Source organism: Pseudomonas sp. FEN (assembly GCF_904067045.1).
Taxonomy (GTDB): domain Bacteria; phylum Pseudomonadota; class Gammaproteobacteria; order Pseudomonadales; family Pseudomonadaceae; genus Aquipseudomonas.
Genome location: NZ_CAJFDC010000024.1, coordinates 1 through 56410, shown reverse-complemented (window position 1 = coordinate 56410; position 56410 = coordinate 1). Strand labels below are relative to the sequence as shown.

The 56410-nt window shown below is 58.3% G+C and carries 55 protein-coding genes and 2 pseudogenes; 26 read left to right on the top strand and 31 right to left on the bottom strand.

Going from position 1 to position 56410, the window contains the following annotated elements; all coding sequences use genetic code 11:
• Positions 1-44: 44 nt before the first annotated feature.
• Together PFEN_RS20795 and PFEN_RS20790 are read right to left on the bottom strand one after the other, a co-directional pair.
• Positions 45-236, bottom strand: a complete 192-nt coding sequence (locus PFEN_RS20795) for an antitoxin (RefSeq protein ID WP_191488594.1) — start codon at positions 234-236, stop codon at positions 45-47.
• A gap of 80 nt (positions 237-316) precedes the next feature.
• A complete protein-coding gene (locus PFEN_RS20790; protein WP_191488593.1) occupies positions 317-877 on the bottom strand; it encodes a nitroreductase family protein in 561 nt (186 codons plus the stop codon).
• A gap of 120 nt (positions 878-997) precedes the next feature.
• Between PFEN_RS20790 and PFEN_RS20785 the strand changes: the two genes are divergently transcribed.
• Positions 998-2452 (top strand): TrkH family potassium uptake protein, encoded by a 1455-nt coding sequence (locus tag PFEN_RS20785; protein ID WP_191488592.1) that lies wholly within the window; start codon positions 998-1000, stop codon positions 2450-2452.
• Here the strand turns inward: PFEN_RS20785 and PFEN_RS20780 are convergent.
• Entirely contained in the window at positions 2409-3470 is a 1062-nt protein-coding gene (locus PFEN_RS20780; protein WP_191488591.1) for an AraC family transcriptional regulator, read from the bottom strand. The genes PFEN_RS20785 and PFEN_RS20780 overlap by 44 nt on opposite strands.
• Before the next feature lie 159 nt (positions 3471-3629).
• Here PFEN_RS20780 and PFEN_RS20775 point away from each other — a divergent pair, with 159 nt between their 5' ends.
• On the top strand, positions 3630-3941 hold the full coding sequence (locus PFEN_RS20775) for a DUF962 domain-containing protein (RefSeq protein ID WP_191488590.1): 312 nt from the start codon (positions 3630-3632) through the stop codon (positions 3939-3941).
• Between the two features lie 216 nt (positions 3942-4157).
• On the opposite strand, the gene PFEN_RS20770 is transcribed toward PFEN_RS20775, so the two are convergent.
• Positions 4158-4979: a UDP-2,3-diacylglucosamine diphosphatase gene (locus PFEN_RS20770; protein WP_191488589.1), complete on the bottom strand. Its 822-nt coding sequence runs from the start codon at positions 4977-4979 to the stop codon at positions 4158-4160.
• A 233-nt stretch (positions 4980-5212) separates the two neighbouring features.
• On the opposite strand from PFEN_RS20770, the gene PFEN_RS20760 reads away from it, so the two are divergent.
• Positions 5213-6106, top strand: coding sequence for a DMT family transporter (locus PFEN_RS20760; protein ID WP_191488588.1), 894 nt, complete (start codon positions 5213-5215; stop codon positions 6104-6106).
• 152 nt (positions 6107-6258) lie between these two features.
• Entirely contained in the window at positions 6259-6552 is a 294-nt protein-coding gene (locus tag PFEN_RS20755; RefSeq protein WP_191488587.1) for a hypothetical protein, read from the top strand.
• Between the two features lie 8 nt (positions 6553-6560).
• Here PFEN_RS20755 and PFEN_RS20750 read toward each other — a convergent pair whose 3' ends face one another.
• A complete protein-coding gene (locus tag PFEN_RS20750) occupies positions 6561-6848 on the bottom strand; it encodes a SelT/SelW/SelH family protein (RefSeq protein ID WP_191488586.1) in 288 nt (95 codons plus the stop codon).
• A 71-nt stretch (positions 6849-6919) separates the two neighbouring features.
• Between PFEN_RS20750 and PFEN_RS20745 the strand changes: the two genes are divergently transcribed.
• Positions 6920-9109 carry a patatin-like phospholipase family protein gene (locus tag PFEN_RS20745; protein WP_191488722.1) on the top strand — a complete coding sequence of 730 codons (2190 nt, stop codon included), beginning with the start codon at positions 6920-6922 and terminating at the stop codon, positions 9107-9109.
• 41 nt (positions 9110-9150) lie between these two features.
• On the opposite strand, the gene PFEN_RS20740 is transcribed toward PFEN_RS20745, so the two are convergent.
• The 3 genes from PFEN_RS20740 to recQ all read right to left on the bottom strand — a co-directional run bounded on the left by PFEN_RS20740 (position 9151) and on the right by recQ (position 14251).
• Positions 9151-11361 (bottom strand): FimV/HubP family polar landmark protein, encoded by a 2211-nt coding sequence (locus PFEN_RS20740; RefSeq protein ID WP_191488585.1) that lies wholly within the window; start codon positions 11359-11361, stop codon positions 9151-9153.
• Positions 11362-11550: 189 nt separating this feature from the next.
• On the bottom strand, positions 11551-11985 hold the full coding sequence (locus PFEN_RS20735) for a MarR family transcriptional regulator (RefSeq protein WP_191488584.1): 435 nt from the start codon (positions 11983-11985) through the stop codon (positions 11551-11553).
• Between the two features lie 136 nt (positions 11986-12121).
• On the bottom strand, positions 12122-14251 hold the full coding sequence (gene recQ, locus PFEN_RS20730) for a DNA helicase RecQ (RefSeq protein ID WP_191488583.1): 2130 nt from the start codon (positions 14249-14251) through the stop codon (positions 12122-12124).
• Positions 14252-14504: 253 nt separating this feature from the next.
• On the opposite strand from recQ, the gene PFEN_RS20725 reads away from it, so the two are divergent.
• Positions 14505-15092: a YecA family protein gene (locus PFEN_RS20725; protein ID WP_191488582.1), complete on the top strand. Its 588-nt coding sequence runs from the start codon at positions 14505-14507 to the stop codon at positions 15090-15092.
• Between the two features lie 144 nt (positions 15093-15236).
• On the opposite strand, the gene PFEN_RS20720 is transcribed toward PFEN_RS20725, so the two are convergent.
• Together PFEN_RS20720 and PFEN_RS20715 are read right to left on the bottom strand one after the other, a co-directional pair.
• Positions 15237-15851: a tRNA-uridine aminocarboxypropyltransferase gene (locus PFEN_RS20720; RefSeq protein WP_191488581.1), complete on the bottom strand. Its 615-nt coding sequence runs from the start codon at positions 15849-15851 to the stop codon at positions 15237-15239.
• Between the two features lie 14 nt (positions 15852-15865).
• Positions 15866-16759 (bottom strand): LysR family transcriptional regulator, encoded by an 894-nt coding sequence (locus PFEN_RS20715; RefSeq protein ID WP_191488580.1) that lies wholly within the window; start codon positions 16757-16759, stop codon positions 15866-15868.
• 314 nt (positions 16760-17073) lie between these two features.
• Between PFEN_RS20715 and speB the strand changes: the two genes are divergently transcribed.
• The 4 genes from speB (at position 17074) to PFEN_RS20695 (ending at position 20541) form a co-directional block, all read left to right on the top strand.
• Positions 17074-18024 (top strand): agmatinase, encoded by a 951-nt coding sequence (gene speB, locus PFEN_RS20710; RefSeq protein ID WP_191488579.1) that lies wholly within the window; start codon positions 17074-17076, stop codon positions 18022-18024.
• 9 nt (positions 18025-18033) lie between these two features.
• The gene (locus PFEN_RS20705) at positions 18034-18444 is read left to right on the top strand and encodes a nuclear transport factor 2 family protein (protein WP_191488578.1); all 411 of its coding nucleotides are present in this window, start codon (positions 18034-18036) and stop codon (positions 18442-18444) included.
• A gap of 52 nt (positions 18445-18496) precedes the next feature.
• Positions 18497-20005: a purine-cytosine permease family protein gene (locus PFEN_RS20700; RefSeq protein WP_224771036.1), complete on the top strand. Its 1509-nt coding sequence runs from the start codon at positions 18497-18499 to the stop codon at positions 20003-20005.
• A 284-nt stretch (positions 20006-20289) separates the two neighbouring features.
• The gene (locus tag PFEN_RS20695; RefSeq protein ID WP_191488576.1) at positions 20290-20541 is read left to right on the top strand and encodes an acyl carrier protein; all 252 of its coding nucleotides are present in this window, start codon (positions 20290-20292) and stop codon (positions 20539-20541) included.
• Positions 20542-20687: 146 nt separating this feature from the next.
• On the opposite strand, the gene PFEN_RS31220 is transcribed toward PFEN_RS20695, so the two are convergent.
• Entirely contained in the window at positions 20688-20813 is a 126-nt protein-coding gene (locus tag PFEN_RS31220) for a PA1414 family protein (RefSeq protein ID WP_017903325.1), read from the bottom strand.
• 126 nt (positions 20814-20939) lie between these two features.
• Positions 20940-21842: a putrescine utilization regulator PtrR gene (gene ptrR, locus PFEN_RS20690; protein ID WP_191488575.1), complete on the bottom strand. Its 903-nt coding sequence runs from the start codon at positions 21840-21842 to the stop codon at positions 20940-20942.
• Between the two features lie 103 nt (positions 21843-21945).
• On the opposite strand from ptrR, the gene PFEN_RS20685 reads away from it, so the two are divergent.
• Positions 21946-23112: a YbfB/YjiJ family MFS transporter gene (locus PFEN_RS20685; RefSeq protein ID WP_191488574.1), complete on the top strand. Its 1167-nt coding sequence runs from the start codon at positions 21946-21948 to the stop codon at positions 23110-23112.
• A 60-nt stretch (positions 23113-23172) separates the two neighbouring features.
• Here PFEN_RS20685 and PFEN_RS20680 read toward each other — a convergent pair whose 3' ends face one another.
• A complete protein-coding gene (locus tag PFEN_RS20680) occupies positions 23173-24009 on the bottom strand; it encodes a S1 RNA-binding domain-containing protein (protein ID WP_191488573.1) in 837 nt (278 codons plus the stop codon).
• A 348-nt stretch (positions 24010-24357) separates the two neighbouring features.
• On the opposite strand from PFEN_RS20680, the gene PFEN_RS20675 reads away from it, so the two are divergent.
• Together PFEN_RS20675 and PFEN_RS20670 are read left to right on the top strand one after the other, a co-directional pair.
• On the top strand, positions 24358-24546 hold the full coding sequence (locus tag PFEN_RS20675) for a hypothetical protein (protein WP_176987101.1): 189 nt from the start codon (positions 24358-24360) through the stop codon (positions 24544-24546).
• A 218-nt stretch (positions 24547-24764) separates the two neighbouring features.
• Positions 24765-25634: a DUF6279 family lipoprotein gene (locus PFEN_RS20670; protein WP_191488572.1), complete on the top strand. Its 870-nt coding sequence runs from the start codon at positions 24765-24767 to the stop codon at positions 25632-25634.
• A 107-nt stretch (positions 25635-25741) separates the two neighbouring features.
• Here PFEN_RS20670 and PFEN_RS20665 read toward each other — a convergent pair whose 3' ends face one another.
• The 4 genes from PFEN_RS20665 to PFEN_RS20650 all read right to left on the bottom strand — a co-directional run bounded on the left by PFEN_RS20665 (position 25742) and on the right by PFEN_RS20650 (position 31165).
• Positions 25742-27094, bottom strand: a complete 1353-nt coding sequence (locus PFEN_RS20665; protein ID WP_191488571.1) for a hypothetical protein — start codon at positions 27092-27094, stop codon at positions 25742-25744.
• Complete coding sequence (locus tag PFEN_RS20660) at positions 27094-28341, bottom strand: DUF6384 family protein (RefSeq protein WP_191488570.1); 1248 nt, start codon at positions 28339-28341, stop codon at positions 27094-27096. Before PFEN_RS20660 ends, PFEN_RS20665 begins: the two co-directional genes overlap by 1 nt.
• A gap of 1 nt (position 28342) precedes the next feature.
• Positions 28343-29470, bottom strand: coding sequence for a merozoite surface protein 3b (locus PFEN_RS20655; protein ID WP_191488569.1), 1128 nt, complete (start codon positions 29468-29470; stop codon positions 28343-28345).
• Between the two features lie 348 nt (positions 29471-29818).
• Positions 29819-31165 carry a DEAD/DEAH box helicase gene (locus PFEN_RS20650; RefSeq protein WP_191488568.1) on the bottom strand — a complete coding sequence of 449 codons (1347 nt, stop codon included), beginning with the start codon at positions 31163-31165 and terminating at the stop codon, positions 29819-29821.
• A gap of 193 nt (positions 31166-31358) precedes the next feature.
• Between PFEN_RS20650 and PFEN_RS20645 the strand changes: the two are divergent.
• The 5 genes and pseudogenes from PFEN_RS20645 to PFEN_RS20625 all read left to right on the top strand — a co-directional run.
• Positions 31359-32060, top strand: a pseudogene (locus tag PFEN_RS20645) (mechanosensitive ion channel domain-containing protein); the annotation flags it as partial.
• Between the two features lie 87 nt (positions 32061-32147).
• On the top strand, positions 32148-33596 hold the full coding sequence (locus PFEN_RS20640; RefSeq protein ID WP_224771031.1) for a tyrosine-type recombinase/integrase: 1449 nt from the start codon (positions 32148-32150) through the stop codon (positions 33594-33596).
• Entirely contained in the window at positions 33553-35451 is a 1899-nt protein-coding gene (locus PFEN_RS20635; protein ID WP_191488567.1) for a hypothetical protein, read from the top strand. Before PFEN_RS20640 ends, PFEN_RS20635 begins: the two co-directional genes overlap by 44 nt.
• 202 nt (positions 35452-35653) lie before the next feature.
• A complete protein-coding gene (locus tag PFEN_RS20630; RefSeq protein WP_191488566.1) occupies positions 35654-37615 on the top strand; it encodes an integrase in 1962 nt (653 codons plus the stop codon).
• Positions 37616-37665: 50 nt separating this feature from the next.
• Positions 37666-38100, top strand: coding sequence for a hypothetical protein (locus PFEN_RS20625; RefSeq protein WP_191488565.1), 435 nt, complete (start codon positions 37666-37668; stop codon positions 38098-38100).
• 434 nt (positions 38101-38534) lie between these two features.
• Here PFEN_RS20625 and PFEN_RS20620 read toward each other — a convergent pair whose 3' ends face one another.
• The gene (locus PFEN_RS20620; RefSeq protein WP_224771030.1) at positions 38535-39428 is read right to left on the bottom strand and encodes an ImmA/IrrE family metallo-endopeptidase; all 894 of its coding nucleotides are present in this window, start codon (positions 39426-39428) and stop codon (positions 38535-38537) included.
• Positions 39425-39748 (bottom strand): helix-turn-helix domain-containing protein, encoded by a 324-nt coding sequence (locus PFEN_RS20615; protein WP_191488564.1) that lies wholly within the window; start codon positions 39746-39748, stop codon positions 39425-39427. Before PFEN_RS20615 ends, PFEN_RS20620 begins: the two co-directional genes overlap by 4 nt.
• Positions 39749-39940: 192 nt before the next feature.
• Between PFEN_RS20615 and PFEN_RS20610 the strand changes: the two genes are divergently transcribed.
• The 4 genes from PFEN_RS20610 to PFEN_RS20595 all read left to right on the top strand — a co-directional run bounded on the left by PFEN_RS20610 (position 39941) and on the right by PFEN_RS20595 (position 43150).
• The gene (locus PFEN_RS20610; protein WP_191488563.1) at positions 39941-40906 is read left to right on the top strand and encodes a CBASS oligonucleotide cyclase; all 966 of its coding nucleotides are present in this window, start codon (positions 39941-39943) and stop codon (positions 40904-40906) included.
• A 9-nt stretch (positions 40907-40915) separates the two neighbouring features.
• Positions 40916-41431, top strand: coding sequence for a hypothetical protein (locus PFEN_RS20605; protein ID WP_191488562.1), 516 nt, complete (start codon positions 40916-40918; stop codon positions 41429-41431).
• Positions 41431-42144 (top strand): AAA family ATPase, encoded by a 714-nt coding sequence (locus tag PFEN_RS20600; RefSeq protein ID WP_224771029.1) that lies wholly within the window; start codon positions 41431-41433, stop codon positions 42142-42144. Before PFEN_RS20605 ends, PFEN_RS20600 begins: the two co-directional genes overlap by 1 nt.
• A 265-nt stretch (positions 42145-42409) precedes the next feature.
• On the top strand, positions 42410-43150 hold the full coding sequence (locus PFEN_RS20595) for a DUF6602 domain-containing protein (RefSeq protein ID WP_191488561.1): 741 nt from the start codon (positions 42410-42412) through the stop codon (positions 43148-43150).
• 286 nt (positions 43151-43436) lie between these two features.
• Here the strand turns inward: PFEN_RS20595 and PFEN_RS20590 are convergent, their stop codons facing one another.
• Complete coding sequence (locus tag PFEN_RS20590; protein WP_191488560.1) at positions 43437-43877, bottom strand: hypothetical protein; 441 nt, start codon at positions 43875-43877, stop codon at positions 43437-43439.
• The gene (locus PFEN_RS20585) at positions 43874-45058 is read right to left on the bottom strand and encodes a hypothetical protein (RefSeq protein ID WP_191488559.1); all 1185 of its coding nucleotides are present in this window, start codon (positions 45056-45058) and stop codon (positions 43874-43876) included. Before PFEN_RS20585 ends, PFEN_RS20590 begins: the two co-directional genes overlap by 4 nt.
• Positions 45059-45450: 392 nt before the next feature.
• On the opposite strand from PFEN_RS20585, the gene PFEN_RS20580 reads away from it, so the two are divergent.
• Entirely contained in the window at positions 45451-45876 is a 426-nt protein-coding gene (locus PFEN_RS20580; RefSeq protein WP_191488558.1) for a glucosaminidase domain-containing protein, read from the top strand.
• A complete protein-coding gene (locus PFEN_RS20575; protein WP_191488557.1) occupies positions 45864-46322 on the top strand; it encodes a hypothetical protein in 459 nt (152 codons plus the stop codon). The genes PFEN_RS20580 and PFEN_RS20575 overlap by 13 nt, the downstream gene beginning before the upstream one ends.
• Before the next feature lie 744 nt (positions 46323-47066).
• Here the strand turns inward: PFEN_RS20575 and PFEN_RS20570 are convergent.
• From PFEN_RS20570 to arsN2, 10 genes and pseudogenes are all read right to left on the bottom strand, one after another.
• Positions 47067-47519 carry a hypothetical protein gene (locus tag PFEN_RS20570; protein ID WP_191488556.1) on the bottom strand — a complete coding sequence of 151 codons (453 nt, stop codon included), beginning with the start codon at positions 47517-47519 and terminating at the stop codon, positions 47067-47069.
• A 100-nt stretch (positions 47520-47619) separates the two neighbouring features.
• A complete protein-coding gene (gene arsJ / locus PFEN_RS20565) occupies positions 47620-48840 on the bottom strand; it encodes an organoarsenical effux MFS transporter ArsJ (protein ID WP_191488555.1) in 1221 nt (406 codons plus the stop codon).
• 9 nt (positions 48841-48849) lie between these two features.
• Complete coding sequence (locus tag PFEN_RS20560; protein WP_191488554.1) at positions 48850-49854, bottom strand: ArsJ-associated glyceraldehyde-3-phosphate dehydrogenase; 1005 nt, start codon at positions 49852-49854, stop codon at positions 48850-48852.
• A 23-nt stretch (positions 49855-49877) separates the two neighbouring features.
• Positions 49878-50390 carry a cyclin-dependent kinase inhibitor 3 family protein gene (locus PFEN_RS20555; RefSeq protein WP_191488553.1) on the bottom strand — a complete coding sequence of 171 codons (513 nt, stop codon included), beginning with the start codon at positions 50388-50390 and terminating at the stop codon, positions 49878-49880.
• Positions 50391-50402: 12 nt separating this feature from the next.
• On the bottom strand, positions 50403-51119 hold the full coding sequence (gene arsH / locus PFEN_RS20550; protein ID WP_177145335.1) for an arsenical resistance protein ArsH: 717 nt from the start codon (positions 51117-51119) through the stop codon (positions 50403-50405).
• On the bottom strand, positions 51109-52185 hold the full coding sequence (arsB, locus tag PFEN_RS20545) for an ACR3 family arsenite efflux transporter (RefSeq protein ID WP_191488552.1): 1077 nt from the start codon (positions 52183-52185) through the stop codon (positions 51109-51111). The genes arsH and arsB overlap by 11 nt, the downstream gene beginning before the upstream one ends.
• 16 nt (positions 52186-52201) lie before the next feature.
• Positions 52202-52672: an arsenate reductase ArsC gene (locus PFEN_RS20540; RefSeq protein ID WP_191488551.1), complete on the bottom strand. Its 471-nt coding sequence runs from the start codon at positions 52670-52672 to the stop codon at positions 52202-52204.
• Positions 52673-52711: 39 nt separating this feature from the next.
• A complete protein-coding gene (locus PFEN_RS20535) occupies positions 52712-53068 on the bottom strand; it encodes a metalloregulator ArsR/SmtB family transcription factor (protein WP_177145333.1) in 357 nt (118 codons plus the stop codon).
• Positions 53065-53489: pseudogene (locus PFEN_RS20530) on the bottom strand (arsenate reductase ArsC). The gene PFEN_RS20535 and the pseudogene PFEN_RS20530 overlap by 4 nt, the downstream one beginning before the upstream one ends.
• Before the next feature lie 345 nt (positions 53490-53834).
• A complete protein-coding gene (gene arsN2, locus PFEN_RS20525; RefSeq protein WP_224771028.1) occupies positions 53835-54278 on the bottom strand; it encodes an arsenic resistance N-acetyltransferase ArsN2 in 444 nt (147 codons plus the stop codon).
• A 24-nt stretch (positions 54279-54302) separates the two neighbouring features.
• On the opposite strand from arsN2, the gene PFEN_RS20520 reads away from it, so the two are divergent.
• Together PFEN_RS20520 and PFEN_RS20515 are read left to right on the top strand one after the other, a co-directional pair.
• Complete coding sequence (locus tag PFEN_RS20520; RefSeq protein ID WP_191488550.1) at positions 54303-54863, top strand: arsinothricin resistance N-acetyltransferase ArsN1 family B; 561 nt, start codon at positions 54303-54305, stop codon at positions 54861-54863.
• Positions 54864-55397: 534 nt separating this feature from the next.
• The coding region (locus tag PFEN_RS20515) for a hypothetical protein (RefSeq protein WP_191488549.1) at positions 55398-56410 on the top strand (1013 nt) is incomplete at its 3' end.

Below are 56410 nucleotides of genomic sequence, written 5' to 3'. Positions count from 1 at the left end.
ACTATCTCGATGAAATCTGTTCGGCCCGAGCTTCGGGTCGCCACTCAAGCCGCATCGCTCCGATTACGCTTCGAAGCGATCAAGGCACGCATTTCGGCCATCACTTCATCATGTGGGACGTTGGGGCGAGAGTCATCCAGGGAAGCCTGGACCTTGGCACGAAACCAACGGTCATAGCTGGCTGCCTGCTCTTCAGTCTCGAACTCCGACACCATGGGGGATAGTTGGGCGCTCATAAATGGCCTCCGGTGTAGATGCAAACCAGTTTACGCCCTATGAACACCCGCTGTATCAGCCTGAAGCATCAGAAAACATTTCACGCCGACCAGGCGCTGACGAACTCCGTCAGATCGACCTTCGGTGGCTGGCGCAGTTCGTTCTGCGGCGTGCCCAGGTACAGGAAGGCGATCACCTCCTCGCCTTCGCCCAGCCCCAGGCCCTTGGCCACATGAGGCGAATAGGACAGTTCGCCGGTGCGCCACACCGCGCCGATGCCCTGGGCATGGGCCGCCAGCAGGATAGCGTGCGCCGCGCAACCGGCCGCCAGCAACTGCTCGGACTTCGGCACCTTGAAGTGCTCCTGCACACGAGCCACCACCACAATCACCAAGGGCGCGCGCAAAGGCATCGCGTGTGCCTTGTCGAGGGCCGCCTGGGTCACCTCGCCGCCTTGCAGGCGCATCGCTTCGGCCAACAGACTGCCCAACTGCTCACGGGCCGCGCCTTCCACGGTGAGGAAACGCCAAGGCCGCAATTGCCCGTGATCCGGTGCGCGCAGGGCGGCGGCGAACAGGATGTCGCGCTGGGCCTGGGTCGGTGCGGGATCGAGCAGGCGTGGCGCGGAAACACGGTTGAGCAAATTGTCGAGGGCCTCCATCGGCCACCTCCTCTGAAAAATGATCGGGCTATTCTAGCCAGATCCCAGGCAGCCGTGCTGGTTTACATGACCGGGGTCGCGGGTAAAATGGCGCCCTGCCCTTTTCCCCGAGCTTATTTCATGGCGCTGCCGACCCTGCGCATCATCGGTTTCATCATCGGCATCTTCCTGATTACCCTCGCCGTCAGCATGGCCATCCCCATGCTGGTCCTGGTGATCTTCGAACGCAGCGGCGACCTGCCGCCTTTTCTCTGGGCCAGCACCATCACCTTTCTCGCCGGCCTGGCGCTGCTCATCCCCGGTCGCCCGGAACAGGTGCATCTGCGCCCCCGGGATATGTACCTGCTGACTGTATCCAGCTGGGTGGTGGTGTGCATTTTCGCCGCGCTGCCGTTTTTACTGACCCTGCGCACCAGCTACACCGACGCTTTTTTTGAAAGCATGTCGGGGATCACCGCCACCGGCTCGACCGTGCTCAGCGGCCTGGACAGCATGTCCCCGGGCATTCTGATGTGGCGCTCGCTGCTGCACTGGCTAGGCGGGATCGGCTTTATCGGCATGGCGGTGGCGATCCTGCCACTGCTGCGCATCGGTGGCATGCGCCTGTTCCAGACCGAATCCTCGGACCGATCGCAGAAGGTCATGCCGCGCTCGCACATGGTGGCGCGCCTGATTGTCACGGCCTACGTCGGCATTACGATCCTCGGCAGCCTGGCGTTCTGGTGGGCCGGCATGAGCCTGTTCGATGCGCTCAACCACGCCATGTCGGCGATTTCCACTGGCGGGTTCTCCACCTCGGACCAGTCCCTGGCCAAATGGAGCCAACCGGCGGTGCATTGGGTGGCGGTGGTGGTGATGATTCTCGGCAGCCTGCCGTTCACCCTGTACGTGGCGACCCTGCGCGGCCAGCGCAAGGCCCTGATCAAGGACCAGCAGGTGCAGGGTTTGCTCGGCTTGCTGCTGGTGACCTGGCTGGTGCTCGGCACCTGGTACTGGTGGACCACGGACCTGCACTGGCTCGACGCCCTCCGCCACGTGGCCCTGAACGTAACGTCGGTGGTCACCACCACCGGCTTCGCCCTGGGCGACTACAGCCTTTGGGGCAACTTCTCGCTGATGCTGTTTTTCTACCTGGGCTTCATCGGCGGCTGCTCGGGTTCGACGGCCGGTGGGATCAAGGTGTTTCGTTTCCAGGTGGCCTATATCCTGCTCAAGGCCAACCTCAACCAACTGATCCACCCGCGGGCGGTGATCAAGCAGAAATACAACGGTCACCGTCTCGATGAAGAGATCGTGCGCTCGATCCTGACCTTCTCGTTCTTCTTCGCGATCACCATTTGCGCCATTGCCCTGGCCCTGTCGCTGCTGGGCCTGGACTGGATGACCGCCCTCACCGGCGCCGCCAGTACCGTCTCCGGGGTCGGGCCGGGGCTGGGCGAAGTGATCGGCCCCTCGGGTAACTTCGCCAGCCTGCCGGACGCCGCCAAATGGATTCTCTCCCTGGGCATGCTCCTCGGCCGACTGGAAATCATCACAGTGTTCGTTCTGTGTATTCCCGCATTCTGGCGTCATTGATCGAGGCCACCGTCCCCAACAGCCGTGCCCGGTACTCGCCGGGGGTGGCTTCGAACCAGCGGCGGAAGGCGCGGAAAAAGTTGCTCGGGTCGGCGAACCCCAGCAGGTAGGCGATTTCCAGCAAGGTCATGCGCGGCTGCGCCAGATACTGTTCGGCCAGCTCGCGGCGGGTATCGTCGAGCAGCGCCTGGAAACTGGTGCCCTCTTCCTGCAAGCGCCGCTGCAGGGTGCGCTGGGACAGGTGCAAGGTCTGCGCGACCATTTCCCGCTTGGGCTCGCCCTGGGGCAGCAGGCGGCACAACACCTGGCGTGCTTTGTGGGTCACCCGACTTTCGGAAAAGCGGGCCAGGTATTCGCCAGCAAAACGGTCGTGAAGCAAGGCCATGGCTTCATTGGCGGTCGGCAAGGGAGCTTCCATGTCGGCCTGCTCGAAGATCAGCGCATCGTAGGGAGCGTTGAACACCAGCGGCGCATGGAACACCTCCTTGTAAGGGCCGATATCCTCCGGCTCCACGCCCTGGACCAGCACCTTGCGCGGCTGCAAGGTGCGCCCGCTCAACCAGCCGCACAACGCCAGGGCACAGGCCAGGGAAGCCTCGGCGCTCTGACGGGTGGGCGGCAGATGGTCGCCGTGCACCGTCAGGATCAGGGCGTAACCTTCGGGCAAGAGGCGAAAACTCAGGTCGGCGCTTTCGGCGATGATCCGTTGGTAACGCACCAGGCGCCTGAAGCCCTCGGCCAGGGTCTGGCTGGACATCAGCGCATAGCCGGCGACATGAAAGGACGCCGGGCGCACCACCCGCCCCATGTTCAAGCCGATTGCCGGGTTGCCGGACAGCTCCACCGCACGCTGCCACAGGCGTGTTATCGAATCCTGGGGAAAGCGCGCGTCGGGATCGTCAAGCGCCGCGTAATCGAGCCCCAGCTGCCGGAACAGAACACGGCAGTCCAGACCATCCATCTCCAGCGCCTTGACAATCCCCATCGCCCAACTTGCAGAAGTTGTTCTCTCGCTCATGGCCTTTTCTTGCATGATAAGTCGCATATGACGACTAATGGCCTAAGGATACTAAAGTGGCGCCTATTGTCACTGGTAGCCGCTGTCAATCACTCTAGACTCAAATAAGCTCCCCGTGGAACCCACCATGGGCGAGGTCGGCAACGCGGAGAGTAGCCCGTGGAAAACATAAGAAAATTCAACAGCTTCACAGAGTTCTACCCTTATTACCTGAGCGAACATGGCAACAGTACCTGCCGTCGGCTGCATTTCATCGGCACCAGCCTGGTGATCTTTTTCCTGGCCCTGGCCATCGGCCGCTCCGCGGGGTGGTTACTGCTGGCGGTGCCGGTGGTCGGCTACGGCTTTGCCTGGGTCGGGCATTTCTTCTTCGAGAAGAATCGCCCAGCCACCTTTGAGCACCCGTTCTACAGCTTACTGGGCGATTTCGTCATGTTTCGCGACATGATCCTGGGCAAGGTGCCCTTTTAGGGACCCGTAAAGCATCCTGGGCAAGCCGCTGCCAGAATGCCGGGGTGGGACGGGGGAGAAGCAGATGGCCGGACCCGCGTATTACCGGCATCGCAACCCCTTGCAGGAGCGCCGGTCGACGTTCGCTTGCCAACGATGAGGCCCTTGAGCCTCGCGCTACTCGAACTGTCGTCATCGCCGGCAAGCCGGCTACGGATTGTGCACGCCCAGGGAGGGTTATCCCGGCTGCGCAACCTTCTCCAGCGCCAGCTTGAGCTGCGCCTCCTTGGCCTGGGCATCCGCCAGTCGATACAGCTCGATGCTGCCGTCCCAATGTTCGATCAGGGCGGTACAGGACTCGACCCAGTCACCGCAGTTGAGGTATTCCACTTCGCCGACCTTGCGGATCTCGGCGTGGTGAATATGCCCGCACACCACGCCGTCCAGCCCGCGCTTCAGGCATTCGTGGGCGATAGCCTCCTCGAAGTCGCTGATGAAACTGACCGCGGTCTTGACCTTGTGCTTGAGGTACGCCGACAACGACCAGTAGCCATAACCGTAGCGCGCGCGCCAATGGTTCAGCCAACGATTGAGGGTCAGGGTCAGCTCGTAGGCCGAATCGCCGAGGAAGGCCAGCCAGCGGTGATAACGGGTGATCACGTCGAACTGGTCGCCATGGATCACCAGCAACCGGCGACCGTCGGCGGTCTGGTGCACCGCTTCGTCGACCAGCTGGATATTGCCGAGAATCAGCTTGGAGTAACGGCGCAGGAATTCATCATGGTTGCCGGTGACGTAGATCACCTCGGTGCCCCGCTTGCTCATGGTCAGCAGCCGGCGGATCACGTTGCTGTGCGTTTGCGGCCAGTACATGCCGCCGCGCATCTTCCAGCCGTCGATGATGTCACCCACCAGGTAGATACGGTCGGCCTGATACCCCTTGAGAAACTGCGACAGGTGTTCGGCCTGGCAATCCCGGGTCCCCAGGTGCACGTCGGAAATCCACAGGGTTCGCACACGCTGCTTACGGCTGGGTTTGGCGAGCTCCGCACGGGTCATGGGCATTCTCCGGATTTTTCCTGAGCTTGCACCGGGGCAGTTAATAGTCCGTGACAGCTACATGGCAGTCCTGTGACAACCGCCCGGACGGCAGGCGGTGTAAACTGCGGCGATGCCAAGGAGACCGCGATGGGACCGATCCTGCCCCTGCGCCACTACCGCCGCGAGCTGATTACCCACAGCCATGCCCATGCACAGTGGGTGTCCGGCCTGCTCGACTTTCAGGGACCACCATGACTCCTCGTACCGCCCTGGGCGCCCTACATATTGGTGCATTGATGTTCGGCCTGACCGGCGTGTTCGGCAAACTCGCGAGCGCCGCGCCGGCCGTCATCGTCTTCGGTCGCGCCCTCTTTGCCGTGCTCGCCCTCAGCCTGTTTGCCCGCCTTGCCCGCCACCCGTGCTGGCAACCGTTGTCGGCACGGGACTGGCGCCGCCTGCTGCTCAGCGGCGTGCTGCTGGCCGGACACTGGGTCAGCTTCTTCATAGCGGTAAAAGTCGCCGGCGTGGCGGTGGCGACCCTGGGCTTCGCCAGCTTTCCGGCCTTTACCGTGATCCTGGAAGGACTGATCTTTCGCGAACGTATCCGCTTCAATGAAATGCTGCTGGTGGTACTGGTCAGTATCGGCCTGGTCCTGGTCACCCCCGACTTCGATCTCGCCAGCCAGGCCACCGGCGGGCTGCTCTGGGCGGTGCTTTCCGGCCTGCTGTTTTCCCTGCTGTCGCTGGCCAACCGGGCCGGTTCCGGGCGGATTCGCGCAGTACAGGCCGCGTTGTGCCAGAACCTGGTGGTCGCCGCCTGCCTGCTGCCCTGGGCCGCCCCGGAGCTGGCGCACGTAGCGGCGCTGGACTGGTTGTGGATCGGTTTGCTGGGCGTGCTCTGCACGGGTTTGGCCCACAGTCTGTTCGTCGCCAGCCTCGCGGTGATCAAGGCGCGCACCGCGGCGGTGGTCTTCGCCCTGGAGCCGGTGTATGGGATCACCGCCGCCTGGCTGCTGTTCGGTGAAAACCCGACGTTGCGCATGTTGCTTGGCGGCGCCCTGATCATTCTCGCGATCGTCGTGTCCAGCCGCCTGGGCACGGCGGCCGCGCCCCGGGAAAACCAGGAAGCCGCGTCAGTTCATTGACGAAAACCCAATCCGCCTATACTGGTGGCATCCGCAACAGTTTGCTGTCGTTCACGGAGATCAGGGTTTCTCGACGACAGCGGCAGTGATTCGCCCCTGAATCGACTCGATTCGAGCGGCCCTCCCCATCAACATGTTGGAGGGTTTCATCCATGGATATCGTCAGTCTTTTGATTCAAGCGATCAGCGGCACCGTGGGCGGCAACGTGGCCGGGTCGGTACTGGAGAAATACAACCTGGGCCCGGTCATCAATTCCATCCTCGGGATACTCGGCGGCGGCCTGGGCGGACAGCTACTCGATCTCGTCAGCGGCGGCAGCCTGGGCGGCGGCGGCGGCACACCGGACCTGACCTCGATCCTCAGCAGCATTGCCAGCGGCGGAGTCGGCGGTGGAGTGCTGATGGTGATCGTCGGGCTCATCAAGTCGAAACTGAGCCCGTCATAAGTCCACGGCTAGCGGGGCCGGTCGCTGTGCCCGAGGTCGCGCCCGGGATCGATCCGGTCCCGTACCCGCTGTTTGAGTACCTTGGCTTCCGGGAAGCCGCCGTCCTCCTTGCGCTCCCAGATCTGTACCGCGTCGCAGGTGATGCGAAACACCCCGCCAGTACCCGGTTCCAGGGCCACTTGGCCGAGCTCATCGGCGAAGGTGCTCAGCAGTTCCTGGGCCAGCCAGGCGGCGCGCAGCAGCCATTGGCACTGGGTACAATAGGTGATGACGATGTGCGGTTTACGTGCGGTCATGATTGCGCCGAGCTCCAGGGTGATAGGCCATCGCTATAATAGCGAGCTTTTATCCCGCTCCCGAGATCATGATGCGCCGCCTGCTGTCCTGCCTGTTGTTATGCATGCTTCCCCTGCTGCTGCAAGCCGCTGAAGCGCCGCGCCCGAAAATCGGCCTGGTGCTGTCCGGTGGGGCCGCCCGCGGCCTGGCCCATATCGGCGTGCTCAAGGCCCTGGAAGAACAGGGCATCCGTATCGACGCCATCGCCGGCACCAGCATGGGCGCGGTCATCGGTGGGCTGTATGCCTCGGGCTACAAGATCGACGAACTGGAAAAGCTCGCCCTGGGCATTGACTGGAAACAGGCCCTGTCCGATGCCCCGCCCCGCGAAGACATCCCCTTTCGGCGCAAACAGGATGACCGCGATTTCCTGGTCAAACAGCAGCTCAGTTTCCAGGACGATGGCAGCCTGGGCCTGCCGCTGGGGGTGATTCAGGGTCAGAATCTGTCCTTGTTGCTGGAAAGTACGCTGGCCCATGCCAGCGGCACCCGCGACTTCGACAAGCTGCCGATCCCCTTTCGCGCCGTCGCCACCGATATCGCCAGCGGCGAAAAGGTCGTATTCCGCCGCGGCCATCTGCCCCAGGTGATACGCGCCAGCATGTCGATCCCGGCGGTGTTCGCCCCGGTCGAGCTGGACGGGCGCCTGCTGGTGGATGGCGGCATGACCGACAACATCCCGGTGGATGTGGTACGCGAGATGGGCGTCGATATCGCCATCGTGGTCGACATCGGCACCCCGTTGCGCTCACGCAAGCAACTGGCGACGGTGGTCGACGTCCTCAACCAGTCGATCACCCTCATGACCCGGCGCAACTCCGAAGAACAACTGGCCACGCTGCGTCGCAACGACATCCTGATCCAGCCGGCGCTGGCCAGTTACGCGGCCACCGACTTCGGCCGCGCCCAGGACATCATCGACGCCGGTTATCGCGCCACCCGTATTCTCGACGCGCGCCTGGCCGGTTTGCGTCCGCCGTCCAAGCCTGACGGCGAATTGACCGCCGCCCGCGCCCCCGGACAACGCACCCCGGTGATCGACGCCATCCAGGTCGAAAACGACTCCAAGGTCAGCGATGCGGTGATCCGCTATTACATCCGCCAACCCCTCGGCGAGCCGCTGGACCTCGAGCGCCTGCGCATCGACATGGGCACCCTCTATGGCCTGGACTACTTTGAACAGGTGCAATACCGCGTGGCGCGCAAGGGCCAGGAGCACACGCTGGTCATCAGCGCCCGGGGCAAGCGCAGCGGCACCGACTACCTGCGTCTGGGCCTGAACCTGTCGGATGACATGCGCGGCGACAGTGCCTTCAATATCGGCGCCAGCTACCGGGTCAACGGCATCAACAGCCTCGGCGGCGAATGGCTGAGCCGGGCGCAGATCGGCGATCAGCAGGATCTCTACAGTGAGTTCTACCAACCGCTGGACACCGGTTCGCGCTACTTTGTCGCGCCCTACGTCAACCTGCAGACGCAGAATGTGCAAGCCACCCTGGATAACGACCCGATTGCCGAATATCGCCTGGAGCGTTATGGCTTCGGCTTGAACGTCGGTCGCCAGATCGGCAACAACGGCGAGATCCGCCTGGGTATCGGCGAGGCCTGGGGCAAGGCCGACGTGAAGATCGGCGACCGCAACCTGCCGCGGGTGAGTTTCAGCGAAGGGTTCTACGCGCTCAAATACTCCTTCGACTCGCTGGACAATGTCTACTTCCCTCACTCGGGGGAGAACATCAACCTGATCCTGCGCGAGTTCGCCCCCAGCCTCGGCTCTACGCAACGCTACCGACAGTGGGAGTTCAAGCTGGACAAGGCCCTGGGCGAGGGGCCGAACACCTGGGTGCTGGGCGGACGCTACGGACGCACCCTGGACGACGCCGAAGTGGTCACTTCAAGCTTTCTGCTGGGCGGCGCACGGCAATTGTCGGGGTTTCGCCAGGATTCGATTGCCGGGCAGAACATCAGCCTGATGCGCGCGGTCTATTACCGCCGACTGACACCCCGGGCCTACCTGCCGCTGGATTTCCCACTGTACCTGGGCGCCTCGCTGGAACGCGGCCGGGCCTGGAACAACGACAATCAGTTCGACACGGGCTATATCAACGCCGCCAGTGTGTTCCTGGGCTTCGATACACCGTTGGGGCCGCTCAACTTCAGCTATGGCATCAACGACGACAAACAGAAGGCGCTGTACCTCAACCTGGGCCAGACCTTCTGAAATCCTGATAGACGCGTTCACCTCGGCTACGACCAGCCGTATCAGCGAATACTGGCCAGCAAGGTACGAGCCGTTTGCTTCAGGGGCTCATCCCCTTCCCTGAGCAACTCGTGGAGCAGTTGGCTGGCATGCTCCAGATCACCGACATTGATGCAGGTTTGCGCCTGCTCCAGCTTGCTGGCCGAAGCATGCTCACGCTCCAGGCTGTCGAAATCCACTTCCAGGGGCTCGATGTCCAGGGGCGCGGAATCACTCATGAAACCGTCGAGAAACTCATCGTCCAGCGAATCCCCATCCTCTGGCAGGCTCAATTCCACTTCGTGCGCAGGCGCAGGTTCCGGCGCAGGCTCAAGCTCGGAAAAATCGCTGAGGAATTGTTCGTCCGCCATCTCGAAGACTTCCGGCAGTTCATTGAAGTTGCTGGTGAAGGTCGGCTCGGGCTCCAGCTCGGCGGGCAGAGAAGGCTCTTCGGCAGTCTTGCTGCGTGGCTGCGGCGTATTCTCGAACGGGCTGACCAGCTCCCAGTCGGCATCCATGGACAGGTCGTCGAGATTGAGCTGGAATTCATCTTCCGCCGGTTTGTCCGGCTCCGGCACGGTCGCAGTCGTTTGCGCCGCCGGCTCACTCCAGTGTGCGGCCAGTAGCGGGGCGGCGGCCGCCGCGGTGGCCGCCGCCAGAATCGGTGCCACGGGCGCCGCGGCTGGCGTGGCCACGGCGGTTTGCAGCTTCGGATAACGGGCGCGCAACGCCTGCAGGGTCGACTCACTGAACCCGGTATCCAGCAGATGACGCTCTTCGGTCGCGTAGGCCGCACTGTCACCCTGCTGGGCCAGCACCTCCAGCAAGCGCAGATGCAGATCGGTACGCTCGGGCTCCTTGAGCATCGCTTCACGCAGAATGCCCGCTGCTTCAGCGAAGCGACCATAAGCAATATAGATACTCACACCTTCAAGGGCGTCAGGTACCTCGCTGGCCTGACGTGACGCCGCGGCGGCCACGGGCGCCACCACCGGTTCGACCCGCGGCGCGGGAGACGCCGCCTTGCTCGGCTGGGCCGCCGCCACCAGACGACTGACCATGGGTTGCTGAACCGGAGCCGCCGCAGGCACGACCTCGGGTGCCGGCTCAGACTGCTGGCGCTTGCGCCGCAGCACAAAGGCCACGGCCAACAGCACGATCAGCAACGCCACCGCGGCCCAGAGCAACAGGTTCGGACCATCGGGCGTCTCGGAGGCCGCTGCCGGCGGCGCCACGGGTGCGCTCACGACAGTTGGCGCCGGCACAACCGCCTTGCTCTTGAGCTCGGAAAGTTGTGACTGCAATTCGAGCGCCTGTTTCTGGCTGCCGGCAATCAACTCGTCCTGGGCCTTCAACCGGGCCTGCAGATCCTCGACGGTTTTCTGCAACTGCTGGTTTTCCAAGGCGGCCTTGGCCAGTTGCTCGGCGTTTTGCGCCGTCTCGACAGCAGGCGCAGGCGTATTCTGCATGGCCGCGCCGCTAGCACCCGGGACAGCGGCGGCAGGTGCAGGTGCCGCGGCCGCAACCAGCGCAACGTCTGGCAGCAGCAGGCTCTGGCCCACTCTCAAACGGTCGCTTCCCGGATTGAGAACGCGAATGCCCTGGGACAGTTCATTGATCGAGGCCTGGCTGCCGGCTTCGCGCAGGCGCTTGGCAATGATCCAGGGATTGTCGCCCTTGACCACGGTGTAGTGCTTGCCTTGCACGGCGGTCGGCGGTGCGACGTTCGCCAGCGAGGCCGATGGCTCCAGGGCAGCGCCGCGGAGCGGCGGGCTGTAGCCGGCGGGCAGATTGCCCGGCGGATCGAGCAATACCGTGTACTCGCGCAGCAACCGCCCGTTGGGCCGGTTGACCTGCACCAGGAAGTTCAGGAAAGGCTCGCTGACCGGCTTGTTGGTCTGCACCTGGATAACACTGCGATTACCCCGCAGTACCGGGGTAAAACGCAGGTCATTGAGAAAGAACACCCGCTGGACGCCGGCACGGGTGAATTCCTCGGGCGTCGCCAGGCTCACCGACAACTCGCCTTCGGCCAGTTCGCCCGGCTCGATCAAGGCGATTTCCGCGTTCAATGGCTGATTGAGCGCCGAATGCAGGGTGATATCTCCCAGCCCCAGGGCCGGTGCCAGCGCCGAGTACAACAACCCACCTGCCAGCACGGCTAACAGACGGGCCCTGTGCAGACGGGATCTTCCAATGGAGAAGCGCAACGTGGACTGCAAACTCTCGAGCATGAGCATCCCTTTAATTGGCGCGACAAGCCGCTCACTCGCGGCTGGACACCGACACAATACACAGAACTTGTAACTCTTATAGCCTGCCGCGGGAAGACTATCCAAGGCCGTTGAAGGCCATTCAGAGCCGCTGAAGGCGATCCAGGGCCACTGAACGCTCTCCAAGCCCTGCCGCCCGGGGAATGGGCCTCAAGATTTTTCCAGATTGGCCAGGATCCGACTGTGGACACGCATGCAGATCCGCAGCTCTTCCTCGTCGACCCCAACGAACAACTCATGGCGCAATGCGGTGGCGATGGTTTCGATCTGTTCGATCAAGGGACGTGCCGATGCACTCAGGACGATTTTCTTCGCTCGCCGATCTTCCAGCACCGACTGGCGCTGGACCAGCCCCTGAGTTTCCAGGCTGTCGAGCAGACGCGCCAGGGTCGGCCCTTCAACGCCGACACTCTGGGCCAACTCGCGCTGGGTCGGGGCCTCGGTAAAACGTGCCAGGTGCAGCAAGACCAGCCAGCGCGCCTGGGACAATCCCAGGCCCGCCAGACGGCGATCCAGCTCCGCGCGCCAGCCTCGGGACATGTGCGCCAACTGCATGCCAAAACGGTGTTCATCGGTCAACGGCATAAAAAACTCAGGGTTAGACTTAAAATAGACAAAACTAATTATTAGTCAGCTAAGCATAGCCCTTGCCCGGAGGCAAGGCTTGCCCGGCACTGAAACGTTACTTGTCGTGAAAGGGTGACCGGGAACAATACCGACCTCACATTTCGAACTCCGCCTGCAAGGCGGCCCGCACGCAGTAAAGCACCCCTTCCGGCACGCGACCGGCAAACAGCTCGGCGATGGCGGTCACCGCCGGCAATTCGCCTTCGCCATCGAGGAAGGCGTCCTGGATTTCCCCCAGCAGGTCTTCCGGCAGGTCCAGCGCCTGTTCCAGCGACAGCTGCTGGCGGCCAATGGCTTCGGCCAGCAGGGTGTAGACGTTCTTTTCCGAACACTGCAACTGACCGGCGATCTGCAACGGCGTCATGCCGGCCCGGGCCAGGCTGATCAATTCGTGGCGGATGTCGGCCACGGCTTTCGGGGTCTCGACCTCCCCGCCCAGCACCTCGAGGAACGCCTCGCCGTAGCGCTCCAGCTTGCGCGCGCCGACACCGCTGACCTTGGCCATTTCCGCCAGGGAAGTCGGTTGGCTACGGAGCATTTCCAGCAACGTGGAGTCGGGGAAAATGACGTACGGCGGCACGCCATGTTCCTGTGCCAACTTGCGTCGCAGGGCACGCAAGGCTTCCCACTGTTCACGCTCCTCGCCACGCACCAGTTGGCTGGCCGGGCTGGCGGAGACGCTCTTGGCGCTGGCCTGTGGCTTGAGGTCGCGACGCAGTTCGAGGCTCACTTCGCCCTTGAGCAAGGGCCGGCAGCTATCGCTCAGGCGCAGGCCACCGTAGCCTTCCAGGTCGATATCGGCCAGCCCGCGGGCCACCAGTTGGCGGAACAGGGTGCGCCATTCGCCTTCGGCCAGCGCCTTGCCAACACCGAATACCGTCAGGTGCTGATGACCGAAACTGCGCACCTTGTCGTTTTCCTTGCCCAGCAGCACATCCACCAGGTGCCCGACGCCATAGCGCTGGCCGGTGCGGAAGATCGCCGACAGCGCCTGGCGCGCCGGTTCGGTGGCGTCCCAGGTCTGCACGCCATCGACACAGTTGTCGCAATGCCCGCAGGGTTGCGGCATGTCTTCGTCGAAATAGGCGAGCAAGGTCTGGCGACGGCAGCGGGTTTCTTCACACAGGGCCAGCATGGCATCGAGCTTGTGGTGCTCCAGGCGTTTGTGCCGCTCGTCGCCCTCGGAGTTCTGCAGCATCTGCTTGAGCATCACCACATCCTGCAAGCCATAAGCCATCCAGGCATCCGCCGGCAGGCCGTCGCGCCCGGCCCGGCCGGTCTCCTGGTAGTAGGCTTCCAGGGACTTTGGCAGGTCGAGGTGGGCGACGAAACGCACATTGGACTTGTCGATGCCCATGCCGAAGGCGATGGTCGCGACCATGATCAGGCCCTCCTCGTTGAGGAAGCGCTTCTGGTTGGCGGCCCGCACATCGCTGGCCAGCCCGGCATGGTAAGGCAAGGCCGGAAAGCCCTGCTCGCAGAGCATCGCGGCGACTTCGTCGACCTTCTTGCGCGAGAGGCAATAGACAATCCCGGCATCGCTGCGCCGTTGTGCGAGAAACGCCAGCAATTGCTTGCGCGGCTGCTCCTTGGGCACGATACGGTAGAAAATATTCGGCCGATCGAAACTCGACAGGAAGCGCTCGGCATTCTGCAGGTGCAGGCGATTGACGATCTCTTCGCGCGTGCGCTTGTCGGCGGTGGCGGTCAGGGCGATGCGTGGCACATTCGGGAACAGCTCGGCCAGCTGGCCGAGTTGCAGGTACTCGGGACGGAAATCGTGGCCCCATTGCGACACGCAGTGGGCCTCGTCGATGGCGAACAGGGCAATCTCGAGGTTCTGCAGGAACGACAGCATGCGCGGCTGCACCAGGCGTTCGGGAGCCAGGTAGAGCATTTTCACCTCGCCGCGACGAATCCGCGCAGCCAGGTCGCGTTGCTGTTCGGCGCTCAGAGTGGAGTTCAGGGCGGCAGCGGCCACTCCCAGTTCCTCGAGGGTCGCCACCTGATCGTCCATCAGCGCGATCAGCGGCGAGACCACAACCGTCAGGCCGGAGCGCAGCAAGGCCGGGACCTGGAAGCACAGGGACTTGCCGCCGCCGGTCGGCATCAGCACCAGGGCATCGCCGCCACTGGCCACGCGCTCAATAATGGCACCCTGGCGACCACGGAAGCTGTCGTAACCGAAGATGTCCTTGAGGACGCGTTGAGCCTGTTCGAGCATAGCCACTCCAAAAATCACCGAAACGCATTTCCCAAAGGCTGGCCCAAGATTCGCCGATTTCACGAAAAATTCCGTAAGCGGGCATTTCTTGAGCCGCCATGCGGGTCAGCAGCGCATCACAAAACGCGGCAGTATACCCGAGCGTCGGAGGGCAATGGGCGATGCCGGTCGGTTAAGGGAATTCAGTGCTTGCTGGCCTGAGGGCTCAAGAACGCCTAGAATTGCCTATCGTTTATTCCCAAGGTAGCCTCCAATGTCCTTCGCTGAGCAACTCACCCGCCTGCAAGCCTTCCTCGACGCCGACGAGCTGCACGAAGAAGCGCTGGACTATGTGGCCGCCCACGGCTACCTGACCGCGTTGTCGATCTGCGCCGAGATCGTCCCCGAGCGTGAATGGATCGACGCCCTGTTCTCCGAGGAACCGCACTACCGCGACGCCGCCCAGCGCGAAGAGATCGAAGCGACGCTGATCCAGCTCAAGGCCCATATCGCTCGCCAACTGGCTTCCGACGAAGAGTTCGAACTGCCCTGCGACCTCGACCTGGGCGACGACCCGGATGATTCCGAACTGCGCGGCTGGTGCATCGGCTTCATGGAGGGCGTGTTCCTGCGCGAGGAAGCCTGGTTCGAAACCGCCGAGGAAGAAGTCAGCGAGATGCTCCTGCCGATCATGGTCGGTTCCGGCCTGTTCGACGAACAACCCGAGTTCGCCGATATCGCCGCCGACGCCAACCTGATGGACGACATGGTCGTGCAGATCCCGGAAGCCCTGACCGCGCTGTACCTGCTGTGCAACGCCCCCGACGAAAAACCGGCGATCCTCAAGCCCCGTCACCACTGAGTCGGCTGGGTGGGACCCGGACTTTTCGGGAGCCGGATTTGTGGGAGCCGGATTTATCCGCGAAGAGGCCCGCGAGGCCGCCAAAAGCTTCGCGGGCAAGCTCCGCTCCCACAGGTTGTCCCGCACTTTTCAGATTGAACGCCCTTAGCTCGTCGGGCGATTTCTTTCATGGTTGCGCAAGAACGTCTCCTCGCCCATCGCCCGGATCTGCCCCTCGATCAAGGCCTCGAACGGCCGCAGCAACGCCGCGAACGACAGCGGCGCTTCCAGGCTTTCCAGCGCCTGGACAACCGCCTCCAGCGTTGACAACGCGCCAGGCTCGGGGGCCTTGCGCAACCGATAGCGCGAAACCGCCCCCGGCCGCAGCGTCACCCGCGGCAACGTCGCCAGCAATGGATTGAGGTACAGCAGCTTGCGCGCCTTGCGCCAGGTGCCGTCGGGCACCACCAGCAACAGCGGCAAGTCAGCAGGGGCCGCCGCATACGCCGACAAGGGTTGCGCATCCTCCCCCGGAAACAGCAATTTCGCCTGGTAACCGGGCTGCTGCAGCCATTCGGCCAGCTCTTCGAAAACTTCGCCTACCCGCAATTCGGCGTTGCTCAAGCCCAGCGCCGCCAACCGTGCGGTATTCAAGGCGTGGTTGACCTCGCTGGGGTGCTGCAACAGCAGCACGCGGGTGCGGCTGTGCAACTGCGGGATCAGTGTGCACAGGCAATGGCTTTCTGGGCGCAGGCAGCGTTCGCAACGGGCTCTGGACATTGAGTGAATACCGATCAGGACTGATTGAGCTGCGCTTTGAGCAGGTCACGGAACGTCTGGATCAAGGGTTCGCGACTGCGCCCCCGACGCAGGATCATGGAGAACGGGGCCTGGTAACCGAAGGTCGCCGGCAGCAGCACCCGCAGGTCGCCCTTGTCGGCCCAGGGCTGGGCATAGTGCTCGGGCAGGTAGCCGATGTAGGCGCCGGACAACACCAGGATCAGTTGCGCCTCCATGCTTTCCACCGTCGCCGCGCTGTGCTTGAAACCATGGCGCGCCAGCTCGGCCTGGCTCCAATAGCCGCGGCCAACCATGCGTTGCTGGGTGATCACCTGTTCCGGGATACGCCGTTCGTTGTACAGCGGATGACGGTTGCTGCAATACAGCCAGTGCTGTTCGCGATACAGCGGCTGGTAGACCAACCCGCTCATGCGCGTGGAGAAGGCGCCGATGGCCAGGTCCAGGCGATTGTCCTGCACGCCGAGCTGCAATTCGTAAGGGCTCATCACCGACAGGTGCAGGTGCACCGCCGGGTGCTCCTGGCTGTAGGCACCGATAGCCTCGGCCAGGGGCAGCGCCGGCTCGCTGACCGTGGAGTCGATCACCCCCAGGTTCAGGGTACCGCGCAACTCGCCCTTGAGAGCAGCGGCATATTGCTCGAACCCTTCGAGTTCACCGAGCAGGCGCAGGGTTTCCTGATGGAACAGCTCGCCCTTGCTGGTCAGGCTGAAACCGCCGCGTCCACGATGACACAGGACCAGGCCCAGGGAGGCTTCGAGCTGGCTCATGTAGGTGCTGATGGCCGACGTCGAGAGATTGAGTTCCTGCTGGGCATTGGCAAAGCCCTGGTGCCGGACCACGCTGACGAAAATGCGCAATAGTTTGAGGTCGGGTAAAGCGTTGGCCATGGGAGTTCCTATATAGGGCCTGAATACCGGGCAGTGTGGCGAGGGGGCTTGCCCCCGTTGGGCGGCGAAGCGGCCCTTAAATCAGCAACCACGTTGTATCAGGCAGATTGCTGTATCCGCTTTACGACTGCCACGCAGCCGAGCGGGGGCAAGCCCCCTCGCCACCAAGGTATTCACCGGAAACAAGTCTATCTCCCAGCCTGCCATTAGTTTAGAAAAATCTGAACTAACTATTTGCCGGTAGCGATTCTTCCCGCCGACCGCCTTTCGCAGAATCGGCCCCTGATAACCAAAACAAATGATGAGGCTTACCCGTGGACAAGATTCTTCACCAACCACTGGGCGGTAACGAAATGCCGCGCTTCGGCGGCATCGCCACCATGATGCGCCTCCCGCACCTGCAATCCGCCGCCGGCCTTGACGCCGCGTTCATCGGTATCCCGCTGGACATCGGCACCTCATTGCGTGCCGGAACCCGTTTCGGTCCACGGGAAATCCGCGCCGAATCGGTGATGATCCGCCCGTACAACATGGCCACTGGTGCCGCGCCTTTCGACTCACTGTCGGTGGCCGACATCGGCGATGTGGCGATCAACACCTTCAACCTGCTGGACGCCGTGCGCATCATCGAAGAAGCCTACGACGCCATTCTCGAACACCCGGTCATCCCGCTGACCCTCGGCGGCGATCACACCATCACCCTGCCGATCCTGCGGGCCATCCACAAGAAGCACGGCAAGGTCGGCCTGGTGCACATCGACGCCCACGCCGATGTCAACGATCATATGTTCGGTGAGAAAATCGCCCACGGCACCACCTTCCGCCGCGCCGTGGAAGAAGGCCTGCTCGACTGCGACCGGGTGGTACAGATCGGTCTGCGCGCCCAGGGCTACACCGCCGAAGACTTCAACTGGAGCCGCAAGCAGGGCTTCCGGGTGGTTCAGGCCGAAGAGTGCTGGCACAAATCCCTCGCCCCGCTGATGGCGCAAGTGCGCGAAAAAGTCGGTGGCGGCCCGGTCTACCTGAGCTTCGATATCGACGGCATCGACCCGGCCTGGGCACCCGGTACCGGTACCCCGGAAATCGGTGGCCTGACCACCATCCAGGCCATCGAGATCGTCCGCGGTTGCCAGGGCCTCGACCTGATCGGCTGCGATCTGGTCGAAGTCTCACCGCCCTATGACACCAGCGGCAACACCTCGCTGCTGGGGGCCAACCTGCTGTACGAGATGCTCTGCGTATTGCCCGGCGTAGCCCATCGTTGAGGCGCCGCCATGAATGAGCATGATCAGGTTCTCAAGGCAGCCGCCGCACTGGTGAGCGCCTTCGCCGCCAATGATCGCGAAGCCTACTTCGGCGCATTCAGCGCCGATGCCAGTTTCGTCTTCCACACCCTTCACCAGCCACTGCTGTCACGCGATGCCTACCAGGCGTTGTGGGACAGCTGGCGTTCGGAGGATGGCTTCGAGGTGCTCTCGTGCACCTCGAGCAACGCTTGCGTCAGCCTGCAGGGCGACGTGGCGATCTTCATCCATGACGTAACCACCGAGCTGCGCCTGCAAGGAGAGCTTCTCTTTAGCCAGGAACGCGAAACCATTGTGTTTCGCCAACAACAAGAACAAGGCCAATGGCTGGCCTGCCACGAACATTTGTCCGCGCCCCCCCAAGGACTGCCCTCCCCTTAGCCAACGCCGGCGACGCCCACAAACGATGGGCGCGCCACAATGATCGGAGCAGATCATGAATAACAACAATGAGAAAAGCCTTAGCAGCATTGAAACCTTCGGGGTCGAACAGATCCCCGACCATGAACGCGACGCCCGCCCCATCGACCTGTTTCGCCTGATCTTCGGCGGCGCCAATACCTTCGCCACGGCCGTACTCGGCAGTTTCCCGGTGCTGTTCGGCCTGTCCTTCCAGGCGGGTGTCTGGGCAATCGTGCTGGGCGTGCTGCTCGGCGCGCTGATCCTCGCGCCCATGGGGCTGTTCGGGCCGATCAACGGCACCAACAACGCCGTCTCCTCCGGCGCGCACTTCGGGGTGCACGGGCGGATCGTCGGTTCGTTCCTGTCGCTGCTCACCGCCATCGCGTTCTTCTCGCTCTCGGTGTGGAGCTCGGGGGATGCGCTGATCGGCGGCGCCAAGCGCCTGATCGACATACCGGAAACCGACCTGACCCTGGGCCTGGCCTATGGCCTGTTCGCGATCCTGGTTTTGACCGTGTGTATCTACGGCTTCCGCTTCATGCTATGGGTCAACCGTATCGCCGTGTGGGCCGCCAGTCTGTTGTTCCTGCTGGGGATCTTCGCCTTTGCGCCGACCTTCGACAGTCACTTCGCCGGCACCGTCGCCTTGGGCCAGGCCGGTTTCTGGGCCGCCTTCATCGGGGCCGCGCTGGTGGCCATGAGCAACCCGATTTCCTTCGGGGCGTTCCTCGGTGACTGGTCGCGCTATATCCCCCGTGAAACCTCGAAAAGCCGGATCATGCTGGCGGTGATCGCGGCGCAGATCGCCACCTTGATTCCGTTCCTGTTCGGCCTGGCGACCGCCACCATCGTCGCGATCAAGGCCCCGGACTACATCACGGCGAACAACTATGTCGGTGGCCTGCTGGCCGTCTCGCCGAGCTGGTTCTTCCTACCGGTGTGCCTGATCGCGGTGATCGGCGGCATGTCCACCGGTACCACCTCGCTGTATGGCACCGGGCTGGACATGTCCAGTGTGTTCCCACGCGTGCTGTCGCGGGTCAAGGCGACTTTGCTGATCGGCGTGCTGTCGATTGCCTTCATCTTCATCGGCCGTTTCGCGGCGAACCTGGTGCAGAGCGTGTCGACCTTTGCCGTGCTGATCATCACCTGCACCACTCCATGGATGGTGATCATGATCATCGGCCTGCTGGTGCGTCGCGGCTACTACTGCCCGGATGACCTGCAAATCTTCACCCGCGGCGAAACCGGCGGTCGCTACTGGTTCAGCCACGGCTGGAACTGGCGCGGCCTGGGCGCCTGGATCCCCAGCGCGCTGGTGGGCCTGTGCTTCGTCAACCTGCCGGGGCAGTTCGTCGGCCCGCTGGGCAACCTGGCCGACGGCATCGACATCAGCCTGCCGATCACCCTCGGGCTGGCGTCATTGATGTACCTGGCGCTGCTCAGCCTGTTTCCGGAAACGGCGGAGGTTTACGCCCCGGACGACGCGCGCCAGCACAATGCAAAAACGTTGAAACCTGGGGCGCGCCAGACGGCCTGAAGCACAAGCGCGCTGGCACACTTTCTGTTGGCGCGCCGGTCGATTTCCGGCGATGAGGCCCTGGAGCCTGGCACCGTATGATCGGCCGCCATTGCCGGCAAGCCGGCGCCCATACCGGGGAATGAACGGGGAAACTTGTGCGGTATCGGCCCATAGCAACTACGCTCTTGATAAACAAGCGCGCACGAGGAGCGCTGGTGTCATCCCTGACAGCCATCGCAATGCCCCCTCCTCGGCACAGTCCCACCGCCCGTATCGCAAAGGCTACCAAGGGGATCGAACGGATGAAAAAAGCCGAGATTCGCCAGCGCGTGCATGACTTCATCAACCAACGGCTCGATGAGCATCAAGCGTTCGATGACGAGCAGACCTTGCAGACATTGGGATTGGATAAACAGGACATCGAGGATCTGATGTTCCGTCTTGAAGATGAGTTTGATCTGACCGCGTTTACCGAAGAGGAAGACCGCCTGCTCAAGAACGCGATCACGGTCAACGACTTGAGTCTTTTCCTGCAGAAAATTGCTCGTCATTGAGCCGCGTAAATGCCGTTCAACGGAGTTGCCCGCGACGCCATGGACGAACAGGAGAACCCTTTCGCGGCGGTACGGCGCTCCAACAAGCTCCGCTCCGACACCGACCGCGTTATCCAGTCAAAAGACTATGATCCGCCAGCAAATACTTACCGACGCGGTTGACGACGACGGCGATCATCGTCCGTGCGAATAGGTACTGGCTGCAGTGGCGGTTCGATCAGGCCAAGAGCAACTCCGAGGTCATGGAGCCAGGTTTGCAGTTTGTCTTTCATATAGCCCCCTTCAGGGTAATGCGAGCGACGGAGTTCTGTAGCCGCTTCACACAGATCATAGCCCTAAGTCCTACGCAATGCTGTCCCTTGCATCAGGATCTTTGATTTAAATCATGGCAAAACGCTTCAAGCCGACGCACGGACCTCATCAGCACTATTCGTCAGCGGGAGTGGAGTGTTTTTCTGCAACTCGATCCAGGCCGCCAGGTTGGCGCCGACCATACCCTTGCGCCACATCAGCCAGGTAGTGGCGCTGGCAAAAGGCTCGACCAGCCGATGTACCGACACGTTTTCACGCCCAGGCAGGCTGGCCAGCATCGATTCGGACATCATCGCCACGCCGGAACCGGCGGTCACACAGGCAAGCATCCCGGGATAGGACTCGATCTCGATGGCGCGGCCCATGGCTGCGTGATAATGGCCGTACCAAGCCTCCAGGCGCAAGCGATAAGCACAGCCGCGGCGAAAGGTGAAGACCGGCTGCCCCTGTACCTCCAGGGCGCTATGCACCGGCGGATGATCGGCCGGGCAGATCAACACCAGGGTTTCATCGCAGAACGAGATACCGTCGAGCCCGGCCAGTTGCAGCGGGCCATCCACCAGGGCGGCATCCAGGCGTCCAGAGACCAACCCTTCAAGCAATTCGCCGCTGGGCGCGGACTGCAACTGCAGGTTTACCTCGGGATAAGTGCGGTGATAACGCGCCAGCATCGACGGCAAGTAAATCGCCGCCGTGCTGTACATGGTGCCCAGCACGAAATCCCCCGCAGGCTGCCCGCCAAGCACGGCGGCCTGGGCCTCGTCATGCAGCGCGAACAAGCGGCTCGAGTAATCGAGCAAAACCTTGCCGGCCGGTGACAATTGCAGACGCTGGCGCTCACGCAGGAACAGTTCGACGCCCAGTTGCTCCTCAAGCTGCTTGAGTCGCGTGGACAGGTTCGATGGCACCCGGTGCAAGCGCTCGGCGGCGCGAGTGATGGAGCCCTCCTCGGCCACGGCCTGGAAGATACGCAACTGGCTGAACTCCATGATCCTCTCCAAACCTGAACAAGTTACTCACTATTATTCATTTTTAAAGAAAGTCAATCGATCCTAGCCTAGCGGTCATAGTCCTCTGCCAGGAACCGACGCCATGTCACCGCTGATTCGCCTGACCGCCTGCTGCGTCGCCCTGATGATGGCCATGGGCGTGGGCCGCTTCGCCCTGACCCCGCAACTGCCGCACCTGATCAGCGAGGGCCAGATCGACCTGACCGCCGCGGGCCTGATTGCCGCCGCCAATTACCTGGGCTACCTGCTGGGCGCGGTGGACGCGCTGTTCGTCCGCCGCGCCCGGCCTATTCGCCTGCGTCTGCACGCCGGTCTGTGGTTGTGCGTGCTGCTGACCCTGGCCTCGTTCTGGGCCCACGGCTTCTGGTCACACTGGCTGCTGCGTTTCGGCACGGGGGTGGCCAGTGCCTGGGTGGTGGTCATGATCACCAGCCTGAGCCAACCGCTGGCACATGCCGCCGGCCGGCCACGGCTCGGCGCCTGGGTGTTTGCCGGCCCTGGCCTGGGCATCCTGCTCACCGGCCTGCTGGCGCTGGGTTCGAACCTGCTGGGGCAGAACTCGTCGACCCTGTGGCTGGTGTACGCCGGTGTCGGCCTGCTGATGTTGCTACTGATCCAGCCCTTCCTGCCGCTACCGAGTACCAGCCCCGGCGGCGCCCCCGTGGCCATGGACGGCGAGCCGCGGCCCATCGCTCATCTCGGCCTGATCTACGCCTTGTATGGCCTGGGCTACATCATCCCGGCGACCTTTCTCTCGCAGATGGCCAGTGCGCGCTTCCACGGTCAATGGCAGGCCGATTTGTTCTGGCCCTGCTTCGGCCTGCTCGCGGCCCTCGGCGTGGTGCTGGTGAGCCTGCGGCGCGCCAGGCCCGACAGCACCCATCGCTGGCTGATGGTGACGCTCTGGCTGCAAGCCGCCGGGGTCTTCGCCTGCCTGTTGTCGAGCGGCCTGGGGCTGGTGCTGGGGGTGATACTCTGCGGCATGCCATTCCTGGCCTGCATGCAGTTGGTCATGCAGCGCTCGCGGGAACTGGCGCCGCAGACCACCCACCGCAATGCCGGGCTGCTGACCGCCTGTTTCGCCACCGGTCAACTCTGCGGACCGTTGCTCGCGGCCTTGAGCAGCCACTTCAGTGCTGACCTGCGGCCGGCCTTGATCGTGGCGGGTAGTGGCCTGGTGCTGGCGGGGTTGGTATTGTTGCGACCGGGGCCGGCCCCAGTGCCGAGGGCGGCACTGACGCAACGCTGATCGCCGCGGGGCCGCAACAGCGGGCTGCGGCGATGGCGTCAGCCGGGGCAACAGCACATTTCAGCTCAACTCGATGCGGTCGGCATGGATCACGATCTGACCTTGCTTGTAGAGCGCGCCGATCGCCTTCTTGAAGTTGCCCTTGCTGACTCCGAACAAACCACTGATCACGGTCGGATCACTCTTGTCGCTGACCGCCAGCACGCCATTGTTCTCACGCAACTTGGCGAGGATTTTCTGGTTCAGGCTGCCCGAGGCTTCCTCCCCCACGGGTTGCAGGCTCAGGCTGATCTTGCCATCGGCGCGAATCTCCTTGATAAAGCCTTTTTCCTCTTTGCCGGCCCGCAGGAACTTGAATACTTCGTTCTTGTGAATCAGGCCCCAGTGCTTGTTGTTGATGATCGCCTTGAAGCCCATGTCGGTCGCTTCGGCCACCAACAGGTCGACTTCCTGGCCGACCTTGTAGTTGGCCGGCGTCTTGTCCAGGTAACGATCCAGACGGGCGGTGGCGGTAATACGCCGGGTATGCTTGTCGAGGTAGACATGCACCACACAATAGTCACCGGCGCTCAACTGGCGCTTCTCTTCGGAATACGGCAGCAGCAGATCCTTGGGCAATCCCCAATCGAGGAAAACTCCAATGCTGTTAACTTCCTTGACTTTGAGACTGGCGAATTCGCCGACCTGGACTTTGGGTTTTTCCGTGGTGGCAATCAACTTGTCAGCGCTGTCCAGATAAACGAAAACATTGAGCCAGTCTTCATCTTCACTGGGAATATCCTTGGGGATATAACGGTTGGGTAGAAGAATCTCACCGTCCGCGCCACCGTCCAGATACAAACCGAAATTAGTGTGTTTAACCACTTGCAAGCTGTTATAACGCCCGACTAAAGCCATTTCCAATACCCTCATTGCGTGACCGGCATTCTACCCGAGTTTGGCAGTACTGTTTCACCGTGCTTGGCAATAGCCGAAACGCCCGCTGCAAGGCTTGATTTTCAAGGGTTTGCCCATGGCAACCATGGCCGTTCGTCAGACCGCTGGCTACGCACCCGATTGAAATCCGGCCCTGGCGCGAAATACTATCGAGGTCTCGTTGCGAATTAAAACAGCAGCTTAGCCAACCCTCATCGGGTCCTGGCGAAGATATAGCCTGATCCCCGGACCTTTCAGCTGGATATTTATCAAGCAATTGTCAAGTCTTTCAGGTAGAATGATCGATCCAGTTAATATCTACACAGGTTAATGGCCGCCATGCGCGTAAAAGCATCCAACAGCAAAGCAAAGCCCGCTCCAGCCGTTGAAACCAGCGATTCGATCAATGAGCAAATTGCGGCCTTCCTGAAATCCGGCGGCGAAATCCAGCAAATTGCCAAGGGTGTCAGCGGCCAGACTTTCGGCCCATCGAAACAGATCACCCTCGGCAAAAAGTAATTCCTCCCGCGCAACATCCAAGCCACTCTGCGCTTTGAACCCCAAGGCGCAGGGCTGAAGCAATACCCCTCTCGCACAAACCGCGCTGATCGATCCGCGTGCAAGCCACTGTACGCCCGCATCCGCCGCGCCGGTCGTCATCGCTGGTAACCATTACCCGGTTGAACCACTGAGCTCATAAGCGTTCCATGGAGCAATGCCCTCATCAGGATTCGTCCATGTCGCACAGGCTGACATCCCTCTTCTGGCTGCTGATCCTGGGTCTGGCACTCGGCGCCTGCTCCCGCGCAGGCCTGGCCTACCGCAACCTCGACTTGATCATTCCCTGGACCCTCGGCGACTACGTGGACATGAACCGCGGGCAGAAAGACTGGTTCCGCGAACGCCTCAAGGAGCACCTGCATTGGCATTGCACCACGCAACTACCGGGCTACCTGGACTGGCTCGAGCGCGTGCAGCAGATGGTCGAAGCCCGTCAGGTCACCGATGCCACCGTTCAGGCCCGCACCGCCGAAGCCCGGCAGGCCATTGCGCAGGTGGTGCAAGCCGTCACGCCCTCGGCGGTCGAATTGCTGCGGGGCCTGAGCGATCAACAGGTGGCCGAGATGGGTCAGGCCTTTGCCAAGGACCAGCGTAAACATCGGGCTCAATACGTGACGCCGCCCCTCGACGAACAGGTCCGCGACCGCGCCGAGCGCATGAGCAAGCGCCTCAAGGGCTGGCTCGGACCACTCAGCCTGAGCCAGCAACACCGCATCACGGCCTGGTCCACCAGCCTGGGCGAACAGAACCGACTCTGGGTGGCCAACCGGATGAACTGGCAGGCGCAATTGAGCGCGGCGCTCGAACAGCGCCAGCGCGCGGACTTCCCACAACGGATCGAACAATTGCTGCAAGATCAGGACAACCTGTGGACCCCCGAGTACCGTCAGGCCCACGAGCACGCGGAACAGGCCACCCGCAGTCTGCTGGTGGCGCTGATGGCCGAGAGCAACACCGACCAGCAGACGCGGCTACTCAAGAAGATCGACGACCTGCGCCAGGACTTCGCAGGCCTCAAATGTCTGAAAACGCCACGCAACCTGTAGGAGCAGGGCTTGTCGGATCGCCGCACCGCCGCGAAGCTTTTAGCGGCTGAGCTGGCAATGGCGGGGCAGCCTGCACCACCCCTCCCCGTTCCGCCAGACACCCTGGTCTAAAGGCTGTCGCTGGTGGAGAACCCGGTGCCGGAAGAGCTGGACGAGTCATCGGAACTGGAACCGCTCGACGAAGCGCTGTCGAAGAAGCCACCCGAGCGACTGCTCGAACTGCTGCCCCGATTGCTGCTCGGACGAGCATTGCCGCGCGGACTGGGAGCGACCGTGATGGACTGCCGGTGGCTATCCACCTCATTCACCAGTTGGGAGAGCGACATGGCACCTTGCATGAATCCGACGAGTAACACATCAAGATTCATATTCGGATAATCGTAGCGGGAACTGATGTGATCCCCGGACTGCAGCGCACGCTCCAGTTGCTTGGCCCGCTCGTAGTTGTCCTCGGTGTCCCGGCACTGCTGCTCCAGAGACGCTACGCGCAGCCGCAACGCCTCCAGCTCAGCGCGCAAATCACGCACCCTGCGCACCAGTTCGTCATCCTGCGCACCCTCGGTCTGCCCGGCCAGGCGCTCCAGTGTCAGGTCATTCATCTCGGCCAGTTGCCGGGACAACAGCTCGGAGACCTTGACGAAATCCTCGTCGCGCTTGCCGACGTACAGCTCCAGGCGCCGATGAATCACATTGGCCTGCGCCTTGCCCGCTTCCAGCGCCTGCCGGGCTTGCTCCTGGCGCGCTTGCAAAACTGGTATATCACTGGCGGACAGGGCGCTCTGGTGCAGTCGCGCGCGCTCGACCTCCTGGGCCGCGCGGTTTGCCTGACGCTCCTTGCGCGCGGCCTCATTGGCTTGCTGCATGGCCAAGAGCATGCGCTCGACGGCACTGTTCTGGGTGAAATTGCACAGTCGCGCAATCCAACGATCCAGACCACGGCAGAAAAACTTGCCAGAATAGCGATCCGTACCGAACCCGCGATCCCGCAGGTAGACGTAAAGCGAATCCGCCTGGAATGCCTGGAGCTTGAGCCAACACTCATCGCGCAATTCCTTGCAGGACTGCTCGTCGGCATCGCTGACCAGGGCCGCCCGTTGCTGGTAGCGCGGGTCTTGCTCGACTTGCCGGGCAAGGCCGGCAGCCAGGTTCTCAAGCTCTTCGGTCAGACTCGAAATCACCTGCAACTGCCCGGCAATGCCCTCCTCCACCTGCGTCAGGTCCTGGCGCAGAGCGGCCTCGGCCTGTTGCCGCTGGTCGAGCAGACGCTGAACCTCGGCGCCAAGCGGAGCGCCACCGGACAACTGATAATTGGCTATATGGGGAAAGGCATTGCCAATACCCTGCTGCAGGCGCAACTCCTGATCGCGCGCGGCGGACAGTTCGAGCTGGAACTGGCGCAACTGCGACTCATAGTGCCGGGAGTTGTCACGAATGGATGCTTCCAGGCGACTCACGTTCATCACCACTCCAGGATGTAATCAGGTTTGGTTTTGACCGGCCCTTTGACGAACGCAAAGGACAGCGAGTTGGCGGCCTTTTTCCCCATCAGACGATCATCGACGAGGCCGTCGAGCAGCTTGTCGTTCTTGGCCGCCTGATAGGTGGCCTGATTGACCCGCACGCCAAAAACCGAGGCATAACGCCGCTCCCCGGTCTCGACGCTGGTGATCGGCAGCGGGACCACATTGCCCGAGGCGTCCAGCGCTTCGGCCAGCAAGTACCAGGACTTGCCCCCGGTCGGATCAAAATTGCGCTCGACCATCGACTTCTCGCCGGTGCGACTGACCACTTCCAGGGTCAGGGGCGTCGCTGCCACCGCCAGCAATTGCCGGACCTCCTTCAATCCCTGTTCTGCGGCTGTTGCATTGGTGTCCCTGACGGCCTGATCGACCTTGGCGAACAGCGGCTGGAACTGCTCGGCGTCCGTCTTGCTCAAGCCCATCTTGCGTACCTTGTCCTGGACGTCCTGCAATTGCGTGAACCAGGAGCGGATCGCACTTGCTTGCGCACTCAGCGCGTCCAACTCAGCCGCCAGCGCCTTCAAATCAGCGCTGTCCTGCTTCAGGCTATCGGTCGCCGAGTCGATCAGCCTGGAGTCCTCTGCCCGGCTCTGTTCAGTGACCTGCAACGGCAGCGTGATCCGCTCTACGGCGCGCGCTTTCTCCAACACCGCTACGGCCTGCTCGAACAGTCGCCGTGCCGTGGGCTGATTCGCTACAAGCGCGTCGGCCTCCAACGTGGCGAGCTGTTTTTCCAGCTGCTCGCGCAACCCGACATGGCCAGCAACCAGCTCGCGCGCGTCATCCGCTCGCTTCTGCGCGCCCTGCATCGCCGCCTTGCCAAAAAAACCCGCGACCGGCTGCGCAACCAGCACCAGCCATAGGCTCACCCCCAGGACACCCACCATGGGCATCAGCCAGCGACGGCGAGTGATGTAGGCCCGTGCCAGCAGTCTGGTCAGCGGAGCAACCGGTGCCGAGGCCTGATAAGTCAGGCGGTTGGCAAAGAAATTGCGCACGCCCTCCTCGACCAGGGCATCCTCCACCGCGATTCCCTTGGCCCGGTAAAACTCGCGGATCTGCTCGGCAACCAATTGGCGGTGTTTGGGAAGATTCAGCTGTTTCTGCAGTTCGGCCTGGCTGAAACGCATCTCGTCGATCAGCGCCATGGCCCCCATCTGCTCGGTGAGGGAGACAACGTTGCTCACTTCAGATCCCCTTTTGCAGGAGCGCGCTGAAGCGACGCTTGCTGTCCTCGGTAATCGACTCGATTTCCGCCGCCGCCGCGGAGGACTCCTTGCGCAACTCCTGGATCAGACTCAGGCTGCTGGCCTGGAACTCCACCACGGCCTCGGCCAGGGCCTTCACCGAGCTGGCCTTCAGGGTCGAGCCATAACCGGCCTTCAGCGCCGCATTCAACTGCTCGCCGCCGACCTTGGCCTGGATCTCGAGGCTGGAGTTGATGCCCTCGTTCATCGCATTCAGGGTATTGGTCACCTCGGCCAGCCCGCCGGACGAAGTGAAGCCCGCCGCCAGGCCGGTGAGAACGATCTCGTTGGTCGCGAAAAAGCTCACGGCACGCTGGTACAGCCGCTCCTTCACGCTGTGGTACTGGCTCAGGCGCGCGAACACCAGTTCGGCCGCGTTGTAGGCGGTCTTCAGTTGATCGGCGATATCGCTGATGATCTGGTAGCGCTTGTCCTCGTCCTGCAGATCGCGCAAAGCGACATCCCGCGCCAGTTCGAGCTTGGCCCGCTCGGCGGCTTCCAGCGTGGCGCCCTCCAGGGCCGCTCCGGCCTCGGTCAGGGCCTGGCGTCCGCTATCCAGCTTCGCCTGGGCGATTTTCTGCACCTCGCAGGCATCCACCTCGGCGGTTTTCATTGCCAGGCGATAATCCTGATAGGCCTCGAGAATCAGGCTTTCCAACTGGATCTGCTCATTCGCCGACTTCGCCACACCCAGGTAGTTCTTGCGAATGTCCTCGAAGCGATCCGGGATCGAGCCGCGGCGCACATTCATCCAGCCCAACCGGACGCGTTCGGAGAGTTGCAGCTTGCCGTCGGCCATCCACTCCATCATCTGTCGGGCATCGGCCTGGATCGAATCGAAGCTGGCGGCGATATCGGCATAACGGGTACTGATATCCATGCTCTGCAACTTGTCGCGGACCACCGCGTTGAACACCGTGGACTGTTGCAGGGTGGCGGCGATCGCGGTGACGCGGGTGGCGTCATACACCGAGACCTTGTCCAGCAGCGCCAGCACAGGGGAATTCTGGTCCGGGAAAGTGATGCCGATGGAGCGCAAGGCGGACATGGAGCGTTCGAGGTAGTTCATGAGCATATTCCCTGTTATGGAGCCTTCCTGGGCTCCATCATCCTGCCGACGTGAGCGCGAAATAGTAACAGAGCAGCATGATCTTTTACCAAAGAGCCATCACCGCCCTGTGGCTTGAAGGACAGTCGCGGCAGCGATGCCTGTGGGAGAAAGTTTCCTACCTGAGCAAGGTGCCTTTGTGGGAGCGGTGCTTGCCCGCGAAGAACGATAACGCGGTGTATCTGAAAAACCGTGGCGTCCCTTTCGCGGGCAAGCACCGCTCCCACAAAAAATGCCAATGCCCCGACAAGTCGGGGCATTGGCATGGAGGCAACCGCTGCTCTGCGTTCTCACGCAGCCATCGGCGGCTTATTCGGCAGCCGGCGCTTGCGGCTTACGCCGCTTGAGCGGCGCCATGCCGTCCTTGCTGACCAACGACAAGGCATCGGTCTTTGGTCGGTTGGCGATCTTGCGCTTGGTCGGTGCCTTGGCGGCCGACTTCTTCTTGTCGCCCTTGGCGTCGGTCTTTTTCTTCTTCACACCCACGGCCTTGCCCGAAGCCTTGACCTTCTTCGGCCCGCCGTAGGTGCCCTTGACTTCCTTGATGGTGCGGCGCTCGAAGCTCTGCTTGAGGTAGCGCTCGATGCTCGACATCAAATTCCAGTCGCCGTGACAGATCAGCGAGATCGCCAGGCCGTCGTTACCGGCACGTCCGGTCCGACCGATACGGTGCACGTATTCGTCGCCACTGCGCGGCATGTCGAAGTTGATCACCATGTCCAGGCCGTCCACGTCCAGACCGCGAGCGGCGACATCGGTGGCCACGAGGATCTTCACCCCGCCCTGCTTCAGACGATCGATGGCCAGCTTGCGATCCTTCTGGTCCTTCTCGCCGTGCAGCACGAACGCCTTGTATTCCTGGGCCACCAGGCGACCATAGATGCGATCGGCCATGGCCCGGGTGTTGGTGAAGACAATGGCCTTCTGATAGGTCTCGTTGGCCAGCAACCAGTTGAGGATCTGTTCTTTATGCTGGTTGTGGTCGGCGGTGATGATCTGCTGGCGCGTGGTGTCGTTCAGTTGGCTGACCGCATTGAGCTGCAGGTGCTCGGGGTTGTTGAGAACCTTGGCGATCATCTCGCGCAGGCCGGAACCGCCGGTGGTGGCGGAGAACAGCATGGTCTGCTGGCGGTTGGTGCATTCATCCACCAAGCGCTGCACGTCTTCGGCAAAGCCCATGTCGAGCATGCGGTCGGCTTCGTCGAGTACCAGCACTTCGACTTCTTTCAAGTCCAGGTTGCCGGCGTTCAGTTGCTCGATCATCCGCCCCGGGGTGCCGATCAGGATATCCGGGACCTTGCGCAGCATCGCGGCCTGGACCTTGAAGTCTTCACCGCCGGTGATCAGGCCGGACTTGATAAAGGTGAACTGCGAGAAACGCTCGACTTCCTTGAGGGTCTGCTGGGCCAGCTCACGGGTCGGCAGCAGGATCAGGGTCTTGATGCTCACGCGGACCTTGGCCGGGCCGATCAGGCGATTGAGAATCGGCAGGACGAACGCGGCGGTCTTGCCGCTGCCGGTCTGCGCCGTCACCCGCAGGTCACGCCCCTGCAACGCCAGCGGAATGGCCGCGGCCTGCACCGGCGTTGGCTCGACAAATTTAAGCTCGGCCACGGCTTTGAGCAGGCGTTCGTGCAGGGCGAATTCGGAAAACACGGGTGCTACCTCGAAGAAATACAAAATATCAGCGGCATAGGGTAACGGTTTCGAGCGCCGAGGCCGAGTTTCTTTGTGAAAAGCGCGACAAACAGCGCTGTTTTTGTGAGCGGATTTGTCTTCAACGGTCATCTTTGAAGTGTTAAATGCTCTAATCCCCCGGTCATTTCCCGCAGAAGATTCGTCGTCCCCCATGGATATCAAACAGCTCTGGCTGCGCACCCAGGATATTTTCAGCGCACTCGATCAACATCCCCTGCTGCAAGCCGGGCTCGGCCTGGCCTTGTTGCTGATCGTGGCGCTGGTGCTCGGCCGGGTGGCGCGTTATGTGATCCTGCATACAGCGCGATTGCTCGGGCGCCAACCGGCGCTGCACTGGGTCAACGACCTGCTGCAGAACAAGGTGTTCCATCGCCTGGCGCAAACCACGCCCTCGCTGGTGATCCAGTTCGGCCTGCACCTGGTACCGGAACTGAGCAAGACCGGCCTGATCTTCTTCGGCAATGTCGCGCTGGCTTTTACCTTCCTGTTCCAGGTGCTGGCCATGAGCGCCCTGCTCAACGCCCTGCTGGATATCTACGCACGCACCGAACATGCGCGCACGCGCTCGATCAAGGGCTATGTGCAATTGGCGAAGATGGTGCTGTACGTGTTCGGCGCCATCGTCATCGTCGCCACGCTGATCGACCGTTCGCCGCTGTTGCTCCTCTCCGGCCTGGGCGCGATGTCGGCGGTGATCCTGTTGGTCTACAAGGACACCCTCTTGTCCTTCGTTGCCAGCGTGCAGTTGACCAGCAATGACATGCTGCGGGTCGGCGACTGGATCGAGATGCCCCAGGTCGGCGCCGACGGCGATGTGGTGGACATCACCCTGCACACGGTCAAGGTGCAGAATCACGCGTGAGTTCACCGCGCTAGACAACTCTTGTGAGTTGGACTTCAATGGACATCGTCATCCCATTTAGTCCACGAGTCATCGCTCATGAACCTGTCCGACGCACGACCCACAGGCCGGTATGAAAAGGTCCTTCTGACTGATCTTCACCTCTGGCAGCCCTGCGAAGAAGACGACGCCGGAGACTGGATCGACCCTCGCGATCCTTCGTTCGAGAGCCCCCGCCCCTACCCCATTAAGCCCATGCGCGCAGCACCCGAAAGGATCGGGCGGCACTACGTGATCGTTCAGCCCGATGGCGCCCTGTGGCGCGACGGCAGCCTTTACCTCCTGGAGCGAGCAATCCACGGCGCAATGAAAGCGGCCACCTGCGCGAATATCGCAGGCGATCTCGCACACCTGATGAACGCCCTGCTCGATGAGGGTGTCGACTCCGAAGCGTTCGAAGGCCCCACATTCAAAAGACCTACCTACGCCTACCAGGCCGTTCTGAGAAAACAAATAGGGAGAGGCGAGCTTTCGCGTAAAACTGCCAACCGAAAACTGTCTTCCATGACGGGCTTGTACCGGTGGAAGGTATCCACAAAAGGATTCCTTCCAACTCAAGAGATGTGGAAGGAATCCAAGAAAATTATCTCCGGCCTTGACCGACATGGGTTCCAATGGTCGAAGACGATCACCAAAACCGATTTGACGTTCTCCGTTACGGAGGAGAACCCTAATCCCGGCTTCATTGAGGACGGCGGCAAGCTGCGCCCCCTAACCAGGGAGGAGCAACAAGCATTGATTGAGGCCCTGGTCAAAACAAACAACCCCGAGATGATGTTGATATTTTTCATCGCTTTAACATCAGGCATGAGAGCGCAGTCAATACTTACCCTCAGGGCTTCCTGCATCAACAGAAACGCGGACCAACTACCCGAAAATACCCTTATCCCAATTACCATGGGCGACGGTACGTTAATCGACACCAAAAACAACAAGCGGATGGCAGTTAAGGTCCCTGCGTGGGTGCACCTAAGAATATCCGATTACCTGAATTCAGATCGCTACAAAGAACGAGCTAAAAAGTCTCACATCACTAATCCAGACGATCAATACGTATTCCTTACTCGTACTGGCAAGCCTTACTACGATGCCCAAGAGGACATGGATGCAATGAAAAACCGAGCAGAAAGCGGATCGGCGATCCGGCAGTTCAAACGCCAACTCGAAAAAATAATTGCCCAGACCGGCAATGCATTTAAATTTCAGTTCCACGATCTCCGAGCGACTTTCGGAATGAACCTGTTGGAGGATCACATGAAAAACAGCAAATCGGAACTCAAAGAGCTAGAGGCCTTAGAGATGGTTAGGTCAAGACTAAACCACTCAAGCCTGGAGGTGACTCGGCGCTATTTAAATTTCAGGAAAACTCAAGGCCGGGTCTCACAAGCCCAATCCGGCTTTGAGGCTCACTTACGAACTATCATTGACGGGCAACTGGAGCAACATGAAATTAAACGAACGCACGATCAACACGGTGTGCCTGGCTGATTACGAACTGCAATCCTGCCAGCGCCATCTTCAAACGCTTCCACTCGAAAGCATCGTCGTCTACACGTTCGACAACCGCAGCTTCGACGTCGGCGCACTTTGTTATACCAATCGCTTCATCCGCCTGCGCGCGGCCATCAAGTCAGTCGACCTATCGACTCATCGGCCTGAGCGCGTTGCCGCTGTTCGCCGCTGGATAGAAGGCAAAGTCACCACCAATTACACCCGAGGGAGCCTCGAAACTACCCAGAGCAACCTAGTCGAATTCGGCGGTTTTGCTGTCTGGTGCGATACCAATGGCCACGAAGATTTCCTGACTAGTCCGCAAGCCTATCACTATGCTCTCAAGGGCTACAGCCTGCATTTGGTAGAAAGAATTCGCAAAGGGGAGATCAAGCCCTTCACTGGCAACCGTTTGCAAAGTGAGCCGTTGAAATCAGGCGCCCTGATTTTTCCTCAAACACGTATAAGCTTCAGCGCTGATATGCCCATCATATCTAACCGCGCGCCGGACGTTGATAATACGCAGATCCCCACTGACGAAAAGATGGCGCAACAACTGTCCGTATCAGAGGAGCTGTTCAAAAAATTATCCAATTTTGTTTTGGAGAATTGCCCATTCCCCTATCAGTTGAGCTTTGCAGGGGAAATGATCTGGCTGCTTCCCGGCGAGTTCCCATTCATCACATCTGCCTACTCAGCCCTTCGTAAGGGTAAGGTAGCCAACAATATTTTCTGGGATTATGAAAAAGGATGTGTACGCACTCTAGCTGAATGCATTCCCCTATCCCTCCAAAAGCCCTATTATCTTGAGCGTCAAATCTTAGATGCAAACAACCTGCTTCGGTCGACCAACGCTAATCCGAAGCACGAGAAGCGCCTGCGGCTGGCGAAGCTGGCCCATGACGCTTTCGTTTGCTTGTTTGCAGCAAACACCGGGTACAGTGAGAAGCAGATTCGCGATCTTCCTTGGGAAAATGATTATGAAGTCGGAGACGCGGAGAAACTGGGCTTCTGCGTAATAAAACTCCGTGCAGGCGGCAAGCTGATTAATATCGAGATTACTAAAGTCTTCCTCAAGTCCTTCCGTGCTTATTTGAAGCTCCGGTCTTACATCTGCGGTGAGACTGCACACCCTTACCTATTCGTAGGCAGCAAAGTCCACCGTCCGGAAGAGCTGACGCAGCTCCGGATGAACACCCTGAAGTCGCTGAACGACCGCATTCGAACCTTTATTGATCCAAATTTCGTGTCTTTGGGGTATCGGGAGCTGCGCGCTTATAAGTCGAATTTCATGCTGAGCCGAGGCAACGATGTAGAGACGGTTGCGCTTGTTATGCAGAACTCGCCTGGTACGGTTCGACGGAGCTACAGCCAAGCGGAGGAAAAAACCGCTATCGATGAAATATCAGCGATGCTCAACAGGCTGGCGTCACTTCTCAACGACTACAGCGGAGAGCCAAACGCTGCCGGAGACTGTTCGGATCGCAATAAACCCATCACCGTTGGTCACGCTCCCGATGGTTACATACCGGATTGCAAAAACCTCCAAGGGTGCATCTTCTGTGTGCACTTCCAGACCCATGCTGATGAACAGGGAATCCACAAGCTCCTGAGTATGCGGTTCGTTGTGTCTCGCCACATCTCGCTTACAGAAAACGCTCAGCACTTTGAGACAGTTCACGGTGCAGCCTTGAATCGCCTTGATGAAATTCTGGCCCTCCTCAAGCGAGAGCGGCCTGACATGATAGGTCTGATCACCCAGTTATCAGAGAAAGTGGAGAAGGAGTTCTCCCTAACGCCGTATTGGAACCGCATGTACGCGCGCCTCTACAAGCTTGGCGTCATGCACTAACAGCAACCCACTTGGAGCCTTAGTCGGATGCGCTGCGCAACCCGCTGCGCGGAAGGTTCCAGGGGGTGGTCTTGTCGGGTCGAGTAACGCCTGACACACACTGTATGCGCGATTAACTGGGTTCGCATAAACACCGAATTACCGAGTCTCTAACGCAGCGTTATCTGCTGGCACTTAAATTTACCTGGCACTGGAGCCCAACATGATCGAACTCAATCAAAACACAGGTGTTTTTCCTCTCTCCATCAACCGCTTGCGCAGCGACATTTACTACGGCATGTCGCTCGCACGTATTGGGCCGGGGCTGGTGATTGCTCGGGATGCAAATGGCAATCCTATTTGCAGTTTTGACGATAACGAATGGAGTTTCCCCGCCTACGCGCTTTTGGGTAAAGATAATCCAAATTTCTACTTTTCCGGACATGAGGGTATGACAGAACAGGACTCCAAAAATCTTGAGACGTGCAAGCGCCTATTCCTGGTAAAAATGTTTGCCCCAGTTGGTAAAACAGGAGAGCCCCTACGCCTTGCGACGATGCATTCGATCAAGTACACCCTTCATGAAATCTGGAAATATGCCTCAGAAAAACAATGCACCATCCAGGATATATTCGCCGACTACGACCTGATGCTGGATATGGTCAAACGGCTTGGCCCTATAAAAACCAAAAATATCAAATCTTTAGCATCCACGCTGAGCCAGCTCGATTCTGAAGAAATAACTTTTACGATTAGCGGGCCAGTCATGGCCGTCATTAAAAAGGAGAACAAACGCACCAGCTATGAAACTGACCAGCACCCGGTAATCCCTAGCCGGATATTATGGGATCACTACTGCCAGTACAAAGCACACCTCAAAGACTTTATTGAAAACCAGGAGGGCATAGAAAATCTTGTCCACAAAGCTGCTAAGAATCCAGTATATGGCCGAAGCAAAAACTATCATGTGCGAACTCGCGAACGCTTCAAAAAACTTTCTCAAGTAGAGCGCGTGGCGCACCTTCAATACCCCGTTGACTTTAAACATGCGATTGAGGAGCATAAACTTACGCACCTGTGTAAAAAATACGAATGGGATAGATTAGCTTCTGTCGCCAGTTTTATTGGCACCGTCCAGTACTGCGCAAAAAATCTGGTCCACATGTTCACACTTATGAGAGACCATGAGGTTCGAGAGCTTACGCCAGGCTGTGTACAACCTACAAAAGGTTGGAAAAACGAGGCAATCTACCTTGTAGGGATGACCACGAAGCTTTTTAGCAAAGCTAAGGAGGTTAACTTCATCACCGTCAGCGAAGTACTGGAACCAATAAACGTACTCACCTCCATCCACGATATGATCGTCCCATACGTTCCGCTCGGAAGTGACACTTCGCCGCTACTACTTTCACTTAGCGCGCTGCCATTTTCCAATGGAAAGTCCACGACTAGAATGAGCACCTCATCGCATAAACACAAGCTTAAACCCGTGCTCATTCAAGAAGATGACATTGTAGAACTCGAAACTATTGACCCGCTCAGAGACTGGCGCTCAGACCGTAAATTCCAGGTCGGCAAGCCCTGGAACATTACATCCCATCAATTCAGGCGGTCGATTGCTGTTTTTGCCGGACAAACCGGGTTGATTACCCTACCCTCCATGAAACGCTTGCTGGTGCATCTGACACGAGCTATGGCCATGTATTACATGCAAGGGTGTGGGGCTAACAATTATATGCTCCGTCTGATTGATCCGGAGCTTGCCAAGGAGCTGTACAGTGCTCGTCAAGACGCAGACGCTGCTATGTACCTCCGTGAAGTGCTAAATTCCGTAGAGGTACTCCAAGGCTTCCACGGACGGCGCGCTCAAGCTGTACGGGTGCCACTGTGGCGAGAGTCAAGCCCGGAGCAAACCGCAGCTCAGGTAAAGCGTGGCCTAGATGTGTTCATTCCGACCGTTGTGGGTGGTTGTACCCACCGGGGGCCTTGTGATAAACGTGCACATGCGAATTTTACGCTATGCGATGGATGCGCGGGCGGGGTGATCTCGGAGAAAAAAGTCGATGAGACTATCGAACTCATCAAGTGGGACATCGCTGAGATGAAGCCTGGTTCTATTGAATATGAGGCCGAGCTGAAAAACCTTGAAGATTTCGAGAATTTGAAAAAACGCGTGACAAAGTGAATCGCCTCCGCTGGTGGTGATTACTTGATGACCACCACCTGGAGCATACAATGCATCATGAAGAGGATAGTTCTACTCTCGGGCCTTACTACGAGGCCCTTGAGAGACTAAAGAAAGGCAAGCCTGTAGTGGTTTCTAAAGGGACGAAGATCAATCTTAACTCTGTTGCGCTTGAAGCTGGCCGGTCTGCCGGGAGCATTAAAAAGAGCAGGGTTGTCTACGAACAACTTATCCAGGATGTGAAAGATTCGGCCCGAGCACAAATTGAACTCTCCGAGCCTGGCCGACTGGACTTACAAGCTTCAAAGGCGAAAACTGCCAAGGCAAAAGCACAATCCGATGAGTACGAAGAAAAGTACAAAGCAGCCCTGGCGCGCGAACTCATGCTGCTGGCCCAACTGAGCGAAGTCGAGCAAAAACTGAAAAAGGTGACAAATGTTCACCCAATCAGGAAAGGCAATAAGGACAGCACCAGTCATAGGTGAGGCTCGTCCCTGCTACCGCTATGGCGCCCAGGTCTTCAAACACGTCGTTATGACCGTGGAGTATGGGTTAGAGTCCAAGGCAGCTACGTACACCGTAAGGCGTACGTAATTTCTGATTGGCATTCATAACGAGACGCTGCCGGATCTACGCCATCGGCGCACTGTTGCAACGTACTGCAACTACGTTATAATTCCGTAGCCAAAGTGCTTGCTGGGGAGGGATTATCACTGACGGCCTTTTGATATGTACTGAGAAACACCACATTCAGAAATATTTGCTCACTAAAGTACTATCCAGTTTGCAGGAAACATAGAGTTTCCGTTAACTGAGCGTTCAGGCAACACCTCCTCCTGCATCACACCCCAATGCTCAACCACCTTGTCAATCTCCAGGCGGAAGATTTCCACTGCGACCATCCCTCGTAAAGCCTGAATCAACCTCGTGAACGCTTTATTTCCCAAGGCCTCGGACCATCTTCATGCGGGCGCCAGACGGAAGCTGATCGCGGCAGGATGAGCAGCGTCATTACGTAATCGTACTGATCGGAAGAGACCTTCATCTCCCGCACACAAGTATCAGCCTCAGCATGCGGAAACCAGATCTTCGCAGGCAACTCAATTCCCCTGCGTTCGTGCCTAACACCCGGAGCGGCAACAATCGAACCTGCTGGGACCTCGATGGTTTGCTTGCGGGTAGCGAAGAAAACGCCTGCCCGCTTTGCTGGCCTACTCGGAAACGCCCACTGCATGAAACCGTCGCGTGACAGAATCAAAACCGCATTTTCTTCCGTGTACTGAAGCCATTTAAGAACAGCGGCAGTCAGCGAGACACCATACCGCTCAGCACAATGGCCGAGCAGGTCAAGGTCGACGGTAGTGGTGACTTGGGCCCTAAAGTCATCCAGAGGCATGAGCAGGTAGGAAGCGAAGAGGTCTGCCTGTGCTTCAATGGTCTTCTCCTCCCATTCGAGCATGTCATCGCCACTGCACTGAAATGCCGGACGGTCCTGGCGATGCAGGATGTAATGACCTAACTCATGCGCCTGTGTAAAACGGATTCGACCTGGCGAGGCCATTGCACTGTTGTACAGCAGCATCCATTTCTTTCGCTCATCGTCCGGAAACAACGCGCCGTCAAAGCTCTTGATGTCGACCGGCGTGACTTCCGTGATCGGATCAGACCAGCCAAAAATCCTGGCTGCTTCCATGGCCAGCATCGGCACATCAACTGGAAATCTGCCGCCGTGTACGTGATCGAACGCCTCCATGATCTTGGACAGCCGGTTGGCTGCTTTCTGAGGTGTCCATACCTGCTTTTCGACCATCATTTTCCCTTCTTGAACGTTTCCAGAATCTTCCGGAGATGCTCCTTGGCATCAGGCTCCAGGTTCTTGTACCCACGGAAAAACGCGTCGTCGAGATGACGCTCTTCAGGGGCCCTTACGTCTTCCTCGAAAAAGTACTGGGTCGCTACGCCCAGCACGTCAGCCAAGGCCGTGAGCTTCTCTGCTGATGGCCGTTGAGATTCACGGTTTTCCAGCTCCCAGAGGTAGCTTTTGCTCAGACCGGCCATGTCTGACAGCTTCTCCAAGGTAAGCCCGCGCTGCTTACGAAGCTCGCGGAGCTTCTCACCGAGACGGGTCGTCACGATCTCGCTCCTTTCTGTGGTGGTCAAAAAATTGTACCACTATTCCGAACAAAGTGTTTGACAACACAGAAATTCGGAGTAGCGTAAATACAAAGTTCGCTATACCGAACTTTTCTGCCAGGCTAGCCGATGTGCGCTGTGTGGCGTGGTCGTTCTGCCTTCACTTGATGCAAATCCCCAGGGGGGGAACGTATGTCCAGAGAACACGTAGACCACCGCGACATCGCACGGTTCGCTGAGGAAAAGGTGAACCTGCCCAAGGAAAAGGCTGACGCTTATCGGGAGCAGGCCGGGCGCTTGCAGGAAAAACTGGAAGGTTACCTCTCCGACCACCCGGATTTTTCGCTCAAGCGAATGCTGGTCTCTGGGAGCTTGGCGAAAGGGACCGCTCTGCGCTCTCTCAGTGACATTGACGTCGCCGTCTACATCAGTGGCTCGGATGCGCCGCACGACACCAAAGCGCTGATCGATTACCTGGCCGAGAAGCTGCGAAAAGCCTTCGCCAACTTCAGCCCTGATCAGGTAGTGCCGCAAACCTACTCGGTTACCGTGTCGTTTCGTGGGTCAGGCCTGGACGTCGATATCGTTCCCGTACTCTACAACGGGCTTCCCCAGTGGCGGGGCAACTTGATCAGCCAGGAAGATGGCTCGTTCCTGGAAACGAGCATCCCGCTCCACCTGGAGTTCGCGAAAGCACGTAAACGAGCCCAGCCAACGCATTACGCCCAGGTCGTGAGGCTGGTGAAGTACTGGGCAGCGTTGATGAAGCGTCAGCGTGACGGTTTCCGGTTCAAGTCCTTCATGATCGAGATGATCCTGTCGAAGCTGTGTGACGACGGGGTCGACTTCTCTGATTACCCGGAGGCTCTTCAGTCCTTCTTCACCTACATCGCCCGGTCGGAACTGCGCGAAAAGATCTTCTTCACGGACAACTACCCGGCATCGCAAGTCGGCACCTTCACCGACCCGTTGCAGATCATCGATCCTGTGAATCCGACCAACAACGTGGCCCGGCTTTACACGCAGCAGAACATCGACGCGATCATCGAGGCCTCACTGGAAGCGGGTGACGCCATCGACGCAGCGCTCTATGCGCCAAACAAACAACTGACTGTTGGCTACTGGCAGCAGGTCTTCGGTTCAACCTTCCAGGTGTGAGGTAGCAGCATGTCGTCTTCCAGCTACTCGGTTTCAGAATCTCAAACTTTCACCCTGACGCACGCCAAGCACATGGCCGCGAAGGTAGCCGCTGATCTGATGCGCCTTCAACGCCTGTATGGCAAGCCAAGCACTCAGTGGATCTCGGATTACGAGGAAGAGGTGACAGCCTTCCTGAAAGCGGGCTACCTGGACACTGTGACCTATGGGTTCAAACGCGATGGGAAGTGGATTGAACCCACTCTCAAGTACACCGCGTCTGAGCTTTCCAGCGGCGGTATCGACGATACGCCGGGGCGTATTCGCCCGAATGCCGACATCACTGGGGCAAGCTTCTATAGCTACATGACCTACAACGATGCTTGGTGGAGTGCCTCCAAAACCGAGCGAGATGCCTTTAAGAGCCAAGTGCCAGTCAACAGAGGCGGGGCCGATGAGCCGGAGGTCAATGGCTATCTGACCTCCGACAGTTCCTATTCATCCGGGGGCCGTACCCTCAACCGTTCGACCGTAAGGAGCTACTGATGAATAAGCCAGCACTGGATGAACTCTTCGAATACCGCGTCAACTACCCGGACTTCGAGCCACAGGAACGGTTGGCCAAGCTGGTAGGTCTGGACGGACAGAAAGTCCGTTTAGCGAAAATCCTTGGCCTTCTGGTTAACTCCTCCGGCCTCACTGACTGGGCCAAGAAATTCCACCCCGGTTCCGAATCTGTGATCGATACAGTTCTGCGGCGCCCTCCTCTCGTCGTCCTTGCTGGTGATGTGGGCAGTGGCAAAACCGAGCTGGCAGAGACTATCGGGGATGCAGTTGCCCGTCAGGAAGACATCGGCATCACCCTGTTCCCATTGAGCCTGTCAACCCGCGGACAAGGCCGAGTCGGTGAAATGACTCAGCTGATTTCAGCAGCGTTCGATTACACAATTGAGGAAGCCCAAAAACTCAAATCGGGCAGTGGCCTCGCACGTGGCGCTGTGATCCTCCTGATCGATGAAGCTGACGCTTTGGCCCAATCTCGCGAAAATGCGCAAATGCATCACGAGGACCGGGCTGGTGTGAACGCCTTCATCAGGGTATTGATCGAATTGCAAATGCCCAACTGCCAGCGGCAGTCATCATGTGCACCAATCGTCTCAGCGCCTTGGATCCGGCTGTTAAGCGACGCGCAGCTGAAGTTCTGTCCTTTGGCCGACCTAATGAAGAGCAACGCCGCAGCGTTCTCACCCATCGCCTAGGACGGCTGGGCATCCCTCCAGCCGCGCTGGACGATCTCGTGAAAGCAACTGGCCCGCGCGAGAAGGATGTTCCCGGATTTACCTTCTCCGATCTGACCCAGCGCCTAATTCCATCGATTGTATTGGACGCCTACCCAACACAGGCAGTGGTCCCTGCCAGAGCAGTACGAGTTGCTCAAGAGATGCAACCTACCCCCGCATTCAAGGATCATTAATTCTGACGCCTGTCAGAAGCTGTTCAACCGTGCCCCGCGAGTGAGTGAACATGGCCACGAAAAAGGATCGCATCGCCGACACTGCCTGGATGAAAGATGCTTTTGTAGACGTCCAAGCAGAGTTGGCTCTCAAGCTGAAGCGAGCAGCTCAATCCATCTCGCACGCTGGGACGCACGGAACTGTTGTTGAGGACCACTGGATCGAGGTGTTCCGGGCATACCTTCCGAATCGCTACCAGGTTGCTACAGGCCTGGTAATCGATAGCCAGGGTAACCGGAGTGACCAAATCGATATCATCATTTTCGACCGTCATTTCACTCCGACACTGCTCGACCAGCAGAATCACCGTTACATCCCCGTCGAAGCGGTATACGCCATATTCGAATCCAAGCCGCATTTCGACAAAAGCTATTTGGAGTACGCAGGAAACAAGGCGGCATCAGTTCGCAAGCTGCATCGGACCTCTGTACCGATTGCCCATGCTGGCGGAACCTACGCACCTAAACCCCTCTTCCCTATCCTTGCAGGCATAGTCGCTCCCAAATCAAGCTGGGCTGATGGTCTAGGGGAGCATTTCCTAAAGCACTTGCCTGGCGAGGAGCTGGAGCGTTTGGATTGTGGCTGCGCATTGGATGACGGAGCCTTCGATAGCTTCGATGACAAATTAAAGGTCGTCGGACCGGAAGGCTCGCTCATCTATTTCTTGTTCCGCCTTCTATCACGCCTTCAATCACTAGGAACAGTTCCGGCGATTGACTGGGCAGCATATGCGGCAGTCATAAATAGGTAGGCTCAGTCCCAGACGACTTCACCGGAAACGCTTGAAATATTAATTTAACAAATTACTTCGGGTGGCTATGCAAACGCCGCCCGAAATCAAATTTCGACTTCAACACCCACGGAAAAAATTCATGATCACTAGCACTGATTCCAAACTGCGAAAAATCAAGCCAAGCGAGTTACTCTACACTGATTATAGTGATAAGGCCGTACCAGGGGATGACCCAACCAAAACCAAAGAGGACACCACAAGGTTCAGCCGAAAAGAAAAATATGAAGCCGTAAACATGATCAACTCAATCGGCTGGAAGGACCAAAAAAACAACCTTAACGACCTCTTGACTATTGAATGGATGATCCATGAAAAATTGCCATCCGGTGTCGTAGAGCCCCGCGAGCGTCCAGACCTTATGCTTGAAGCGACGGTGCTCAATGTCGGCGTCCCCGAATATCCAGTGCATTGCAATGTAGGACTCTATGCACGCCCGGCTAATGACGATGACCGAGGAGTGATCAATGATCTGGAGCACCTGGTTCTTGCTGTTCATAATCGCCATAGGCTCCAGGAGCCTTCGCGCTGAGCAGAGTTGCTTGAATAGCTTCACCGACAAACTTTGAAGGTCTGCAATCCAGCGATCCCCTTCTTCTGGCACCAAGGCGGCTTGCGCGTCGATCATTTCTGCCATCATATTGATGAGGACGTCAAAGTCAGCCTCTACATCCCTGCGCCCGCTCATCTGCCTGTCTCCCGATACCTTCGAAGCCTACTTCCCACTGATGCAGTGGTGAGCGGCGCATCGAACCTGAAATCTACCACCTCAACACCGTTCTCCACGCACAGTTGTCGCTTCAACTGGTCACGCGCCACGACACGAAGGTGCGCCTCTTCCCCACCAAACACCGTTAAAGGCCGGTAATGCTGCTCCCCTTGATGCTCTATCGCCAGCCGCAGTTCTGGCAGGTAGATATCTAGACGCATTCTCCCTAACCACTCAGGCGACGCCTCGCGCAGCACCCGCACGTCCGGGAAAAGCTTTCTGACGATGCCGTATAACGCAGACTCTCGCTGCCACCGACTGAGACCTAGCACGTGCATGATCTCGGCCCTTGCTGTCTTCCTGTCCACGCCAAGATCGAACCTTACCTGTTCAATATACGCGTCGAAATTGGTCTCAACACTTGCGCCGTATCTTTCGTCCTCGGGTGCAGACCGCGCCACACACAGGTGGCACAACCCGTCCCTGTACTCAAATTCAGCGAAGTAAGCATCCAAACTCGCTTGTGGGAGGCCATCAAAATTCGGATCGGTCAATGCGGCTCTGTGGTACTCCATCGAGCACGCACAAAGGAATCGTTTGCCGGTGAGCATGTGGTCGAACGACACAGATCGATGCCACCATGAGGCTGAATCTGGGGAAAAGTTGGCAATCAACGGCTGGATAGGGCTTTTCGCAGAAAGAGCTTCCGAAATCGCCCGGATCACGTCTAATCCAAGCCGGATGTGGTTGATCCGTATCACATGGTTCACTTGGCGCTTCAGCTCCTTTCTCTTGAGCTGAGACAACCTGGAAACGCCGCCTCCATAATTGATGGGCACCAAGTCGATATTCGAACAGATAAAATCTACCTGATCGAAGCTCTCCTCAGGTTTCGTTGCAACGGTGATTTGCGGATACCAGGTCTCATAGCTTGTACGCAGCAACTGCGGGATAGTCGCGAACCGCTGCTTAAAATACATGGAATGAAACCTCACGACGGGCGGCTTGATGATGGCGCTCGAAAACGCCTCGGCAAAGCACTCACGCAGATGTGCTTCCAAAGCACGTTCAATCGCTAGCACAGGCGTCATACCTGGTGCTACGAGGTCTTGAGCGATTACCGCTACCAGCTTCATTCCATCAAGCAAAATACGAGTCATCCCTACTCCCGTGAGCACCTTGACGCTCAATCCCTTGCAGCCAATGCCCCTCCGTCACGTCTTTGGGGTCGCGTTCAACCACTGAGCAATACCTCAATTCTGGCTAGCGAATGCGCAATGTGCTTCCTCGCAACCTCACCCATGAGGTGTTTGATTCAAACATCTAGTAGTCTTCCGCTGGGGCAAATGAGGCTGCTCGTACCTTCGTTGCTTCCAAGCAGTGGAGGCTCGAAAATCCTTGAGCCCTAGGATAAAGCTGTAGCGCAGCGTCGCTAATGGGAGCGTTATGCCATGATAGCGCTGTTGATGCTGTAGGAGCATAATCGCATATTGAATAAACCAAACTTAAGGAGAGAGATTTGGGTAATCCGTGTAATGCTGGATCGGCTGTAATGTTCGTAGCTAAGCACCGTTTCTCTGCGGAAATTCTAGCCAGGCAGATTGACGTCCCGACCGAAAACATTCTTGGCCTTGCCGCACATGAGAGTCAATACGGGAAAGGCCGGTTCGCTACCGAGGGCAACAATTTTTTCTCGATGCACGCGCCAGCGCCTTTACAGACCGGTACGATAACGGCATTCGGCGATCCAAGAATGAAAGTTGCTGCTTTCGACTCATTTTTACAGTCAGGGCAGTCTTTTTTGGCTCGATTTGGGAGTGCAGTACGCGGTAAAAAAGATCCTGGCGAGTTTAGCAGAGCCCTTGTTACAGGCCACTTCAATACAGGCGATGCGAAGACTGGCGGGCGCTTTGGGTATGCGAAACTTGTGGAAGACGCAATTGGCATGGTGAAAGCGAGAATGCAATGCGATATATAAGCCGGCTGCAAGCATTGGTGGTTGCTGCTGCCCTGTTGGCCTGTTCGCCCGTGTTTGCGGAGTCACTCAACGCAAAGAACATTCGGCCTTCCGGCTTGACGGCGGATCAAGCCAAGCAGGTTCTGCTTGTGGTACTGAAACACCAGCACTACAAGATGTCGAACCCAGATATGTGGATTGACGGTCCATGGCAGGGCGAAGAGAAAGGGACTCTGTTTCGTCCGGGATACTATGACTTCGGTTTGGTGTTTAATAACCCAAAAGGCGCGGCGTCCAATGTACTGGGCCATTTCGCGGTTAACATCTTAACCGGTGATGTGTGGGAAACCGAAAGCTGCGAACGCTTCAGTTCCGCCACCTTATCGGGAATTCAAAAACGCATTTCCGTGCAGACAGGCAAAAAACTCGCTAACGAAGAGGTGGCACGTAGCGAGATAGGCTGCTAGTAGCTGACTACCTTTTTTGATTGGGTGCTCAAATGTCACCATGAGGATAAAAAAACCACGACATTTCGTTGTACTTTCTGCCCGCTACCCACAGTCTCGCTGTTGGAATACTGATCTGGAAGGCGATTTTCTCAAATGTACCTAGCAACGGTGAAGGATCAGGTAATTGGCCTGACAAGCCGAGGCAAGGGGAGTACTGAGGGCATGATTCTTGAGTTAATCCCGGTTAGACGTAACGGGATATTGATAGGTCCCCCGCTTCAATGAGAGGGACCTTTTTTATGGGGGTCGGTCGTTGACGCCTGTGAAGCACATCAACCAAAATGTAAAAAAGTCAGTTGTTTGCCTCGAAAACTTTACACCCTCTGATCTGCGAAACCGAAATACTCACCTTCCTAGGCTCTGCTTAAAATGTGAGCACCCGATGTTACCGCCAGACTCGTTTCCGTTTCTAATCTAGCTCAACGCGAAAGCTTCTGAGATACCACTCAAATTGGACAGCTATTTCATCCAAACATTTCGCCAGGTCCCCAGCGGACAATTCACTGTAGCACTTAGCTTCACAACCCAAGAGTTAAGACGAGAGGAACGTATAGCAGGAGCAGTCGACTAAGTCATTCGCCCCATGGATTCAAGATGGACGATGAAATTTTCCATTTATGACTACACTAAGGCCTGTCTCAGCCCCTATGATTGGTGTAATGCACACGGCGCCACTCAGCAAATTGGCCAATTTCTTACAATTCACTGAGTCGAGGCTTCGGAGCAGCCCGACTTAGTGTATTGGCCGGTCTGCTGTAGAACACTTTTGCTGATGTCCTCTAGGGAGGCATACATCACCACCGACGCCTTGCAGTTGCTAATTTGGGTCATGACAATATTGCTGGGGACGTGGTTCAGTGGGCAGTCACCGCTACTTTTTAGCACCATGTACGCCTGTTTTTCATCGCCCTGCAACAAGCTTTCCAAGGCAAAAGAACATTGGCCAAAAGCTATTTTGTCCCCTGATATATGAAGTTCAGGAAGCGCCTCCTCGTTCGGAAAATGAATCCATATGCCTTCTGCCCAGCTTCCAGCTACGCCTCTTTCGATGCCAGTCGGAGGATGCTTGGGAGGCTCATTTTGATCACAGGCACCGACTAGAAGCCCTACGAACAACATGGAAGAAACCGTGACGACTCTTGCTACCCTGTTCATGACTGGCCTCCGACATCGGATGTCTCAGGCTACCAAGTAACCACTCGCTCATCTGCAAGTGGGGCTTTTAAAGCATAGAACTTGCCCTCTCAAGACGGCGTCATGTCGCCTCGGCATGCCTCGGTAACCCTATGGAAATCAGTGCTGCGAGCAGTACAAACGTGCTGGATATCCATAGGCACGCACCCAACCCATACACCTGGTATACCCAGCCGGAGAGGACGGTGCCGATCAAGCGCCCCATGGCGTTGGACATGTAGTAAAAGCCCACGTCCAGCGAAACACCGTCTTCCTTGGCATAGGACACGATCAGGTAGCTGTGCAGCGAGGAGTTCACCGCGAACAGCGCACCAAAGACCATCAGGCCTCCCAACAGAACCACCTGTTGCGACAACCCTGTATTTAATCCGAGGGCGATGGCCGCAGGCATGCCAGCCAGGGCAAGCGCCCAAAGGAGTGCAGCGCGACCATCTGGAACATGCCCGCGCTTCTTGCCGGTAATGCGTGGAGCGAACGATTGCACGATGCCGTAGCCGATCACCCAGGCCGCCAGGAACCCGCCGACCTTCCAAAAGTCCCAGCCAAAAACACTGCTCAGGTATACCGGCAAGGCCACCACGAACCAGACATCACGAGCACCGAACAGAAACATCCGCGCTGCCGAGAGAATGTTGATCGCTCGGCTCTTGGAAAGGATTTCACGAAACTTCGGCTTGGCCTTGGCTTTGCCCAGGTCCTTTTTCAGCAGAGTCAGACTGCCGATCCAGATCAGCGCGAGGACGCCGGCCATGGCCACCAACGCACCTTTGAACCCCATCAGGGCGAGGAAGGCCCCACCGAGAAAGAAACCGACACCCTTAAGTGCGTTCTTCGAACCAGTGAGGATGGCTATCCACTGGTAAAGCTTGCCCTGTTGTCCATCGGACACCAGGAGTTTGATGGAGCTTTTGGCACTCATCTTGTTCAGGTCTTTGGCGATCCCCGAAAGCGCCTGAGCGCCCATTACCCAAGGAATGGTCAACCAGACCGAGGGCACTGCCAGCATCAGCAACGCCACGACCTGCATACCCAGCCCAATATTCATGGTTCGGTTCAGACCCAGCCGAGCCCCGAGATAGCCACCGACGAGGTTGGTGACCACGCCAAAGAATTCGTAAAACAGAAACAACGCCGCGATTTGAAATGGGCTGTAGCCCAGCTCGTTGAAATGCAGCACCACCAACATGCGCAAGGCGCCGTCGGTGAGGGTGAAGGCCCAATAATTACCCGTAACGAGCAGGTACTGCCGCACTTCTGGAGCGAGGGCTGACAACATTTTCATGACCGCTCCTTAGACTGCCAGCCCGACCATTTTGGCCAGTTCGACAGTGCGGTTGGCATAGCCCCATTCGTTGTCGTACCACGCATAGAGTTTGACCTGAGTGCCGTTGATGACCATGGTCGACAGCGCATCGATGATCGATGAGCGCGGGTCTGTGCGGTAGTCGATGGACACTAGCGGACGTTCCTCGAAGCCGAGGATGTCTTTCAGCTCGTTCTCGGAGGCGTCTTTGAGGAATTGATTAACCTCTTCGACAGTGCTGGCCCGCTCGACTTCAAAGACACAGTCGGTCAGCGAAGCGTTGGCCAGCGGTACGCGCACGGCGTGGCCATTCAGGCGTCCACGCAGCTCAGGGAAGATTTCTGCAATGGCGGTGGCCGAGCCAGTACTGGTCGGGATCAGGCTCATACCCGAAGCGCGTGCACGACGCAGATCCTTGTGAGGTTGATCGAGAATGCTTTGGGTGTTGGTCAGGTCGTGGATGGTAGTAATCGAACCGTGACGAATGCCCAGTTTTTCGTGGATCACTTTCACCACCGGTGCCAGACAGTTGGTGGTGCATGACGCCGCCGTGACGATGCGATGTTCCGCAGCATTGAACAGCTGATGATTGACGCCCATGACGATGTTCAACGCGCCCTTTTCCTTCACCGGAGCGCTGACCACCACGCGTTTAACGCCCTGGTCGAGGTAAGCCTGAAGCACAGCGACGGTCTTCATCTTGCCGCTGGCTTCTATCACCAGATCGCAGCCCGACCAGTCGGTATCGGCAATCGCCTTGTTGGCCGTCACCTTGATTCGCTTGCCATCGATGACAATGCTGTCGCCCTCGGAGTCAGCCTGGTAATTCCAGCGGCCATGTATCGAGTCGAAGTTCAGCAGGTGCGCATGCGTTGCTGCGTCCCCTGCCGGATCGTTGATTTGGACGAACTCAAATTCTGGCCAGCTCCAGGACGCTCGCAGAGCGAGGCGACCGATTCGACCGAAACCATTGATGCCAACTTTGATAGCCATGTTGTTGTGCTCTGTATCTGTTGTCAGTGGGAGTTCGACTGGATGTCGAACTGGCCGATGTATTCGATATGGGCTGGATGCTGAATGGCGCGTGGGCGCAGCGACTGCACCTCGCGGATCGCTTCGTCGAACGGCATGCCGCACTCGATCAGCAATTGAGCGGCGATCAAGCCAGTGCGGCCCGAGCCACCCTTACAATGGATGGCAATGGTCTTACCTTCGGTCAGTAACTGCTTGATACGTTGATGGTGCTGTTCCCAGGCCGCCTTGAATGCCTCGCCAGGGACCTGTTCATCCGCTACCGGCAGGTGAAACCATTCAATGCCCAGGAGCTGACATTCTTCAGGCAGCAGGTCGATTTCGTTCTGAAGCAGCTCCTCGGTCGGCATCAGCGTCAGCAGAGCCGCTGCACCTGCGTCCTTGAGGGTTTGCAACGCCTCAAAAGATCGGGTGCCCTTCGTGCCTGGACACGGGGTGAAGATCAGCTGGCCTTTGAGTTGCACCAGGGGCAATACGGAATAGGGGTGTTGTTGCACGGTGAAAATCCCTCAGATGGAGCGCTGATTGACACGTTTCATGAGTTCTTCCGCCGACTCCTTGCGCTCGGAATAACGATCAACCAGATAGTCCTGGCGGTCGCGAATCAGCAGCGTGAATTTCACCAACTCCTCCATCACATCAACGACACGGTCGTAGAAAGGAGAAGGCTTCATCCGACCGTTGTCGTCGAACTCCATGTAGGCCTTAGGTACGGACGACTGGTTGGGGATAGTGAACATGCGCATCCAGCGTCCCAGTACCCGTAGCTGATTGACCACGTTGAACGACTGCGAGCCTCCGCACACCTGCATGACAGCGAGGGTTTTTCCCTGGGTCGGGCGTACGGCTCCCATCGCGAGCGGCACCCAGTCGATCTGCGCTTTGAATACAGCGCTCATCGAACCGTGGCGCTCTGGGGAGCACCAAACTTGGCCTTCCGACCACAGCATCAACTCACGCAGTTCTTGAACCCGAGGGTGATCATCGGGGGCGTCATCAGGGAGCGGCAAACCTGATGGATTGAAAATCCGCGCCTCGGCGCCGAAGTGCTCCAGTAGCCGGGCCGCTTCTTCTACCAGCAGGCGACTGAAGGAACGCTCACGAGTCGATCCGTACAGCAGCAGAATGCGTGGCTTGTGGATGGAGGTCTTTTCGATGCCGAGCTTGTCAGTCGATGGGAGATCGACCAGTTCAGTATCGAGTTGGGGGATGTGGTCATCGTACATAGTCGTTGTCCTGCGCAGCTGCGCTCTTGGAATCATCGAACCAGCGGCGCTTCAGCCAAAAGGCGACACCGACCAGGGAAATCAGCACCGGCACTTCCACGAGCGGGCCAATCACCGTAGCGAAAGCGACAGGCGAGGCCAGTCCGAAGGTAGCGATGGCGACCGCAATGGCGAGTTCGAAATTGTTACTCGCGGCGGTGAACGCCAGAGCCGTGGTACGTGGATAGTCAGCTTTGAGCAGCTTGCCCATCCAGAAACTGAGGAAGAACATCACGACAAAGTAGATCGTCAGGGGGATCGCGATGCGTAGTACATCCAACGGCAGTTGCAGCACCTTGCCACCCTTGAGACTGAACATAGCGACGATGGTCAGCAGCAATGCAACCAGCGTTAGCGGACTGATTTTTGGGATGAAGTGCTCTTGATACCAAGTACTTCCTTTGCGCGCGATCAGGATCCTGCGGGTCAGGAAGCCGGCCAGGAACGGCACGCCCAGGTAGATCAGGACCGATTCGGCAATGCTGATGAAGCTGGTCTCGATGACGCTACCTTCCAACCCGAACAGGGGCGGTAGGAGACCAAGGAACACCCAGGCGTATAGGCTGAAAAACAGGATCTGGAAGATGCTGTTGAACGCTACCAGCCCGGCGACGTACTGATTATTGCCTCCGGCGATCTGATTCCAGACCAGCACCATCGCAATGCAGCGAGCCAGGCCGATCAGGATCAGCCCCGTCATGTACTCCGGCTGGTCCCGAAGGAAAATGATCCCCAACGCGAACATCAATATTGGCCCGATCACCCAGTTCTGGATCAGGGACAGGGCGAGGATGCGCTTGTCTTTGAAGACCTCCGGCAGCTCCTCATAGCGAACCTTGGCCAAGGGCGGATACATCATCACGATCAAGCCGATGGCGATTGGAATGTTGGTAGTGCCCACAGAAAGACTGTTGAGCCACTGCGGCCAGCCTTCGAACAGGCTACCCAGTCCGATTCCTAACGCCATGGCCAAAAAGATCCACAGGGTCAGGTAGCGGTCCAGGAATGAAAGGCGGCTTTTACTCATGACATATCTCCTGCTGTTAAAGCGTGCCGATCAGAGCCAGCTCAGCCTTGAGCTGTTCGGCACTCAACGCGGAAAGGGGTAAAGCCAGGAACGCTTTCAGTCGCCGGGTGATTTGCTCCAGGGTCACATCAAATGCGGCCTGAACCTCTTCTAGTGTGCCGTGAAAGTCCGATGGATCAGCCAAGCCCCAGTGCCCCTTGACTGAGGGGCCAAAAAACACCGGGCACGCTTCACCCGCTGCTTTATCGCAGACCGTAATTACGAAGTCGGGAGCAAGGTTTTCATGCGCGTCGCTGGACTTGCTGAACAGCCCAGCTGTTGAGATGCCTGCCTTTTCCAGCGTTTTTAGGGCCAGCGGGTGCACTTCACCTTTGGGCTGGCTGCCAGCGCTGTAGGCTTTCATGCCCGCTGGGGCTAAATGGTTGAAGACCGCTTCACAGAGAATACTGCGGCAACTATTGGCCGTGCAGAGGAACAGAATCTTCATCGGGCTATCTCTCATACGCCAAACTCTGGCGGTTATGGTTCAGCAGCACGCAGCGACGCGCTCCGGGCGGTCACCCATGTCATCAAGGCGTTTCGCATCCGGACTCAACCAATGCTTATTGGCCTCCAGCACGGTGGTCAGAACGCCATGCACCCAATCAGGCAGGTTTGGGTGCAGTCGGTAGTAAACCCATTGGCCTTGCCGACGATCCGCCAGCAAGCCGCAGTTGCGCAGTTGGGCCAAGTGTCGGGATACCTTGGGCTGGCTCTCGTTGAGTGCGCAGGTCAGTTCACAGACACAGAGTTCACCTTCACGGGTGACCAGCAGCATCATGCGAACCCGGTTGTCGTCGGCCAGGCATTTGAAAACGGTGGTCGGTGTCAGGTGGTCGGTCATTGCTGTTCTCTGTGTTTGGACTTCACCAAGAGAAACATTTTGATGCGGTCATGGATTTCATGAAGGGTGTGGCGGAACGCGTCGGGCTGAGTGCTGGTGGCCGGATCTGTGAAACTCCACGACAGAGCCTCACCGGCTCCAGGAAGGGTTTGGCATTCCGCTGCGGCCTTGTCACACAAGGTGATGACGTAATCGAAACTTTCCTCGCTGAACTCATCAACCGACTTGCTACGTAATCCTTCGGTGCTGATCCCAGATGAGCCAATGCTGCAATGGTTTGAGGGCTCACCTCGGTCGGTGCAGTGCCGGCACTGAAGGCTTCGTAATGCTCGGCATCGAGATGTCGCAACAGTGCTTCCGCCAGCTGCGAACGGGCGGCGTTAGCGGTACAGACGAACAAGACACGGGCTTTGGTGCTCATAACGAGGTCTCAGCTCATATGCGGTTTTTCGAATATATGATTTTCCGAATATAAGGTAAAGCACAAAAGGCAGATTTATTCGATGAGGGTACTGAATTAGGCCAGTCTGCCTCTGTAAATGCCCATAAAATGGAAAAATCTGAGAGACTTTTCAGCTTTTTACGTCGAAAATATTTGGAAAGTCACATATACGTATTTTGTAATGCATCTGTCGTTCGCTCAGAGATGGGCTCTCCTCAGCACAACCTACGTACCACAAGCAGCACAATTCACTTGGACTGCCATGGAGTCCGAGTGAAAGGAAAGCACCGAAGCACTCTCCGAGCGAGTTAGTCAGTGGTCTATCTAGGGCAGGCGTTTTGCCAGGTAGCTGGCAGTGGACGGGCAAAGGCTACGGAACTCAAGGGACTGCTGGATGGCGTTTGGCGCCTTAGCCCTGTCGAGGCTCTCGAATCCGTGGCGCAGGAAGAACGGGGCCGCAGTGGTGGTGAGAAGGTGTAACGACTGAACCCCGCGACTCACCAGCAGCGTCTCAAGTAGAGTCAGCGCTTCGGTGCCAAGCCCACCTCTGCGGTGGGATGGTGATACTACAAACGAACGCAGCAGCCTATCAGCGGTGGCACCTTCGACGCCCACGTAGCCGACCACACAGCCACCTTTCTGGAGCTGCCAGAACTCACGCTCAGGCTCGCCAAGGTCAACGTGAGGCAAGCCCTCGGCACGGAGCAATTCCATCAATGAGTCAAGGTTCTCAAGTGGGGTCATTTCAATGGACTGGGAAACGGACATGAAACATCACCAAGAGGGTAAAGGATGAGCATCACGAGCAATATCAGAGTAGCAGCCCCATCGGATGCAGCCGCCATCCAGGCAATCTATGCCCCGATGGTTGAGAGTACTGCAATATCCTTCGAACTGGAGCCCCCGACCGTTGCAGAGATGGCGCACCGCATCGAATCGACTTTGCTAACGTACCCGTATCTTGTTGCAGAGCGAGACGGGCAGGTCCTTGGGTATGCCTATGCGAGCCAGCATCGGGCTCGTGAAGCGTATCGCTGGTCAGTAGATGTGACCGTATACATTGCTCCAACCGTGCACCGCCGTGGAATGGGGCGGGCGCTATACGAGCACCTGCTGCCCATTCTTGAGAGCCAGGGCTTCCACGCTGCCTATGCCGGTATCGCGCTGCCGAATGATGGGAGCGTGGGATTGCACGAGGCGCTGGGTTTCGAACACATTGGCACCTACGCGGAAGTCGGTTTCAAGCATGACAAATGGCATGACGTCGGGTACTGGCGCAGGGCGTTGAGTGGCTCCACGCCTCCAGCTCCGGTCATTATGTTCAGCACCTTGGGATCTGCGGCTAGCACGTAGGAATGCTGTATCGAGGCCCGTGAATGTGAATAGTTGAGAGGCGGAATTGGATACAGCCGCAATGGTTCGACTGATCGAATCTCTGCGCAGCGAGCAGCTCGAAATCGGTTTCGCAATAGGTCATGGAAATCAGCGCGAAGTGACAAGTCGGTTACTTCGGGAAGGTGGGGCTCAGGAACGAGAGCTAGTGTGCTGTCTCAGAAATAATATCCCCCATGCCTGCGGATTCCATGATCATCCGGATCACCCACTCTGCCAACATCCGGACACTGATTCCACGCTGATTCGGACACTGATTCCACGGACATCCGGACACTTTCAGGCAGGCAGCAACGCAGGACTATTTAATACCATCGGCCTCTTTTCTCGAAGCGAAGAGGTCGTCGTGGAGCGTATATCGAATCGAACTGAAGGGCGAATCGATGCGCAGACGTGCAACGAAATTGACGGCAACAGAGGCTTCAGACTAACAATACGAACCTGCGTCACTGCGCTCCGACTGCCCGGCCGGATGACCGTGGAACAGGTGGCCGGATGTTGGTGGACTGGGTGGCCGAATGGCGTGGAATCCGCATTATAAATAACCGATTCAAAGAAAATTTATTTCAGGGACATATCATGAGTTTCGAGAAGTATAAAAATACCACTCATAATCAGCATTTCGTTTCACAGGCGGAGCAGCGACTAAACTCTTTCTCTTCCAATCCTTCAAAAGGGGCAGGGATTTATTGTTTTGATATCCTCGACAAAGAAGATCCAACGGTCGGCCCACGAAGGAAGAAATCCATTGATAAGAATCTTGCCTTTCAAGATCTCTTTACCTTCGCGCGCATTGGGGATAAAGAGCGATTAAATTTTGAGAGCATGTTTAGGAAGTACGAAGATGGTTATCCTGCCCAAATATCATCATTGCTTGACTGGGTCAGCGAGGCAAGAAAAACGGCGAGGAAGGAAAGCGGGAGTATCGACTTAGAAACGATCGAAGGGCTTGAGTTTTCTAGTCTTTTACGTCACGTAAAATATATATATACCTATAAAACTATGAATTGGCTAAGAAACCCACATAAAATAAGAGAGGTGACTAAACATTTCGCTTCATATGTTGATCATTGTATTTATAGCCCAGAAGCCCTTCGGCTTTATGTCGCTCTGGCCAGCAAAGATGGCGCAGAGGAAAAGCACATATGTAAAATTTATGGAGTTTCGCCCAAAGAATACAGGGAGTGGATCAGACTGCTATTGCTTTTCTTATATTCAGACGAACAGATGAAGCCTTGTGTAGAAGGATTTGTTGAAGAGTTCTTCTTGGCGAAAGAGTTTACCAACATGGTTCTAATACATATTTTTGATGACCGGTGTGCGCTGCTTACCGATACAGGGGTTGTCAAAAGTTCACACTCTGATGGCATGATCGCATACATGAATGTTACGAAGGGTTGTGTGATTTCGCTTCAGCATACCCTTGTTGAAGGGAAGTATTTGGATGAGACTATGAAGCAGCTTAATCTTCCGCAGTCCGCTCGGAACACTTGTATAGATATGTTCGC

What these genes read in the sequence shown, in the direction of transcription:
- PFEN_RS20655 (WP_191488569.1), bottom strand. Translation starts at nt 29,470, where the DNA reads ATGAACTACCTCGAACGCTCCATGTCCGCCTTGCGCTCCATCGGCATC.
- recQ (WP_191488583.1), bottom strand. Translation starts at nt 14,251, where the DNA reads ATGCTCGAACAGGCTCAACGCGTCCTCAAGGACATCTTCGGTTACGAC.
- PFEN_RS20755 (WP_191488587.1), top strand. Translation starts at nt 6,259, where the DNA reads ATGGATATCGTCAGTCTTTTGATTCAAGCGATCAGCGGCACCGTGGGC.
- PFEN_RS20640 (WP_224771031.1), top strand. Translation starts at nt 32,148, where the DNA reads ATGAACCTGTCCGACGCACGACCCACAGGCCGGTATGAAAAGGTCCTT.
- PFEN_RS20625 (WP_191488565.1), top strand. Translation starts at nt 37,666, where the DNA reads ATGCATCATGAAGAGGATAGTTCTACTCTCGGGCCTTACTACGAGGCC.
- PFEN_RS20600 (WP_224771029.1), top strand. Translation starts at nt 41,431, where the DNA reads ATGAATAAGCCAGCACTGGATGAACTCTTCGAATACCGCGTCAACTAC.
- PFEN_RS20535 (WP_177145333.1), bottom strand. Translation starts at nt 53,068, where the DNA reads ATGACCGACCACCTGACACCGACCACCGTTTTCAAATGCCTGGCCGAC.
- PFEN_RS20675 (WP_176987101.1), top strand. Translation starts at nt 24,358, where the DNA reads ATGGCCGCCATGCGCGTAAAAGCATCCAACAGCAAAGCAAAGCCCGCT.
- PFEN_RS20735 (WP_191488584.1), bottom strand. Translation starts at nt 11,985, where the DNA reads ATGCCGTTGACCGATGAACACCGTTTTGGCATGCAGTTGGCGCACATG.
- PFEN_RS20715 (WP_191488580.1), bottom strand. Translation starts at nt 16,759, where the DNA reads ATGGCCAACGCTTTACCCGACCTCAAACTATTGCGCATTTTCGTCAGC.
- PFEN_RS20780 (WP_191488591.1), bottom strand. Translation starts at nt 3,470, where the DNA reads ATGAGCGAGAGAACAACTTCTGCAAGTTGGGCGATGGGGATTGTCAAG.
- PFEN_RS20790 (WP_191488593.1), bottom strand. Translation starts at nt 877, where the DNA reads ATGGAGGCCCTCGACAATTTGCTCAACCGTGTTTCCGCGCCACGCCTG.
- PFEN_RS20635 (WP_191488567.1), top strand. Translation starts at nt 33,553, where the DNA reads ATGAAATTAAACGAACGCACGATCAACACGGTGTGCCTGGCTGATTAC.
- PFEN_RS20595 (WP_191488561.1), top strand. Translation starts at nt 42,410, where the DNA reads ATGGCCACGAAAAAGGATCGCATCGCCGACACTGCCTGGATGAAAGAT.
- PFEN_RS20745 (WP_191488722.1), top strand. Translation starts at nt 6,920, where the DNA reads ATGCGCCGCCTGCTGTCCTGCCTGTTGTTATGCATGCTTCCCCTGCTG.
- PFEN_RS20750 (WP_191488586.1), bottom strand. Translation starts at nt 6,848, where the DNA reads ATGACCGCACGTAAACCGCACATCGTCATCACCTATTGTACCCAGTGC.
- PFEN_RS20605 (WP_191488562.1), top strand. Translation starts at nt 40,916, where the DNA reads ATGTCGTCTTCCAGCTACTCGGTTTCAGAATCTCAAACTTTCACCCTG.
- PFEN_RS31220 (WP_017903325.1), bottom strand. Translation starts at nt 20,813, where the DNA reads ATGAAAGACAAACTGCAAACCTGGCTCCATGACCTCGGAGTTGCTCTT.
- PFEN_RS20585 (WP_191488559.1), bottom strand. Translation starts at nt 45,058, where the DNA reads ATGACTCGTATTTTGCTTGATGGAATGAAGCTGGTAGCGGTAATCGCT.
- PFEN_RS20785 (WP_191488592.1), top strand. Translation starts at nt 998, where the DNA reads ATGGCGCTGCCGACCCTGCGCATCATCGGTTTCATCATCGGCATCTTC.
- PFEN_RS20575 (WP_191488557.1), top strand. Translation starts at nt 45,864, where the DNA reads ATGCGATATATAAGCCGGCTGCAAGCATTGGTGGTTGCTGCTGCCCTG.
- PFEN_RS20705 (WP_191488578.1), top strand. Translation starts at nt 18,034, where the DNA reads ATGAATGAGCATGATCAGGTTCTCAAGGCAGCCGCCGCACTGGTGAGC.
- PFEN_RS20610 (WP_191488563.1), top strand. Translation starts at nt 39,941, where the DNA reads ATGTCCAGAGAACACGTAGACCACCGCGACATCGCACGGTTCGCTGAG.
- PFEN_RS20725 (WP_191488582.1), top strand. Translation starts at nt 14,505, where the DNA reads ATGTCCTTCGCTGAGCAACTCACCCGCCTGCAAGCCTTCCTCGACGCC.
- PFEN_RS20620 (WP_224771030.1), bottom strand. Translation starts at nt 39,428, where the DNA reads ATGATGGTCGAAAAGCAGGTATGGACACCTCAGAAAGCAGCCAACCGG.
- PFEN_RS20720 (WP_191488581.1), bottom strand. Translation starts at nt 15,851, where the DNA reads ATGTCCAGAGCCCGTTGCGAACGCTGCCTGCGCCCAGAAAGCCATTGC.
- PFEN_RS20540 (WP_191488551.1), bottom strand. Translation starts at nt 52,672, where the DNA reads ATGAAGATTCTGTTCCTCTGCACGGCCAATAGTTGCCGCAGTATTCTC.
- PFEN_RS20760 (WP_191488588.1), top strand. Translation starts at nt 5,213, where the DNA reads ATGACTCCTCGTACCGCCCTGGGCGCCCTACATATTGGTGCATTGATG.
- arsN2 (WP_224771028.1), bottom strand. Translation starts at nt 54,278, where the DNA reads ATGTCCGTTTCCCAGTCCATTGAAATGACCCCACTTGAGAACCTTGAC.
- PFEN_RS20630 (WP_191488566.1), top strand. Translation starts at nt 35,654, where the DNA reads ATGATCGAACTCAATCAAAACACAGGTGTTTTTCCTCTCTCCATCAAC.
- PFEN_RS20770 (WP_191488589.1), bottom strand. Translation starts at nt 4,979, where the DNA reads ATGACCCGTGCGGAGCTCGCCAAACCCAGCCGTAAGCAGCGTGTGCGA.
- PFEN_RS20695 (WP_191488576.1), top strand. Translation starts at nt 20,290, where the DNA reads ATGAAAAAAGCCGAGATTCGCCAGCGCGTGCATGACTTCATCAACCAA.
- PFEN_RS20740 (WP_191488585.1), bottom strand. Translation starts at nt 11,361, where the DNA reads ATGCTCGAGAGTTTGCAGTCCACGTTGCGCTTCTCCATTGGAAGATCC.
- PFEN_RS20560 (WP_191488554.1), bottom strand. Translation starts at nt 49,854, where the DNA reads ATGGCTATCAAAGTTGGCATCAATGGTTTCGGTCGAATCGGTCGCCTC.
- arsH (WP_177145335.1), bottom strand. Translation starts at nt 51,119, where the DNA reads ATGTACGATGACCACATCCCCCAACTCGATACTGAACTGGTCGATCTC.
- PFEN_RS20590 (WP_191488560.1), bottom strand. Translation starts at nt 43,877, where the DNA reads ATGAGCGGGCGCAGGGATGTAGAGGCTGACTTTGACGTCCTCATCAAT.
- PFEN_RS20680 (WP_191488573.1), bottom strand. Translation starts at nt 24,009, where the DNA reads ATGGCTTTAGTCGGGCGTTATAACAGCTTGCAAGTGGTTAAACACACT.
- PFEN_RS20685 (WP_191488574.1), top strand. Translation starts at nt 21,946, where the DNA reads ATGTCACCGCTGATTCGCCTGACCGCCTGCTGCGTCGCCCTGATGATG.
- PFEN_RS20670 (WP_191488572.1), top strand. Translation starts at nt 24,765, where the DNA reads ATGTCGCACAGGCTGACATCCCTCTTCTGGCTGCTGATCCTGGGTCTG.
- ptrR (WP_191488575.1), bottom strand. Translation starts at nt 21,842, where the DNA reads ATGGAGTTCAGCCAGTTGCGTATCTTCCAGGCCGTGGCCGAGGAGGGC.
- arsJ (WP_191488555.1), bottom strand. Translation starts at nt 48,840, where the DNA reads ATGAAAATGTTGTCAGCCCTCGCTCCAGAAGTGCGGCAGTACCTGCTC.
- PFEN_RS20520 (WP_191488550.1), top strand. Translation starts at nt 54,303, where the DNA reads ATGAGCATCACGAGCAATATCAGAGTAGCAGCCCCATCGGATGCAGCC.
- PFEN_RS20795 (WP_191488594.1), bottom strand. Translation starts at nt 236, where the DNA reads ATGAGCGCCCAACTATCCCCCATGGTGTCGGAGTTCGAGACTGAAGAG.
- PFEN_RS20580 (WP_191488558.1), top strand. Translation starts at nt 45,451, where the DNA reads ATGTTCGTAGCTAAGCACCGTTTCTCTGCGGAAATTCTAGCCAGGCAG.
- arsB (WP_191488552.1), bottom strand. Translation starts at nt 52,185, where the DNA reads ATGAGTAAAAGCCGCCTTTCATTCCTGGACCGCTACCTGACCCTGTGG.
- PFEN_RS20570 (WP_191488556.1), bottom strand. Translation starts at nt 47,519, where the DNA reads ATGAACAGGGTAGCAAGAGTCGTCACGGTTTCTTCCATGTTGTTCGTA.
- PFEN_RS20665 (WP_191488571.1), bottom strand. Translation starts at nt 27,094, where the DNA reads ATGAACGTGAGTCGCCTGGAAGCATCCATTCGTGACAACTCCCGGCAC.